Source organism: Winogradskyella endarachnes (assembly GCF_009741275.1).
GTDB lineage: Bacteria > Bacteroidota > Bacteroidia > Flavobacteriales > Flavobacteriaceae > Winogradskyella > Winogradskyella endarachnes.
On the sequence record NZ_WOWS01000003.1, the window covers coordinates 346,028 to 403,698 of the forward strand.

The following is a 57,671-nucleotide window of genomic DNA, read 5'->3' on the forward strand; positions in this document are numbered from 1 at the left end:
TAGTCAAAACACCAATAGAGTTTTTAAAAGAGCGGTAAAGCAAGGACTAAATTTAAAAGTAGAAGTTAGTGACGGCTATTATATCATTAAACCGTTTTCTTCAAACGTCATAGAAACCACTTTTGTGCCTGAAGGTGACTATTTAAAATCACAATCTCATGCTGTAGTTGCAAAGCCTTATAACGCTTATTTTGAAATGACAGATAGAGGAAATGATGTGGTTTTAAAAACCAACGGCTTGTATGTTGCTATCACAAAGCAACCGTTTCAAATTTCATATTATTACAAGGATAAATTTATTGTTTCAGAAAAAGCAGGTTACATTAAAAACGACAGTTTAGAAACCATAGAATTCAATCTAACCAAAGACGAAGTGTTATACGGTGGAGGTGCAAGAGCATTAGGGATGAATCGTCGTGGAAACCGACTTCAACTATACAATCGTGCACATTATGGTTATGAAACCCATAGCGAATTAATGAATTACACCATGCCAATCGTAGTATCGTCTAAGCAATATATGCTGCATTTTGATAACGCGCCAATTGGCTTTTTAGATTTAGATAGCAAAGGCGATAATACCTTAACATACGAAACTATTTCTGGCAGAAAAACCTACCAAGTCATTGTTGGTGATTCTTGGTTAGATATGATTAATAATTACACTGATTTAACAGGAAAACAACCCATGTTGCCACGTTGGGCTTTGGGTAATTTTTCAAGTCGATTTGGGTACCATTCTCAAGAAGAAGTAGAAAATACTATTGCTAAGTTTAAAGACGAAAAAATTCCTGTTGATGCCATCATTCTAGATTTATATTGGTTTGGGAAAGAATTAAAAGGCACTATGGGAAATTTGGAAGTGTTCCGAGATTCCTTTCCAGATTTTGAAGGTATGGTAAAACGCCTTTATGATAATGGTGTAAAAACCATAACCATTACAGAGCCTTTTATTTTAACCAATTCTAAGAAATGGGATGAAGCGGTTGATAAAAGAATTTTAGCTAAAGATTCTGTTGGTAATCCTGCGAAATACGATTTCTATTTTGGTAACACAGGACTCATAGATATCTACAATCCTGATGGTAAAAAATGGTTTTGGGATATTTATAAAGGATTGGCAGATAAAGGCGTTGCTGGTATTTGGGGCGATTTAGGTGAGCCAGAAGTCCATCCAGATTGGGTACAACATAAAACAGGTAGCGCAAATGAAGTTCATAATATTTACGGTCACGATTGGGCACGCTTAATTTATGAAGGTTATCAGCATGAATTTCCAAATACAAGACCATTTATTCTTATGCGTGCAGGCTATTCTGGTTCTCAACGTTTCGGCATGATTCCTTGGTCTGGTGACGTCAATAGAACTTGGGGAGGCTTACAATCACAACCCGAAATTGCCCTACAAATGGGTATGCAAGGTTTGGCGTATATGCATAGTGATTTAGGCGGATTTGCTGGTGCTAATCTAAATGATGAACTCTATGTGCGTTGGTTACAATACGGCGTTTTTAATCCTATTTTTAGACCACATGCGCAAGAAGATGTGCCTAGCGAACCTATTTTTAGAAGCGAAAAAGCAAAAGCGTTAGCAAAACAAGCTATTGAATTACGTTATAAATTATTGCCATACAATTACAATTTGGTGTATGAAAATAATCAATATGGAAAACCTTTAATGCGACCATTATTTTTTGAAGAAGTGGATAATCCGCAGTTGTATAATTATTCAAAAACCTATTTGTGGGGAAATGATATTCTGGTCTCGCCTGTTTTAGAAGCTGGTAAAAAAGTGCAAGAGGTCTATTTTCCAAAGGATAATGTGTGGTTTGATTTTTATACCGCTGAGAAAATTGAAGGTGGACAAACCAAAACGGTTCAAGTGAATGAAAATTCTATTCCAACCTATATAAGAGCTGGTGCTTTTATACCGAGTACAACAGTGGTTCAAACTACAGAAAACTATCAAGATGACCTTTATAAAATAGATTATTATTATGATGCCTCTGTACTAACATCAAGTAGAGAAATTTATAACGATGATGGTAAATCGGCAAAGGCTATAAAAGATAAGAATTTTGAAATTTTAAAATTTGAAATGAATACTAAAGGGGCAACCTTAGAATTTAAAATTTCAGATACTACAGGAAACAATTTCTCTGCAAAATCTAGAACATTCTACCTAACCATTCATGGATTAGAAAATAAACCTAAACGAATTACAGTTGGAAAACATTCCGATTTCGATTGGTTTGAAGCTACAAAAACAGTGAGAATTCCAATTGAAAGAACTACAGGAGAAATAGCCTTAATTCGGGTAAAAATTAAAAAATAAACTATATGAATCTGATTAAAAATATCACAATCTTATTCGTTATCTTTAGCTTCTTAGGATGCAAAAATGAAACTAAAGACGTCGATACTGCGCCAAGCCACAGTGCTACTGAAATAAAACAAAATATGAAAAAAAAGAAAGTCGTTTACCAAGTGTTTACACGCTTATTTGGAAACACAAATACAACCAACAAACCTTGGGGAACATTAGAAGAAAATGGCGTTGGTAAATTCAACGATTTTACGGATAAAGCTTTAAAAGAAATTAAAGAATTAGGTGTTACGCATATTTGGTACACAGGTGTTCCGCATCACGATGTCATTACAGATTACACTGAATTTGGCATCTCAAATGACGACCCAGATATTGTAAAAGGTCGTGCAGGTTCACCGTATGCGGTTAAGGATTATTATAATGTAAATCCAGATTTAGCTGTAAATGTTGAAAATAGACTTGAAGAATTTGAAGCTTTAATAGAACGTTCGCACAAAGCCGGATTGAAAGTTATTATTGATATTGTGCCTAATCACGTGGCTCGTAATTATCAGAGTTTATCAAATCCAGAAGGAACAACAGATTTTGGTGCCGAAGACGATAAAACCAAAACTTACGACGTTAATAATAACTTTTATTACAATCCAGGAGAAACGTTTAAAGTGCCAGAATGGAAAAACGGTTACCAACCTTTAGGTGGCGAAAAAACCGATTTAGCAGATAGTAAGTTTGAAGAAATACCTGCAAAATGGACAGGCAACGGCTCAAGAGCATCGCAACCCGATATGAATGATTGGTACGAAACTGTAAAAGTCAATTATGGTATTTCACCAGAGGGAAGAAAGGATTTTAATGAATTACCAGAAGGTTTTGATAATGAAGATTATAAAAAACACTTCGAGTTTTGGAACGGCAAAACGGTTCCAAGTTCATGGAAAAAGTTTAAAGATATCGCTTTGTATTGGACCGCAAAAGGCGTTGATGGTTTCCGTTATGATATGGCAGAAATGGTACCAGTTGAGTTTTGGAGTTATATGAATTCGCATATAAAAATGGAAAATCCAGATGCCTTTTTATTAGCTGAGGTTTACAATCCAAGTCTATATAGAGATTATATTAGAAAAGGAAAAATGGATTATTTGTATGATAAAGTTCAGTTGTATGATACCTTAAAACACGTCATGCAAGGTCACGGAAGCACAGATAATATTCCGCCAATTTTAAAGGATTTAAGTGATATAGAACATCACATGCTTCACTTCTTAGAAAACCACGATGAGCAACGAATTGCAAGTCCAGAATTTGCAGGTAGCTCAGCTAAAGGAAAACCAGCAATGGTGGTTTCTGCAACATCATCTACAGCACCAACTATGATTTATTTTGGGCAAGAATTCGGTGAGCCAGGCGCAGAAGATTTAGGTTTTGGCGACCCAAGCCGAACTTCTATTTTCGATTATGGGTCAGTGCCAAGTCTAGTACGTTGGGTAAATGATAAAAAGTTTGATGGTGGACAATCCACCGAAGCTGAAAAGGAACTTCGTGATTTTTACAAACGCTTGTTGAATTTTACAATTAACAGTTCTGCTTTAATGGGAGACTATCAAGATATTCAGCACCATAACCATTATAATACAGAATGGTATAATGATAAAGTATTGTCTTTTGTGCGTTGGAGTGCTGATGAGAAGTTAATTGTCATTTCAAATTTCAATGCAGATAACACGTACGGATTTGAGTTACAATTACCAGAAGATTTAGTGCACAAATTACAACTTAAAGATGGCGAATATGAGGCAAAAGACCAATTGTATAATACTTACGCTTCAACATTAAAAGTTGAAAATGGTAAAGCCGAAGTTAGAATAGATATTAAACCTTTAGAGTCGTTTATTTTAAAAATAAAATCCTAGTAATTTATAGTCCTAGTAGGTTTTAAAAACCTTGCAGGTCTTAAAATAACAAGCAATCGTCACTTCGAGTGAATTTGCGAAGTATGAGCAAATTTGTATCGAGAAGCAATTAAAAAACATATGAAAAAACTAATTTTATTAACCCTAATCCTAATCACTTTGAGTTGCAAAAATAAGGACACGGAAAACAAAATTGCAGCTGTAGACACAGCACAAAAAATGGAAACACCTTTTGTTTGGGAAGGCGCAAATCTCTACTTTTTACTAACAGACAGATTTAACAGCGGAAAATCTGAAAACGACATCAATTTCAACAGAACAAAAGAACCAGGAAAATTAAGAGGTTTTCAAGGAGGTGATATTAAAGGTATCACGCAAAAAGTAAAAGAAGGGTATTTTACAGATTTAGGTATTAATGCCATTTGGATGACGCCTATTGTAGAACAAATCCATGGTGCTACAGATGAAGGTACAGGTTTAAGCTATGGTTTTCATGGCTATTGGGCTAAAGACTGGACAAAAATTGACCCAAATTTTGGAACCAAAGAAGATTTACATGAATTGGTTAAAGAAGCCCACGCTAAAGGCATCAGAATTGTATTAGATGCGGTTATAAATCACACAGGTCCTGTGACGGATTTAGACCCAGTTTGGCCAGAAGAATGGGTGCGAACAGACCAACAATGTACGTATGATAGTTATGCCAATACTATTAGCTGTACGTTGGTTGCTAATCTTCCAGATATAAGAACAGAAAGTAATGATGATGTTGAGTTGCCACCACAATTGGTAGAAAAATGGAAAGCAGAAGGTCGTTACGAGCAAGAAGTTAAAGAACTCGATGCATTTTTTGAAAGAACAGGTCACCCAAGAGCACCACGTTTTTATATTATGAAATGGCTTACAGATTACATCACAGAATTTGGTGTAGATGGCTACAGAGCAGACACCGTAAAACATACCGAAGAAAATGTTTGGGTAGAATTTAAAGTGGAGTGTGATTATGCTTTTGAGCAATTTAAAAAGAATAATCCCGAAAAAGTTTTAGATAATAACAATTTCTATTTAGTAGGAGAAGTTTATAATTATGGCATCAGTGGAGGTCAATATTTTGATTTTGGTGATAAAAAAGTGAATTATTTTAATCCACCAAGTTTTCAAAGTTTAATAAATTTTGAATTTAAATGGAATTCAAAAGACATGGATTATGAGTCGTTATTTAAAAGATATTCTGATATTTTAAATGGAGATTTAAAGGGTTATGGAACTCTAAATTATTTAAGTTCTCATGATGATGGCAGTCCTTTTGATGCGCAAAGAGCTAAACCATTTAGAACAGCCAACAAATTATTATTATCACCAGGAACATCTCAAGTTTATTATGGTGATGAATCTGCAAGACCTTTAATTATTGAAGGTACAGAAGGTGATGCAACCTTACGTTCGTTTATGAATTGGGACGCCATAGAAAATACCTCTGTTACGAGAACAATTTTAACACATTGGCAAAAATTAGGGAAATTTAGAGCCAATCATCCAGCTGTTGGAGCAGGTGTGCATCAAATGATTTCTGAGCAACCTTACTATTTCTATAGAAGTTATGAAAAGGGCGGTTTTAAAGATGTCGTAGTTGTTGGTTTAGAACTAGAAAAAGGCGAAAAAATAATAGATGTCTCTAAAGTTTTTGAAGATGGTGCTGTTTTACATGATGCCTATTCAGGAGTCACTTCAACAGTTGAAAATGGTTCTGTGGCTATAATTTCAGAATTTGAAATTGTTCTTTTAGAAAGACAATAATCAATTTATTTTCTTCAAGATTTAAAAATACTTTTTATAAATGGGTTTTTAATCTTCAAATAAAAACATCTTAATTAGACTTGGAAACGCTGAAATTAAAATGGTACAACCTTTAATATGGAGTTAGCGGAAGATAGAGATTTTGCTATTAGTTGTAAATAAATCTAATTATTTTAACATATAACCAGTAACAAATAGGTGTGTAAGGTCGTCTACTAGTAAACGACTAACAAGTATTATTTGTAACTTTGTAAAATACTTAAGTTTAAAAGTGGATATAAACGCTAACATAGAATCTCCTATTGAAGTTAAAATTAGCTTTAATAAACTATTAAATCAGTATGAGAGTTTAGTAGAAAATGAAAACGATTATATTGTTGCCAACGCTCGTCGTGTTTTAAAAATAGCAGAAGAGAATCCAATATTAAGAGAAGGCTTTAGCGATCCAGGAATATTTAAATCACACGAAAAAGAAATAAATGGAATTTTACAAGATACATTTAGCCCTATTCTTACAAACAACGAGATAAAAACGGCTTCAATTCCGTACCTTAATTTTACATTTAATTCTTCAGAACGATTTAAGAAAATATTAAATTCAGCTGGGGAAGATTTTAATTTAGAGATGAAAAATATGCCTGAAAATGACAGGTATATAATTACATGTGCAATAATTCTTAATGTTTGTTATGGCTATAATTTAAATTTCAAACGTCCTTTTTTTTATGAAATACCAGATGAGAAAGGTGTTATGCGTTATTATAAAATATTATATAATGCAGATTTTACAGAAATTATACCAAAAGAAAATGCACCTAAAATAACAGAAGAAGATTATAATGAGTTACTAGATAACTTTGAAAATATTGATATTTGGAAAGAAAAATTTCCGCCAAATAGTTATCTATTTAAAGGTTTTGTAATCTCAAATTTATTTGATGTCACAGATGACCAATCTATTTCTAATATCAAAACCAGTTTAATTGGTGAGGAAAAAAGAGTGAATGAAAACTTCATGAAAGGGTTTCACGATATTTTTCAATCCTTATTTGGCTTAAAAGATATAAAAGTTGGCTTTTCCATTTATAATGCTGAAGAAGATATTTTTGAGCGTGTTTATGGTGTAGGTATGAATAGTTATTTAATTAATAACCTAGAAGTTATGCGTTGTTGTGATGCCTTATGTGATTGGTCTTACAATAAACTATTAAAAGCAAATGAATACTTTTCTATCTCTAATGTAGATAAATCCTTTAAATGTTCTAAAGTAGAAGAAGTACCACATATAAAGGTTCTTAAAGAGCAAGGTATAAAAAGCGCCATTTTTGCACCTATTGCAAACGAAGAAGGCCTAATGGGAATTTTAGAAATAGTTTCTGAAAAGCCTAAAATTTTAAATAGTATTAACGCTAACAAATTAGTTGATGTTATGCCATTTATTGTAACAGCAGTGGAGCGTTCTAAAAATGATGAGTCTAATTTAATAGAGGCTATTATACAGAAAGAATGTACTTCTATTCATTCTAGTGTGCATTGGCGTTTTAAAAAAGAAGCTAGACAATTCATTAGAGATGAAATGAATGGCAAAGAACCAAATTTTAGAAAAATAGCGTTTGATAATATTTATCCGCTTTACGGACAAATAGATATAAAAGGGTCTTCTGAGGCGAGAAACTGGGCAACACAACAAGATTTATCGTTACAATTAAATACAGTTAAGGAAATTTTAGTAAAGGCTTCAAAAGTTGAAGAATTACCTATATATGAGCAGTATATTTATCGGTTAGATGAGTTTTTAAAAGATATAGAAGTTCATTTTCAGGTAGATAGTGAGCATCAAATTTCAAACTTTATTAAAAACGAAATTGAGCCTATTTTAAAGCATCTATATTCGGTTGATAATCTTAATGAAGACATAAGTAATTATTTTGAACGTGTTGATGATCGTACAGACGCCTTATATCATCATAGAAAACATTATGACGAAACCATAGCTTTAATTAATAAAGAAATGGCTGCTTTGTTAGATGAAAAACAAGTAGAAGCACAATTAATGTATCCGCATTATTTTGAGCGTTTTAAAACCGATGGTGTTGAGCATAACATGTATATAGGAGAATCTATAACAAAGGAAGATAGCTTTAATCCTATATATCTATACAATCTTAGATTGTGGCAATTGCAAGTAATGGTAGAGATGGAAAATTCATATTATCAGATGAAGCCAAATTTTCCAGTAGCATTAGATGTAGCGTCAATGATATTAGTATTTAATCAGCCATTATCTATTAGTTTTAGAATGGATGAAAAACAATTTGATGTTGATGGTACTTACAATGCACGCTACGAAATTGTTAAAAAACGTGTAGATAAAGCGTTTATAAAGGGAACCCAAGAGCGCGTTACGCAAAAAGGTAAAATTAGTATTGTTTATTCTCAAAGAGAAGACGAGATTGAATATTTAAACTATATTAAATTCTTACAGAATAAAAAATATTTAGATAATGATATTGAAATTGTAGAACTCGAAGATTTACAAGCAGTAACGGGTTTAAAAGCTATAAGAGTTAGTGTACTTTATCACAAAGAAAAAGACGACAAAGCAATTTACACTTACGATGATTTAATGAAAGAAATTAATCCTTAAATAGACGGTAAAACTGCAATTGGTGGCTTTATACCAGAAACTTCAAAAGCTACTGCAAAAGCGATAACACTTACTATAATACCTATTGCAAAAACGGTATACGTTAATCTTAATATTTTATATTTTCTGTTTAACACTAAACCTAAAAAATACAAATCTTTGGTAAGAGAACCGTAGAGGTATTCTTTGTCTTGCATCATTTCTTGCATAGCCCATTCAAACTCATTGAGTTTCATTTTATGAAAATTTCCAAAGAATAAAAGATTTACCTTTTTATTGGCAACATCTTCTTTAGTAAATTTTCCACTAGTAACATTTGGTCTGGTTGCTAATACTGATAAAACTATTGAAACCACTGTAAATAAAGCAAAAATAAACGTTGGCCAAATTAAATAATCATTAGTTGGGTTGTCTAATTTAGATACTAAATTTGATAACACTAACGAAATAATAATAGCATTTACGGATAGTAAAATGTTGGCTTTTGTATCTGCAATATCACTAAGTGTTATATGATTTCTAAGTGCTACTCTAAACATGGTTTCAATACCACGATCGGGTAAGTCTAATTTTTCTTTCTTAAATTTTAATTCTGCTTTTTTCTGTTTTAATTTTTCTGTTGTGGTTTTTATTTTATTCTGATCTTGTAAAAGGTTGGCTAAGTTTTTTCCTTTTCGTTTTTCCCACTTTTTAGAGGCTAAATCAGTATAAAATGTATGCTTAGTTAAAAATGTAATGTTTTCTTGTACCCATTCTGATTTAGTAACTTTTTTTCCTAATGTTAACTCCCATTCCTTTCTAAGTAAGGCAGCATAATCCGAGTATTTTTTACTAGATAAATGTGCACAATCTGCATCTCTTATATATCCTTCTAATTTGTTTTTTGGCTCATAACCCATTTGGGTTGCTAAAATTATTGAAGATATGGTATCAATATTAGCGTCGCTAACATGTTTAGATTTTAAAAATGCAGTTGCTATTTTTACGCTTTCTTGTTCATGACCTTCAATGGTTTTGGTAAATCCAACGTCATGAAACCAAGCTGCAATTAATAATTGTTCTTTTTCTGTTTCATTTAACGGGCTTTCTTCTAAAAGCTCTTTTACTTTTCCAACAACACGTTGTGTGTGTGCAAGATTATGATATACAAAAGATGCGTCTAAATTATCGTTTAAATAAGATATTACGTATTTCTCAGCTGCAATTATTAAATTCTCCATAGGTGTAAATGTGAGCCTAAATTAAGGAATTTTTATAAGCCTAAATAGAATTTAGATTAGCAATCTTAGAATTTGAAAGTTAATTGATACTTTATGGGCTTAAATTTAGACTTAATTATTTTTTGGTTTACTTTTTTTTGTTGTTAATCAGTTAAAGTAATTGTTCGGGTAATTATTTCGTATTTTTGATAATCAACCATTGTTATATGAAATTATTGTACAAATTTGGATTATTATTAATCCTTGTTCTTCTTTTTAATGCATGTGCAACATTTAAAAAACAAATAAATGAAGGTGCCGAGAAGTCTCAACCAACTGATAAGGAAATAGAGCATAGTTATTATCTTATTGGTGATGCTGGCTATTCTCATCTGGGAGAAAGCCCAAAAGCTTTAAAAGCATTTAAAAAAAAACTAGAAGGTGCTGATAAAAATAGTACTGCAATTTTTCTTGGAGATAATGTATATCCAAAAGGGATACCAAATAAATCTTCTAGTAGTTATGAGCTTTCTAAACATCGTATTCTAATACAAACGGAAGCTGTTAAAAATTTTAAGGGAAAAACTATTTTTATTCCTGGTAACCATGATTGGTATTCTGATGTAAAAGGTTTAAAAAATCAAGAGAAGCTCGTAGAAGAAGCGCTCGGAAAAAATACTTTTTTACCAGAAAATGGATGCGCTATAGAAAAAATTCATGTTTCAGAAGATGTTGAACTTATAATAATCGACACCCATTGGTATATTAATAATTGGAACAATCAACCCACTATTAATGATGATTGCGAGATTAAAACGAGACAAGATTTTTTAGATGAATATAGCAATTTAATAAAAAAAGCCAGAGGAAAAACTACTATTGTAGCATTGCATCATCCTATGTATACAAATGGTGCGCATGGTGGACAATTTAGTTTTAAAAACCATATGTCTCCAGTTCCAATTTTTGGAACGGTTAAAAATTTAATTAGAAAAACAAGTGGTCTGTCTAATGCAGATTTACAAAATACATATTATAACGAATTAAAAAACCGATTAGTTACACTAGCTCAAGTCAACAAAAAAGTAGTTTTTGTTTCTGGTCATGAGCATAATTTACAATATTTAGTAGAAGATAATTTACATCAAATCGTTTCTGGTTCTGGTTCTAAAACTTCTGCTGTGCGTAACATAGGAAGTGGTATTTTTGGTTATGCAACATTAGGATTTGCAACTTTACACGTGTATAAAGATGGATCGGCACATGTTTCTTTTTACTCTGCAGATGATGAATCGGTTGTTTTTGAAACAGAAATTTTTCCTGAAGATAAACCCATTATACCTAAAGCATATGAAGAAAGTACAGCATCTCATACTGTTGCTTCGGTTTATTCAGAAGAAGAAACCGATGCAAATGGTTTCCGTAAATTTGTTTGGGGAGAACGTTACAGAAAAGAGTTTAGTACTAAAGTAAAAGCGCCAAATGTTAAGTTAGACACTTTGTTTGGAGGCTTAATACCTGTTAGGCAAGGCGGCGGTAATCAATCTAAATCCTTAAGACTAGAAGATAAAAATGGTGCGCAATACGTAATGCGAGCAGTACGTAAACAAGCACTTCAATATTTGCAAGCTGTATTTTTTAAAGATCAATACATAGAAGGGCAGTATAATAATACAGCAACCGAAGATTTAATATTAGACGTCTTTACAGGTTCGCATCCTTATGCGCCTTTAGTAATAGGAGATTTAGCAGATGCCATTGATATTTATCACACAAATCCAGTATTATATTATGTGCCGAAACAAGAACGATTGGGACAATATAATGATGCGTATGGAGACGAACTTTATATGATAGAAGAACATACATCTGAAGGTCATAGCGATTTAGCAAGTTTTGGCTATCAAAATGAGTTAGAATCAACCATTGATATGATGAAAAAAGTTCATAAAGATGAAGATATTATAATAGATGAAGAGGCTTATATAAGAGCGAGATTGTTTGATATGCTTATTGGTGATTGGGATAGACATCAAGATCAATGGAGATGGATAGAATTTAAAGAAGATGGAAAAAAAATATATAGACCTATGCCAAGAGATCGCGATCAAGCATTTTCTAAAATGTCTGATGGATTTCTCCTAGGTACTGCCGTTAAATTGTTACCAGCAGCAAGATTATTAAGGAAATATTCAGATAATTTAGTGGATGTAAAAGGAGTTAATGTAGAACCATATCCTATTGATATGGAAATTATTGTAAAATCTGGTAAAACAGTTTGGGATGCGCAAGTTAGGCGCATACAAGAAGGCATTACAGATCAGGTGATAGAAAAAGCATTTTTAAATCTGCCAGAAGAAATGCCAAAAAATTCTATAGAGGATATTAAGAAAAAATTGAAAGCTAGGCGTGCAAATCTTCAAGAAATTTCAGACCGTTATTTTAAATTAATTAATAAATATGCGGTAATAAAAGGTACTAATAAAGACGATTGGTTTGATGTAGAACGCCTACCAAATGGCCAAACTAAAGTTACTGCATACCGCATAAAAAAAGGTGAAAAGAAAGATAAGTTTCACGAAAGAACGTATAATAGAGATGAAACTAAAGAGATTTGGATTTATGCTTTAGATGATGATGATGTTTTTGAAGTGAAAGGTAAAGGCGATAATTTAATTAAAGTAATATTAATTGGCGGACAAAATAATGACAAGTACAATATTGAAAACGGCAAGCGTGTTAAACTTTACGACTACAAATCAAAGAAAAATAGTATAGTTACTAATAAAGGACGTAAAAAACTTACAGACGATTATGACACTAATGTTTACGACTATAAAAAATTAAAAAATAGCACAAATCAAATTATACCTTCTTTAGGTGCAAATCCAGATGATGGTTTTAAATTAGGGTTTGTAGATGTGTACACTACTTATGGTTTTGAACGTAACCCATTTACCACTCAACATCAATTTTCTGCGGCTTATTATTTTGCCACCGAAGGTTATGAGTTAAATTATAAAGGCGAATTTGCAAATGTTATAGGCCGATTTAATTTAGGAGTAGACGCAAGTTTTACAAGTCCTAATTACGCCTTTAACTTCTTCGGTTATGGTAATGAATCTGTAAACCTAGAAGCAGATGGTGACGAAAATTTAGATTTTAATAGAGTAAAATTAAGAACCTTAAAATTTGAACCATCATTAAAATGGATTGGTAGATATGGTGCTAGTTTCAAATTTGGAATTACTTATGAATCTATAGAAGTAGAAGCTACTGAAGGTCGTTTTATAAATCAATTTATTGGAAATAATACCGAAGTTTCAAACGATTTTTATGGTGCAGATGCCAAATATGAATATGCTCACGCTGATAACGAAGCATTTCCAACTTTAGGAATGTTATTTAGTGTTCATGCCGGATTTAGAAATAATATAGACACTTCAAAAGGGTATGGATATATTATTCCAGAGTTAGGCTTCGATTACAAATTAGTACCAAATGGTCAACTGGTTTTAGCAACCAAAATGAGTGGTCATTTTAATTTAGGTGACAATTACCAATTTTATCAAGGTGCAACAATAGGTGCCGATAATGGTTTAAGAGCATACAGAAACCAGAGATTTAATGGAGAAAGTTCTTTTGTGCATAGTTCAGATTTAAGATATAATTTAAAACAAGTAAGAACAAGTATATTGCCTTTAAAAATTGGTTTTTATGGTGGTTTTGATTACGGCAGAGTTTGGGAAGATAATGAAGACTCTAATACTTGGCATACGTCTGTAGGAGGAGGTGTTTTTGCAATTGCAGCAGATAAATTAACCCTTAATCTATCTACATTTAATAGTAATGAAGGTATACGTGTTGCTTTTAAATTAGGCTTTGGGTTTTAATATTTAAAATTATGATTTCTAACATTTAATTTTCATAGTAATTAAGAACCTTTTTTTTAATCAGAACATTGAATACACATAAAGATATTATTATAGTTGGAGGAGGTGCTGCAGGTTTTTTTGCAGCAATCAATATAGCAGAACAACAGCCTAATTTATCCGTAGCTATTTTAGAACGTGGTAAAGAAGGTTTGCAGAAAGTGAAAATTTCTGGTGGTGGACGCTGTAATGTAACACATGCCGAATTTATACCTTCAGAATTAGTGAAAAACTATCCAAGAGGAGAAAAAGAATTACTTGGACCATTCCATAGTTTTATGACAGGTGATACAATTGCTTGGTTTGAAGAACGTGGCGTAGAATTGAAGATTGAAGACGACGGCAGAATGTTTCCGGTATCAAACTCATCTCAAACTATAATAGATTGTTTTTTACACGAAGCACAAAAGCATAATGTTGAGGTTTTATACAATCATTCAGTTAAGGCGATAAAAGCTAATGAGTTAGACTTTACAATAGAAACATCTTCAGAGATAATTCAATGTAATAAATTAGTGGTAGCCACAGGAAGCAACCCTAAAATATGGCAGCTTTTAGAAGATTTAGGGCATACAATTATTCAGCCAGTTCCTTCACTGTTCACATTTGATATTAAAGATAAACGCATTAAAGATATTCCTGGTGTTGTTGCTAAAAACGTAGAAATAAAGGTGGTTGGGACCGATTTAGAATCTAATGGCCCTTTATTAATTACGCATGTTGGTATGAGTGCACCAGCCATTTTAAAATTGTCGGCATTTGGAGCGGTGGAATTGGCTAAACGAAATTATAATTTTAAAATTGAAGTAAATTTTATCTGTCTAGATTTTAATAGTTGTTTAGATGAAATTAAAAATTTTAAACAAGTATTTGCTAAGAAAACGCTAGTTAACTCAACTCAATTCGATTTGCCAAAGCGCCTTTGGAAACAATTAGTTTTAGCTGCTAATATTAATGAAAACGAACGTTGGGCAGATATTAATAAGCAACAATTAGAAAATTTAGCAGCGCAGTTAACTAGAGCTGTTTTTCAGGTTACAGGTAAAAGTACATTTAAAGAAGAGTTTGTAACAGCAGGAGGTGTAGATTTAAAAGACGTTAATTTTAAAACTTTTGAAAGTAAACGAGTTCCTAGTCTGTATTTTGCTGGTGAAGTAATAAATGTAGATGCTGTAACAGGTGGTTTTAATTTTCAGAATGCATGGACAGGTGCTTATATAGTTTCTAAAGCAATTTGATGCTTGTATTCTGTTTCTTCTTCAGTGGTGTATAATAAAACTATAGCCTTAAAATCATCAAAAATATAAGGTTTTGTAATAATTTGATTGATGCCAACAGCCTGCGCTTTTGTAGCAACTTCATTAGAGTTAAGTGCTGTTAAGGCAAGTATTGGTATGGTAGAATTAAACAGTCTTATATGCTTTGTAACGTCATAACCATCCATATCTGGCATATTAATATCCATTAATACTAAGTCAAAGGCACGTGATTTTACCATAGAAATTGCTAATTTTCCGCTAGTTGTAGTTTCGCAGGTATAACCATTAATTTTTTCAATATTCTTTTTGGTAATTAATAAATTAATTTTGTTGTCATCAACAATTAAGACATGAGTATTATTTATTGAAGAATTAATAGTAACTGGTTTCTTTAGCTTTAATGAGGCAGCAATCTCAAATGTAATTTCAAAGAAAAAAGAACTGCCTTTTCCAGGTTCTGAAACAAAATCTATGTCAGATTTATGACTTTTTAGCAACGTTTTTACAATATGTAAACCAAGACCAGACCCACTACTGTTTTTATGTAAAAAGGCTTTGTTTTCAAAAGCATTAAATACAATATCCTTGTGTTCTTCTTTTATTCCTATTCCGGTATCATTAACTTCAAAACGTAAGGTTACGTTGTTCTCATTTCGTGCTTTCTCAATGATATTTAAGTTGATTTCACCTTCTTTAGTATATCTAACCGCATTGTAAACAAGGTTTATTAATATTTGGCTAAAAGCTACTTTATCTATTAATAGAAGTTCGTTAGTTTGGTAGTAATGTATTTTTGTTATAAACTTAAGCCCTTTGTCTTTTGCAGAAATTTTAATGATACTAGTTACGTAATTAATTATGTTTTCTAGTTTCTCTGGTTTTAATCTTAGGTTTCTCTGTTCAAATCTTAATCTATTAGCTTGTAGAATATTATCTATGAGTATAGTTAAATAATTGCTAGAAGAGATTAATGATTCTAAATATGTTTGTTGTTTTTCTTTATCTGTTTCTTGATTTACAAGCGTAGCTAAACCGGTAATTCCATAAACTGGTGTTCTTAACTCATGGCTAAGTATTGAAAAAAATTCTTGTCTATCCTTGTCATTAGCCACTAATTTTCTATTAGAGGCTTTTAGTGCCAAATTAATAGCTTGGCTGTTTCGTTTTGCTTTAATGTAAAAGTAAAACACTACTAAGGTTAAAAGAAGTAAAACAGAAGCGAGAATTGCAATTGCAAGGAATACCTTAGAGGATTTGGCATCATTTTTTCGTAACTCATTAGTAAGATTTAATTTTTGTTGGGTGTTTATAATCTTATAAATAAGTTCTCCGTTTCTTGCGTTTCTGTTTTCAAAATCTGCAAGTGCTGTATATTTATAAGAATCTGCTTTTAGTAGGTACTTGTTAGCAGAGTCTAAGTCTTTAACTGCTTCAGTATAATATAAGTATTTGTAATAATTGAAGGTTCCTAGTTTTCTAAATTCATCAAAATCATCTTCAAATGCAAGTTGAAGCTTTTCTTCGTCAATTGTAAACAATAATCTAAAACTTTCAGGAAGGAGATTAGAAGCCTTAATACTCGCTATTGCATTATTAAACCTATACGAGTATAATAATTTATTTTTTAGCTCACTTTTGTCATAATTATCAGAAAACTCTAAGTTGTTAAAATCTGTATTTTCAATAGTATTAATAGCAAACTCCGATAGTTGTAGAAGTTCTTTATTGTGTTTATTATAATAATGTTTTTTAATTTTAAATTGTAGATTAACAAAATACAATTCGCTATTTAAACTTTTAGAAAGCTGTTGCGCTATTGGGTATATACTATCAAATTTTTTATCGTTTTTTGAAGATAAATAAGTGTTTACCAATCCAGATAGTACTAAATTTTTGCCCATGCTATCATTAGAACTATTGTAAATGTTATAAGCTTTTAAGTGATAGTCTTCTGCATTTTTATAATTAGACATTTTGGTTAATACCTTACCTAAATTATAATAAGCTTTAGCCAGTGTGGACTTTAAATTGTATTTTTCAGAATAGCTGATAGCTTCATTTATAAGAATAGTTGCTTTGTATAAGCTGTCGTTTTTAACAAGTCTATTTAATTTTTGGGTGTCAAAAGAGCAAGACTGAGAGCTCTCGGTTACAATTAACAATTCATCTTGTGCTGTAACCAATAGATGACTAAAAATAATTAAAAAGAAGCTTAGTTTTATGGTAGATTTAGGGAATCTCATAAAATATAAAAGTATATTTTAGTGCAATATATAACATTTAATCGTTAAAAAATTGCATTTCATCGATTTGCTAAAAAATTTACAATGTTAAATAATATGGAGATAGAAAAAAAGAGATACATAGCGCTATTACGTGGTATCAATGTTGGAGGACACAAAAAGGTGCCAATGATAGAATTAAGAACATTATTATCTAAGATAGGTCTAGTAGGTGTAAATACCTATATACAAAGTGGGAATGTTATTTTTCAATCTGAAAAAACCGATACCAAAGCGTTAGAAGATTTAATTGCAAATTCTATTGCTAACAATTTTGGGTTTGAAGTGCCTGTATTAGTGAAAACAAGATTAGAGTTTTCAACTATTTTTTTTAATTGTCCTTTTGATGAGGAAAAGAAAAAAGATAGCTATTTTATTATGCTCAGTGAGGAGCCTGGTGAGCAATTGGTAAAAAAAGCTTCTCAAAAAACATATACCAATGACGAGTATGTTATAAAGAAAGACTGTATTTATTTGTTTTGTGAAAATGGTTATGGTCGTTCAAAATTCAATCTCAGTTATTTTGAGAAAACATTAAATGTCGATGCAACTGCCAGAAATTATAAAACAATGCTAAAACTCTTATCTTTGTCAGATATATAGTATGTAATGACAGAACAAGACTTTATTCTTAAAACCTATAATTCTAATATAGAAAACGGTTCCGTAAAATGGGCTTCGCCAAGTAATATTGCTTTGGTAAAATATTGGGGAAAAAAGAAACATCAAATTCCAGAAAATCCATCTATAAGTTTTACGCTTTCAGACTGTAAAACCATTACTGAAATCACATATACTAAGAAGCAAGAGAAAGGTTTTAGTTTCGATATTTATTTTGAAGGTGAAAAGCATGAAGCCTTTAAGCCTAAAATTCAAACCTTTTTTGAGCGTATTGAAATCTATATGCCTTTTTTGAAAGATTATCATTTTAAAATTGAAACTTCTAACACCTTTCCTCACAGTTCTGGTATTGCGTCTTCTGCATCTGGTATGAGTGCAATTGCACTGTGTTTAATGAGTATTGAAAATAAGCTGTCTGTCAATAAGAGTGATAGCGAAGCATCTCAAGATTACTTTAACCAAAAAGCATCGTTCTTGGCAAGGTTAGGCTCAGGAAGTGCTTGTAGGAGTATTGAAGGTGAATTGGTAGTTTGGGGAAAAAATGAAAGTATGGTAGATAGTTCTGACTTATATGGTGTAAAATTTGAAGGTGATGTGCATGCCAATTTCAACAATTATCAAGATACTATTTTGTTAGTAGATAAAGGCGAAAAGCAGGTGAGTAGTACAGTGGGTCATCAATTAATGTATGGTCATCCATTTGCACAAGAACGTTTTGGACAAGCACATGTAAATTTAGCAAAGCTGAAAGCAATTTTAGCTTCTGGTGATTTAAATGAATTTATAAAAATTGTTGAGAGTGAGGCCTTAACGCTTCATGCCATGATGATGACAAGTATGCCATATTTCATATTGATGAAACCAAATACTTTAGAGATTATTAATAAAATTTGGGCGTTCAGAGAAAAAACAGATTCAAAAGTGTGTTTTACCTTAGATGCAGGTGCAAATGTACATGTGCTTTATCCTGAAAATGAAAAAGAAACTGTGCTTGAGTTTATTAAGAAAGATTTAACTAAATACTGTCAGAACGAGCACTTTATCTGCGACCAAATAGGACAAGGTGCAAACCAAATACAATTATAATACGTATATTTGCTAAAGTAACTGTACACTATTTATGAAGGGACCATTATTTTATTCAAAGATTCTATTATTCGGTGAATACGGAATCATCAAAGATTCTAAAGGCTTATCTATTCCTTATAATTTTTATAATGGTGCTTTAAAAGTTGATAAAAATCCTTCTCAAGAAGCGATTGAATCTAACGAAAGTTTAGTGCGTTACGTCAACTATTTAAGAAACCTTGATAAGGAATTAGTATCTTTTGATATTGATACTTTACAAAATGATGTTAACAAAGGGATGTACTTTGATTCTTCAATTCCTCAAGGCTATGGTGTTGGTAGTAGTGGTGCTTTAGTAGCAGCGATTTATGATAAATATGCATTTGATAAGATTACAGTTTTAGAAAATTTAACACGAGAAAAATTACTAAAATTAAAAACGATATTCTCTGAAATGGAATCTTTTTTCCATGGAAAATCGTCTGGGTTAGACCCTCTAAACAGTTATTTAAGCCTTCCTATTTTAATAAACTCTAAAGATAATATTGAAGCTACAGGTATTCCGTCTCAACAAACAGATGGTAAAGGCGCTGTGTTTTTGTTAGATAGCGGTATTGTTGGTGAAACGGCACCTATGGTAAGTATTTTTATGGAAAACATGAAAAATGAAGGCTTCCGTAGTATGCTTAAAGACCAGTTTATAAAACATACAGACGCTTGTGTAGATGATTTTTTAAAAGGAGATATAAAATCATTATTTCATAACACAAAGCAACTTTCTAAAGTTGTACTTAATAATTTTAAACCAATGATACCTTCTCAATTTCATGAGCTTTGGAAAAAAGGTTTAGAAACTAACGATTACTATTTAAAACTTTGCGGCTCTGGTGGTGGAGGTTATATTTTAGGCTTTACCGAAAATATAGAAAAAGCTAAAGAAGCTCTAAAAGGACAAAAATTAGAAGTTGTATATAATTTCTAAAATAGAGCACACTTCAAATGTAATATAGTGCTTTTTAAGATTTACCTAATTAAATCATGCTATCAAGACGGCAGAAACATATTCTTCTTAAATTTTTCAGCCTGTTTTCTGTAGTAAGAGGTTACAATATTCTCGTCATTGTAATTGCACAATATTTAGCTTCGGTATATATTTTTGCACATCATAAACCTTTAAAATCTGTTTTATTAGATGTTAATCTATTGATGCTTGTGTTAGCTTCATCAGCTACAGTTGCCTCTGGTTATATTATTAATAATTTTTACGATTCTGAAAAAGACTTAATTAATAAACCGAGAAAAACAATGCTAGATCGGCTGGTCAGTCAAAACACTAAATTATCATTTTATTTTGTTCTTAATTTTGTGGCTGTTATTTTTGCGAGCTATGTATCCTTTAAGGCTGTTATTTTTTTTGCCTTTTATATTTTTGGAATTTGGTTTTACTCCCATCGATTAAAAAAGCAACCCATTATAGGAAACCTTGCTTCAGCTATTTTAACAGTAACACCATTTTTCGTAATTTTTATTTACTATCATAATTTTGAAAAAGTTGTTTTTGCTCATGGCGTATTTTTGTTTTTACTAATCTCTATGCGAGAACTAACTAAAGATTTAGAAAACATTAAAGGCGATTTAGCGCTCAATTATAGAACTGTTCCTGTGGTTTATGGAGAAAAAGTATCTAAGCGTATGTTAACGGTAGTTGGTGTTTTTACGATAATTTCGGCCATTTTATTGATTGCATTTTTTAAAATTGGCCATATGTATTATTACTTTTATCTCAGTATTTTATTATTATTGGCTTATCTGGTGATTTTGCTAAAGTCTAATAAGAAAACCCATTATCTTGTACTTCACAATATTTTAAAAGTTATAATTGTAGCAGGTGTTTTTTCTATCTTATTAATAGATGTTTCAGTTGTTTTAAACCGTATTTAAATGAGTTCTACTTTAAAAATAGCAATGGCTCAAATTGCACCAGTTTGGTTAGATAAAAAATCAACATTAAAAAAAATAGAAAACTCTATAATTGATGCAGCAAAAGAAAACTGTGAGCTTATCGTTTTTGGTGAAGCTTTATTGCCAGGCTATCCATTTTGGTTAGCATTAACTGGTGGTGCGGAATGGGATAAAAAAGTAAATAAAGAATTACACGCTCATTATGTTAGAAATTCTGTTTGTATTGAGAAAGGTGAATTAGAAGAAGTTTGTAATCTTGCAAAAGCTAATAAAATAGCTATTTATTTGGGTATTATGGAACGACCTATAGATAGAGGTGGTCATAGTATTTACGCATCTTTAGTGTATATAAATGAAGAGGGTAATGTGCAATCTGTGCATAGAAAATTACAACCAACTTATGATGAACGCTTAACCTGGGCTCCTGGTGATGGTAATGGATTACAAGTACATCCGTTAAAGGCATTTACCGTTGGTGGTCTAAATTGTTGGGAAAATTGGATGCCTTTGCCAAGAACAGCGTTATACGGACAAGGCGAAAATTTACATATTGCCGTTTGGCCAGGTAGTGACCATAACACAAAAGATATTACACGTTTTATAGCCAGAGAATCACGTTCTTTTGTGGTATCTGTATCTAGCTTAATGACCAAAGCTGATTTTCCTAAAGATACACCGCATTTAGATGCTATTTTAAAAAATGCACCAGAGAGTTTAGCAAATGGAGGGAGTTGTATTGCTGGCCCAGATGGTGAATGGATTATAGAACCTGTTTTACACAACGAAGGATTAATTATTCAAACTATAGACTTTAATCGTGTTTTAGAGGAACGTCAAAACTTTGATGTAGTTGGTCATTATTCTAGGCCAGATGTTACTAAGCTGATAGTAAACCGAGAACGTCAAACTACTGTAGAAATTAAATAGTTAATATCAACTATTGTTATACCTTTGCAAAAAATTACAACATGAGCAGAAATCAAGATAGCAAAGGAAAAGGAAAAACTTCGGGAAGAGGAAATGCTAATAGCAAAAACAAAAGTTATGCTAGAGGAAACGCTCCTTTTAAAAAGAAAACTACTAAAGCGAAATCATCATCAAATTCAGAGGAGATTCGTTTAAATAAATATATTGCAAATTCTGGGATTTGTTCGCGTCGCGAAGCCGATGAGAATATCGCTATTGGTTTGGTAACCGTTAATGGTAAAATTGTTACCGAAATGGGTTACAAAGTAAAACGTACTGACGAGGTTAAATTTGATGGTCAACGTATTACTCCAGAAGCTAAAGTTTATGTATTGTTAAACAAACCAAAAGGATTTGCCACTACAACTGCAGAAGGGAAAGGTAGAACGGTTATGGATTTGGTTGCTAATGCCACAAATGCTAACATTAAGCCCATTGGCCGTTTAGGAAGAAATTCTTTAGGTCTACTATTGTTTACTAACGATGATAAAGTTGTGCAAAAATTTACCAACTCTAAAAATGGTGTTGCGCGCTTATTTCAAATTGAATTAGATAAAAACTTGAAATTTGAAGATTTAAAAAGGATTCAAGATGGTTTTAAAGTTGATGGTAAATTAATAACAGTAGAAGAGATTAGTTACATACAAGATGAATCTAAAAATCAAGTAGGTATTAAGATTAAAAATACAGGAAACACTATTCTTCGTACTATTTTTGAACACTTTAACTATGATATTGTAAAAATAGATTGTGTGGCTATTGGCCATTTAACTAAAAAGGATATTCCTCGTGGTCACTGGAAACATCTAACTGTACAGGAAGTAAATACCTTAAAAATGATGTAACTAATTAGCGCTTTACTTTAAAAGTATATGTTGAAATTAAGTCATTTTTAAAGTATACATGTAGGTCATAAAAGCCTTTTTTTAGAAATTGATGTTCTATTTTTACATGGTAATCTTCAATTGTAACAGAATTAGGCTCTATATGTTTACTATCTGACCCATTGTCTATTAAGAATGTGATGTCTTTTGTGTTTAGAGGCTCTTTTGTTACAAAGTCAAAAGTTATGTTTTCAAAAAGTTTAGTGTCTTTATGCATTTGCTTTGGGAAATGATGAAATTTTAAATTTTCATAGGCCTTACCATATATAATAGGAGCTTCTAAAAAATCTTTAAACGATGGTATGTTTTCTTCAAAAAGCCACCATTTTTTTTCAATAGGATAATGATTAATAGCAAAGAGTTTTGGTTCTGCTAAAAAGAAGCCATCATTATATTCAAATTTAAACGAATTTGTTTTTGGATTTGGAATTCCGCTTGCCCAAGTAGGATCACACAAATACCATTTGTTGTCTATTTTTATGGCATTCCAAGAATGGTTGGGTAAATCTAGTTTATTTATATCTGTTGTGCTCACTCTGCCGTAACCTTGCACAATTTCGCAATCTAATTTGGCAAGTTGTGCTAGTTCTTTTACCAAATAGGCATAACCAGTACAAATGGTAGTTTTCTTTTTTAATAGTTTTTTGAAGAGTTTTTTCTTAAAATCGTTATTCCATTCACTAAGTTTTAAACTATCATTTTTATAGCGATTTCGCTGATGTTTATTTCTTAGAAATAGATTGTAATTGTTGGTGATATTGTGGCAAACCCAGTAGTAAATAGCTCTAAATTGTTCGGCTTCTGTATCTAGATTAGAGGTTAATTTGTACGCTAATAAAGGTAAATTATATAGATTTTCATCTGAGTAAGAAAGTGCAATGCTATCTGCTTTTTTAAAATCTATATAACTAAAATCAGTAATTTGAGCATGTGATTTCAGTACTATGGATAAGAGTAATATGTAAAAAAATGTTTTCAGTATTTAAGATTCTAGGTAATAAAATTTGTTTTTGAGTTGACTTAAAAAGCTTCTCGATTCAAAATTATTTAAAATAGTATTCTACGTTATATGACGTTGCTATTTGTAATTATACATTTACGTCAATGCAAGTGTTTTTCTGTTTTATAAAAATGTATCGAGAAGTTTATATAATACATACTTTTTGTCTGTGCAACTTAATTCTTACGTTTAGATTTGTACGGCTTTCTGGCATCTAAAGTTCCTATCATAGTCACATCATCTAATGTCAGCTTTAATTTAATAAAAGAAGTGTCATCTTTTATCACCACCTTTTGTGTTTCGTAACCCAAATAACTAAACAATAAAATGTCTCCTGTCTTTAATTTTTTTGGGAATGTAAATTCACCTTTTTCATTTGTGGTAGTTCCTGTAGTTGTTCCTTCTAAGAGAATATTTACGCCTAATAGTCTTTCTGTTTCATCACTAACAATACCTTTTACAGTGCGTTCTTTTTCAGTTGTTTTTATTGTGATTGGTGTTGAGTTAGTCTGGGCAATAATGGGATTAAAAGAAAAAAATAGTAATAGAATAAAACTAGTTATACTAAAAAGATTTAAGTGCTGTGATTTTGGTAATGTTAATTGTGTTTTCATAATATCTGTATTTTGTTTTTATCAAAGCTAGATCTTATGCATACAAGTTAATAATTGTTTTGAGTATTGTCAATGTTTGGGTGAGTAAAGTGTTAGTTACAGTGAGTAATTATATTTGTCTTAAAATAGGTTAATGCTTACTAGGGTGTTGATTATTAATGTTTTAAAAATGAATTCAAAAAAAATAAAAAAATGTTTTTCATATTAAAAAATAATATACATTTGTCGAGAAAATTGGTAGAATCTATTTAAGATTTTAAAGCCCGTTTTTAGCTGAACAATTGAAACATGTTTTTATGTTCGGGTTCTTGAAAATTAGGAAGTCATATTCAAGAGCAGCTTACAGGTTAAGTAACCGAATTTTAGAGCTAACTTCCGCTTCTGCAATAGCTGCTAGTCAGCATATTTATGGTTTTGTACCAACTACACAAAGCCAAATACAGGTATGAGATAACGTAACCTTAATACAGTTTACGCATATATTTTTTATTTTACATACTTAAGTCCCATTACGGTGGGAATTTTATCTAATTAACATCATGAACAATAAATACATTGATCTCATTGATCAATCCTTTCACTTTCCTCAAGAAGAATTTAAGCTTGAGGGTAAAACTTTACGTTTCCATAATATCGACCTAATGAAATTGGTTGAAGAACATGGAGCGCCTTTAAAATTTACCTATTTACCTCAAATTTCAAATAACATTCAGCGTGCTAAAACATGGTTTGCTGATGCGTTTAATAAACACAGTTACAAGGGTAAATACAACTATTGTTACTGTACTAAAAGCTCGCATTTTAAACACGTTTTAGATGAAGCTTTAACTAATGATATTCATATTGAAACTTCCTCGGCTTTTGATATCGATATTGTAAGAGCTCTTAAAAAAGAAGGTAAAATAACAGATAAAACCTATGTATTAAGTAACGGTTTTAAACGCGAAAAATACATTACCAATATTGCTGAACTTATTAATGATGGCCATAAAAACTGTATTCCAATAATTGATAATTATGAAGAAATAGATTTATTATCAGAAGAGATAAACGGTAAGTTTCAAGTTGGTATTAGAATTGCCTCTGAAGAAGAGCCAAAGTTTGAATTTTATACATCGCGTTTAGGGATTGGTTATAAAAACATTGTACCTTTTTACAAATCTCAAATTCAAACTAATAAAAAGGTTGAGTTAAAAATGTTGCATTTCTTTATTAATACAGGCATAAGAGATAATGCGTATTACTGGAACGAGTTGCACAAATGTCTAAAAGTGTACACAGCTTTAAAGAAAATTTGTCCATCATTAGATAGCCTAAATATAGGAGGAGGTTTTCCTATTAAAAACTCGTTGGCTTTCGATTTTGATTACGCTTACATGGTAGACGAAATTGTAAACCAAATAAAATTAGTTTGTGAAGAAGAAGAGGTAGATGTACCTAATATTTTTACTGAATTTGGAAGTTTTACAGTAGGCGAAAGCGGTGGTGCTATTTATAAAATACTTTACCAAAAGCAACAGAACGACCGTGAAAAATGGAACATGATTAACTCATCTTTCATTACAACATTACCAGATACTTGGGCAATTAATAAGCGTTTTGTGATGTTGCCAATTAACCGCTGGAATGATAGTTACGAGCGTGTTCTTTTAGGCGGTTTAACTTGCGATAGCGATGATTATTACAACAGTGAACAACACGTTAATGCTATTTATTTACCAAAATACAACAAGGATAAAGATTTATATATTGGCTTTTTTAACACTGGTGCTTACCAAGAAACTATTGGAGGTTTTGGTGGTTTACAACATTGTTTAATACCAACACCAAAACATGTTTTAATTCAGAAAGATGAAGAAGGTAATCTAACCACTAAAGTGTTTGCAGAACAACAAAAGAGTGAAAATTTACTAGGCATTTTGGGTTATGAAACTGAAGAGAAAGAGACGAAAGAGATAAAAATAGAGACTGCTTCACTATTAGAAAATAGATAAGTTGAAAAAACATTTAGAAGATAAATTTTAAAGTAAAAAATTATTCATCTCGTTTAAATAGTCCCTTTTATGGGACTATGGAGGTGTTTTTTATCCTGGAAGGTTTCAAAAACCTTGTAGGTATATAATCAAAGTTTAATAATAAAAGGTTCCCGTTTTCACGGGAAGTAAAGATGAAAACAAAAACTTACGCTGGCATACCAGAAGATTTAGCAAAATTAGAGACTGCTAAAATTGTATTGATTCCTGTACCTTACGATGGTACAAGCACATGGCAAAAAGGAGCTGATAAAGGTCCTGATGCTTTTTTAGATGCTTCTGAAAATATGGAGCTTTATGATATTGAAACGGACTCAGAAGTTTACCAACAAGGTGTATTTTTAGCAGATGCTGTTATAGAAAACGCGTCGCCAGAAGCTATGGTAGAAGCCGTGCACCAAGCTACCAAGAAGTATATTAAAAAGAATAAATTCGTAACTATTTTTGGTGGTGAACATTCTATTTCAATTGGCACTATTAGAGCCTTTAACGAAATGTTCTCGGATTTAACGGTTTTACATATTGATGCTCACGCAGATTTACGAGAAAGCTATGAAGGTTCTACCTGTAACCATGCTTGTGCTGTTTATGAAGCGAGCCAAACCACTAACTTAATTCAGGTTGGTATTCGCTCAATGGATAGCATTGAGAAAACCGTTATGGACGAAGAGAAAACATACTTTGCGCACGAGATGGCTGAAGATGATAGTTGGATGGATTCTGCCATAGACCAAATGACAGAGAACGTATTTATTACATTCGATTTAGATGCACTAGACCCTTCAATTATGCCAAGTACTGGCACACCAGAACCAGGTGGATTATTGTATTATGAAACTTTAGAGTTTTTAAAACAAGTGTTTGAAGAAAAGAATGTAGTTGGTTTTGATATCGTTGAATTATGCCCCAATGAAAATGAAAAATCATCTGACTTTTTAGCCGCAAAACTCTATTACAAAATGTTAAGTTACAAGTTTCAGAATGAAGATAGTGAAGATACTTTTGAAAGTAACTTCAACGATTCAAAAAACCAAGGACAAAAAAAATCTAAATTCCAATCAGAAGATGACTACTAATAAAGGCGAAATTTCAAAATTCATTGAAAAGTATTATTTACATTTTAATGCGGCTGCATTAGTTGATGCAGCAAAAGGCTACGAAGCGCAATTAAATAATGGTGCAAAGATGTTAGTGTCATTAGCTGGCGCTATGAGTACTGCAGAATTAGGAAAGATTTTTGCAGAAATGATTCGTAAAGATAAGGTGCAAATTGTGTCTTGTACAGGTGCCAATTTAGAGGAGGATATCATGAATTTGGTAGCACATTCACATTACAAACGTGTACCAAATTACAGAGATTTAACACCTCAAGACGAGTGGGATTTATTAGAAAAAGGCTTAAACCGAGTAACTGACACTTGTATTCCAGAAGAGGAAGCCTTTAGAAGAATACAAGAACATATTGTTGAAATTTGGAAAGAAGCTGAAGCTAAAGGTGAACGCTATTTGCCACACGAGTATATGTACAAATTATTGTTATCTGGTGTTTTAGAAGAGCATTATGAAATAGATTTAAAAGATTCTTGGATGTATGCTGCTGCTGAAAAAAACTTGCCTATAGTATGTCCTGGTTGGGAAGATAGTACCATGGGAAACATTTTTGCAAGCTACGTACTTAAAGGCGAGTTAAAAGCAAGCACTATGAAATCTGGTATAGAATACATGACGTTTTTAGCAGATTGGTACACAGAAAATTCTAAAGATGGTATTGGTTTCTTTCAGATTGGAGGCGGAATTGCAGGTGATTTCCCTATTTGTGTAGTGCCAATGTTATACCAAGATATGGAGCGAGTAGACACGCCATTTTGGAGTTATTTTTGTCAAATTAGTGATAGTACAACCAGTTATGGGTCGTATTCAGGTGCTGTGCCAAACGAAAAAATAACTTGGGGAAAACTAGATATTAATACACCAAAGTTCATCATAGAAAGTGATGCTACCATTGTTGCACCATTAATTTTTGCTTATCTCTTGGATATGTAATCATGGACAATCACAAGATTGATAACATTGAATTAAAGTTTCTAACGGTTGATGATTTTGAAGAATTAAAGTCAGCAACCTTAGAATCTTATGGAGGTGTTTTAGATTCCTACTGGAAAAAACATCATATAGAACGTTTAACTTCTATTTTTCCGCAAGGACAAGTGGTTATAAAAATTGATGGTAATATTGCAGGTTGTGCATTATCGCTTATTGTTGATTATGACAGTATAGATGATGAGCATACGTATGCAGATATTATAAAAGGAGATACGTTTAAAAAGCACGATGCCAATGGCGACGTACTTTACGGAATAGATGTATTTATTAAACCAGAATACAGAGGATTACGATTAGGAAGACGTTTATATGATTACAGAAAAGAAATCTGTGAAACCCTTAATTTAAAAGGAATTGTTTTTGGTGGGCGAATGCCAAATTACCATAAGCACAAGCAGTTTACACCAAAAGAATATATTGAAAAGGTAAAACGAAAGGAAATACACGATCCAGTTTTAAACTTTCAAATTTCTAACGATTTTCACCCTGTAAGGGTTTTAAAAGGCTATTTAGAAGGCGATACAGCATCAAATGAATATGCTGTTTTAATGGAATGGGATAATATTTATTATACCAAAAAAAGCAAAAGAGCTTCTGCAATAAAAACCATAGTAAGATTAGGTCTTATTCAATGGCAAATGCGTCCTTACAAAGATTTAGAGGCGTTGATGCAACAGGTAGAATATTTTGTAGATAGTGTGTCTGCTTATCGTTCAGATTTTGCTGTATTTCCTGAGTTTTTTAATGCACCCTTAATGGCAAAGTACAATCATTTGCACGAGCCACAAGCCATTAGAGAATTAGCGGGTTACACTAAGGTTATTGTTGAGAAAATGCAACAATTGTCTATTTCATATAACATAAATATTATTACAGGTAGTATGCCAGAATTGGTAGATGATGTATTGTTTAATGTTGGATATTTATGCAGAAGGGACGGGAGTTTAGAGCGCTATGAAAAAATCCATGTCACACCAGATGAAGCTAAAGTTTGGGGAATGCAACGCGGAAATGAGTTAAAAACGTTTGAAACTGATGCAGGTAAAATAGGTATTTTAATTTGTTATGATTCTGAATTTCCTGAGTTGTCACGGCTATTGGCAGATGAAGGCATGGACATTTTATTTGTACCATTCTTAACAGATACACAAAATGGATATTCTAGAGTTCGTCTGTGTGCGCAAGCAAGAGCGGTAGAAAATGAGTGTTATGTTGCCATAGCAGGTAGCGTTGGTAATTTGCCAAATGTAAATAATATGGATATTCAGTATGCACAATCAGCTGTGTTTACACCTTGCGATTTTTCGTTTCCTAGTAATGGTATAAAAGCAGAAGCTACTACCAACACAGAAATGATTTTAGTGGCGGATGTGGACCTCAGTCTTTTAAGAGAATTACATGCTTTTGGAGCTGTAAAAAATTTAAAAGATAGAAGAAAAGATGTTTATGATGTTGTACGAGTAAACAAATAAGTATTATATTTAAAAAAAATTAGCACTAGAAATTTTATTAGAAAATGAAACCGAAAGACGCACATTTAAAACGAGTTATCGTAGATTTTAAAAAATTAACACCAGAAATTTTAGCCCTCCTTGTGGAGAAATACCCAGATGGCTACGATGATATTAATGTGATTTCGTTTAAAAATGCAAAGAATGAAATTGTAGAAGCTGTTGAAGTTACAACTGAAGATACTAAGTATTTAGTAAAAGTAAGTACAAAGCTAGAGCAGACTATGGAGAATTATGATGTAGATGATTATGAAGATTTTGATAATGATGATCCAAACGCAGTTGTTGACCCAGAATTAGAACCTGGAGCAGAGGACGAAGATTTTGGATAAATCTTTGTTCTTCATTTTCAAATCATTTTTTAATTTGTTGCTCATTATAATGTTATAGAAAATGTAACGGTTGAAATAAGCAATATTCATTTTATAGCCTATTATTATGTATTACGTGTGCAATGCTAAATAAAACTTAATCTAAAAGTTAGTTAGACTAAAAAAAGAACTTCAACAACTATCGCTACAGTAATTATAGCCTTAAGGTTATATTCTAAAAGCATTTGGGCTTGAGGTAGCAAATTCCCAAAACCACAATTTATTAAGTTAAAGATGCAACAAGGATTGTAAAACCTTGGTCGTAATGATGCGTCTATATCTGAAATTTAAAACATAGGAATTTAAACAAGAATTTTAATTTTTAGTAACATGAAAAAAAAACAATTTATACTTGTATTTATATGCTCAATCATTGTCTTTAGTGCAAACGCATTTTTAGAAAAAAGAACTAAAATACAAGACAAACAAAAAGTGACGACGATAGCTACTTTTGACGGTTATGATGCCGAAGATGGTTATGCTTTTATTATTCAAGAAGACGAAGATGATGAGGAAAGTGAAGTAACGATGTTCTTTACAGAAATTTCGGAAGCAGCTTTAAAAGCTGTAAATCTTAAGTCTGATGAAATGATAGGGAAACGTTTTCAAATTACATATGAAATAACTGAATACGAAGAAGAAGACGATAACGGTTATATTGAAACTTTTGAGAGCTATAAAATATTAGAAGTAAAAAAGATGAAATAATGCAATTTTAGTAATTAAGTTATAAAATGGACTGCTAGTTAACTGGCAGTCTTTTTTTTAGTATAACTTCCCATGTAAATACGGCAAATACAATACTATACTCTAAGCCAATTACCCATAAATTTTCTGAAAATGTTGTGTTTGTGTAAGCCAAATAACTAAGTACAACTACCAAAGACCAAATCAATGGAAATTTATAATTGGTAAACACACATAAAATGACCAAAGTAGCAATATACCAAGGATGAACCGTTGTACTTAAAAATAAGTATAGCGTAAGAGTCAATAGCATTGAAGTTATCAGTTTTGGTAAATTGCTATTGTCTTTAAAGAATGAAAAGCCCAAAATGATAAGTATTGAAATAACTGGTAAAATCTTACCGATTATTGCAATTTCGTTATAACCTGTTATGGCATAGCCTATGGCTCTGGCGAGATAATAAATACTCGCATTAAACTCAAAATTTCCAAACCATAATCCAACAGTTTTTGAATAATTATTTACAAATTCCATGGAAAAAAATGGAATAAAAAGCAAAATTATAGAGGCAATAACTATGGAGTAAAAAGCAACTAATCGTAGTAAATTTAGGTTCTTGATTTTGTCTAAAAATGCTCTTGATTTACTGCGTTCTTGTGACCTTTTAAAATGGTTAAAAAACAAAGGTAACAACATCAGCGGAATTAATTTTACCGAAATAGAACAAGCCAAAACCACAGCTGCCCATTTCCAATTGCCAGAATGTAATAAATATAAAGACCAAACAAGGAAGAAAATCATAACACCTTCAAAATGAAGATTTCCTGTTAATTCTATAATTATGAATGGATTTAAAATGTACCAAAAGATTCTACGCGAAGGTAATTTTAAACGTTCTAAAAGCTTTTTTCCAAAGTATAAGGTACCAATGTCAGCAGCAATGATTATAAGTCTTAAACCGATAACTGAGCTCAAAATACTTTGCCCTGGAAATAAATTTGCCACTACAAAACAGAGTTGATTTATTGGAGGATAATTTGTAAAATGCGAAGCACTTAAACTTCCCATACCGTTATACAACTCTTGTGCAGATTTAATTTTTGTTCCAGCTTGATTTATAATGTAATCTGGTGTATATAAATACGGATTAAAGCCTTCTAAAGCCATACGTCCATCCCATATAAATCGATAAAAATCTTGAGATAAATTAGGAGTTGCAAATAGAAACAACAACCGAAATACAATAGAGAAAACAACTAATAATTTAAAACCTGTGCTGAGCGAAGTCGAAGTATTAAACCCTGTAGTCTTTATAATTTTAAAAGCAAATGCAAAAAGTGCAGTGTAAAGTAATATTAACTTAGTGGAATCTGAACGCACTAAATCATAGGCAAAGGCCACATAGAATAAACTACTTAAAACAGAAAATAGAAGAGGAATTTTGTGATATTTCCAGAGCGTAATCACACTTTGGAGGTCAGTGATTTAAAAAACACATAAGCAAAACCAATAAATAACATTAAGTGAAAAGGAAACAATCCAAAATCACCACCTTGGTCACCAACAATAAAAGCACTATACATTCCAAATGCGAAATAAACCATTAAGAATCCCTCAATAACAACATTAGGCGATACTTTTTTACGGAGGTATTTATTGTTTTTCCAGTTGTCTTTAAACTTCTTAATATTGAATTTAGGTGTACGTACAAATTCACTTTTCTTACCAATATGACCTTCAATAACGGCTATAGAATTATGAAGTGAAAAGCCCATAGCTATTGAAAAGAACGTAAAGAACATCCCAATATAACTAAAGAATTTTTTAAAGCCACTTCCATAAATGTTTTTGTACATAAACCAGTAGCACACAAAGAAAATCATGGTACTCATTACAAAGAAACTCATTATATAAAAATAGTTTCTTAAATGCGCATATTCATTTTTAATATACAACATTGGTATACTTAAAATAGCCACCGTAAAAATGCTTAAAAACATAGAGCTATTTAATAAATGAAGTAAACCATGAATCTTAGTTTTAGCAGAAATATTATTAGATTTTACAACACGCCAGAGCATTTTTCTAAAGTTTTCTGCACCACCTTTGTTCCAACGAAATTGTTGAGAACGCGCAGCACTAATTACAATAGGTAATTCTGCAGGGGTTTCAACATCTTCTAAATATTTAAATTCCCAATTTTTTAGTTGTGCTCTGTAACTTAAATCTAAGTCTTCTGTAAGTGTATCGCCTTCCCAATTACCAGCATCTAGAATACATGCTTTACGCCAAACACCAGCAGTGCCGTTAAAATTAATAAAATGGCCTTTACTATTTCTACCTACTTGTTCTAAAGTAAAATGCGCATCTAAAGCAAAAGCTTGAATTTTTGTTAGTAAAGAATAGTTTCTGTTAATGTGTCCCCAACGTGTTTGTACAACACCAATTTTTTTGTTTTTAAAATAAGGCACAGTACGTTTTAGCCAATTGGGTTGTGGTAAAAAATCAGCATCAAAAATGGCAATAAATTCGCCTTTTGCAATTTCTAAACCTTCTTTTAGTGCACCAGCTTTAAAACCACTTCGGTCTGTTCGGGTAATATGTTTTATATCTAAACCTGTTTTGGCTAATTGCTCAATATGTGCTTTAGTGGTAGAAACCGTTTCATCTGTAGAATCATCTAAAACCTGAATTTCTAACTTGTCTTTTGGGTATTCTAGAAGCGCAATGTTGTCTAACAACCGTTCCATTACATACATCTCGTTATAAACAGGAAGTTGTATGGTAACCATTGGTATTTCTTCATCATTAGAAAAATCAAAGGTGTCGCTATCGTCTCTTTTCTTTTTTGAAGAGAGGTAATTATAGAGTAAATTTAATTGCGCCAAAGCGTACATAAAAATGAGTACAATGGCAATTGTGTAAATTACAATTATGGTATATTGAATGTATATCACTTAAAACTATATTTAAAAATCCACGTTAAGATTTTTACGCCTGCAAAGATAGCACCTTTTATCGTTCCTGAAACTTTTGAGACACCAATTCTATTTCTATAATTAACAGGTATTTCTCTGTAAGTTAATTTTTGCTTTAAAACTTTTAGTTGCATTTCTACCGTCCATCCATAAGTTTTGTCTTCCATGTTTAACCCTAAAAGCTTGTTATATTTTATGGCTCTAAAAGGGCCTAAATCTGTAAATGTAGAATTGAATATTAACTTCATTAAACTGGTAGCTAGCCAATTGCCAAAAATTTGAGGTTTGGTCATAGAACCTTCTTCTCTTAATTTTTTAACTCTTGCTCCTATTACAAAATCAACGTTTTCTTCAATAATAGGTTGAGTTATTTTGGTTAATTCTTCAGGATAATCACTGTAATCTCCATCTAAAAAAACTACAATATCAGGTTTGTTTTTTTGTTGAGAAATATAGTTCATGCCTTTTAAGCAGGCAAAACCGTATCCTTTTTGGTTTTCAACTAAAACAGTTGCTCCAGCATTTTTTGCATTTATCTCTGTATTATCGGTAGAGTTGTTACTAACAACAATAATTTCATCTACTAGGTTGGGAATAGCTTTTATAACCAGAGGAATAGACGCTTCTTCGTTATACGCAGGAATTATAACTTTTATATTGGACATTATTTTAAATCTGATAGTTTATTGTCTCTTTTAAATGATTTTAAGTCTGTCCATTCTTTAAGTTTTTTTCCTTTAGAATATTTTGAAGCCGCTATTAATTCTTCATTTTTATACATGAGACAATATCCATTTTTTTTATTGTTAGTTAATTGACATTTGTGATTAATTTTTTCATTTTCATCGTAAAATAACCACCAACTATCTTTCTTGCCATTCACAAAATGACCTTCTGAGGTTTTAAAGCCATTTTCGCTGTAAAATTGCCAATAGCTAGTGAGTTTTCCTAACTTATAGTCACCAACTTTTTCAATTTGTCCATTTTTATAAAAAAATCGCCAATACCCTGTTTGTTTTCCATTTAAATATCGACCTTCATTGGCTAGTTTTCCATTGTTGAAATAGGTTTTCCAGTAGGAGGTTTTTTCATCGTCTTTATAATGTCCCTTTTCTTTTAATCTTCCGTTTGGGAAATAAAATTTCCAATATTTAGATCGTTTGCCATTATTATAATGGCCTTCTTCTAAAAGTCTATTGTTATAAAATGTTTTCCAATGGTTTATTTTAAGTCCGTCTTTAAAATAACCATAAGCCTCAATGTTTCCGTTTTTATCATAAAAACTCCAAAACCCATTCTCTTTTTCATTGAGAAAAGCACCATGTTTTTTTAATTGGCCATTGGTGTGATAAAAATACCAATAGTCAATTTTTAGATTGTTTTGAAGCCAACCTTTGGAACTAATTTTACCGTTATCATAGGTATTTTTAATGTAGTTTTTTTGACCAAATGCCAAGGATGAAAAAAATAATAAAAATAGAAAAACGCGCATTATTTCTGATTTACTAAATCCATTAAATCAACATCGTTACCTAATAAAATTTCTGTTGGGTTAATTCTTCCTTTCATGCTATCATTCTCTAGTTTAAGAACACCTCTTGGGCAAACCGCTGAACAAATACCGCAGCCTACACAGCTAGACCGTACAATGTTTTCACCTTTTTGGGCATATGCACGTACGTCTATCCCCATCTCGCAACTGTTAGAACAGTTACCACAAGAAATACATTGTCCGCCATTTGTTGTAATTCTAAATTTAGAAAACAAACGTTGTTGAAATCCAAGTATTGCTGCCATTGGGCATCCAAAACGACACCATGATCTATTACCTAAAATAGGGTAGAACCCAGTACCAATAACACCAGAAAAAATTGAACCAATATATAAGCCATAAGCAGACCTTAAAGCGCCAGCTTTTATATAAAAAATATGTTCTGTTGTACCTGTAAAGTGCATAATAAGCAGTAACGCAATCACAGCGGAAAAGCCAATAGCACCATATTTAGCATCTTTACCAAGTTCTTGTCTTTTAAAAAACATAACGGCAACAAAAACCAAAGTTAAAAAGCCAATAACTAAACTAATAAAAACACCTCGTGTTAGCCAAAAATCATTTTTGTCGTAACCTAGATAAGTATATATCATTGCGGTTGTCATCACTACAGAAAATACTAAAACGGTATGTATTAACCATCGTTCTAATTTCCAAGCAGACATTTTTTTAGATGATAACTGTCTAAATGAATCACCTGCTGTTTCTGCTAATCCACCACAACCACAAACCCAAGAACAATACCAACGCTTTCCGTATTTGTACGTAAGGATTGGTGTAATTACAAATATGGATATAATACCAAACAGTAGTAATGCCAATCCAATATTTCCGTTAGAAAGAAAACCATTAACAGACCATTCATCAAAAATATAATAGTTAAGTGGCCAAATACTTTTAAGGTCGTAATACGGTAAATCGTTATTCATAACGTACATGAATTCTGGAATCAAAAATGCAAAGCCTAGCTGAAAAAACATTACAGAAACAGTACGCAATTGCTGGTAGCGATTATGTCTGTATTTTAGAATAAATTTATAACCAAATGCTAGTATAGCAACTGTATATAAAGTGCCATAAACAAACCATTGACTTGCATTTCTACCACTTAATAATTGACTTAGAGGGTCAAATAAACCTATTAAGCCTGTATTAGCTTCACCATCTGAACCTAAACCTAAATACTTTGGAAAGAAATAAAGGACAATATAAAAGGTAGTTAGTATTACACCAACAATCCAACCCCAAACACCACGTGAAGAAATGGATTTAAACCAAACGCCATCGTTTTTTATACCTTCTAATTTAGTGAGGTAGGCTTCTCTAGCATATATAATTGTACCAACTGTAATTAAACCTAATGAAAGGGATAAGAAAACGGCTTTGTTAGGGAAATTAGTATTAAACAAGGCTAAAACTAAAATGAATAAACCTATAACTCCAACAGCTAAGGCTACTTTTTGTTTGTTTGATATGTTTAAAGCATCAGGTTTAGCCAATGACATACTGTGGTTTAATTTATTGCTCATGTTTATGCAGTTTGTAATTGGTTGTTGTATGCTTTTAATATTTCGTTTTCAAATTTTGAATAGAATTCTGGATCAAAATTGGCTTCAGGTAAATGATTTATAACGTAATCAACATCTTTTTTTTCTGTTAACCAGGTATCAAAAGTTTCATGGCGCATTCGTATTCCAAAGGTGTTAATGCCTAAAAACTCTTTAGTGTCTTTGTGGTAAGCTACGGTTATGCATTTAGTGTCATCATTATGTTTCCAATGAAAGTGTTTTTCGTATTCTGGTCGACCACGTTCTCCAAATACCCAACCGTATGTTTGATATTCAATGTCTAAAAATTTTGCTGAGTTAAACCAATGCCCTGGTTTGTATTCTATTTTATTGCCACAAATGGTTTGTGCTAAAGTTTCGCCCATCATTCTACCTGTATACCAAACGGCTTCTATAGGTCTGCGGTTGCCAATGGCTTCATGTTGCTCGGCACAATCTCCTATAGCATAAACATCTTTTACGTTAGTTTCTAAAAAACGATTCACTTTTACACCTCGTCCTAATTCAATTTCAGAATCTTTTAAGAAATCAATATTTGGTGTTACTCCAGCCGTTAATCCAACCACATTACATGGAATTTCTTCTCCTGTTTCTTCAATAATAACGGACTTAACGTTTCCATTTTCGTCCGATTTAATTTCTTTTAAATTTGTAGAAAGCCTTAAATCTATATGATGATTTTTTATGTGCCTGTTAATCATTCCGCTTTCGCCTTCAGGTAAAACACCATTCCAAAAACTATCTTCTCTTACTAAAAAAGTTACAGGTATACTTCTAGAGTTCAACATTTCTGCTAATTCAATTCCTATTAAACCACCACCAACAATTACAGCGCGTTTACAGACCTCTTTATTGGGTGCATGTTTTTCAAGATTTTCTAAATCTTGCTTATGATACATGCCCATTACGCCTTCTAAATCTTGTCCTGGCCAACCAAATTTGTTAGGTTTACTTCCGGTTGCAATAATCAATTTATCATATTGCATGGTGTCTCCTTCCGCAAAATATAGTGTTTTAGACTTCGTTTCTACCGTTTTTACGTAGCCTTTTTTAAGTTCAATTCTGTTCTTTTTCCAAAACCAGTTTTCGTAAGGTTGCGTGTGTTCAAACTTCATGTGTCCCATGTACACATACATTAATGCTGTACGTGAAAAGAAATAATCTGTTTCAGCAGAGATAATTGTAATCTTCTTGTCAGATAGTTTTCGGATATGTCTGGCTAATGTAACGCCAGAAATTCCGTTGCCTATAATAACGATGTGCTCCATGGTTTTTTATGTTAGTTAAGAGGTCTGTCGGAGTTAAAGGTAAGAACTTAAGAAATGCTTATTATTTAGAAAGAATTTAAATAGGGAAACTTTTGTAAGGTTTTAGGTTTTAAGAATCTGTTATTATTTTTTTAACATGGTGTAAGTGTTAATATTTCTATGCGACCTAGAGACTATTAAATTTAAAATTAACACTAAAACATTATGAAAGTATACCATTTTTTAATCGCACTATTATTCACTTTTAGTGTTAGTGCACAAGACTTAAATTCATTTTTTACAGAGACTAATTCTTTTTTAAATAAGCATGTTTCTAAAGGAAAAGTTGATTATGCAAATATACATAAGGACCAATCTGAAATAGATGAACTTTTAAAAATTGCAAGTGGTATTACAGTTAAAGTTTCAGATGCCAATAATTATAAAGCCTTTTGGATTAATGCCTATAATATTTCTGTAATCAAAGGCATCATAGATAACTACCCAACTAAATCGCCTTTAGATAATGCTGGTTTTTTTGATAAAACAACCTATAGTTTAGGAGGTAAGACCATTACATTAAATGATATAGAACATAAGTTACTAAGAGGTAATTTTAAGGATGCGCGTTTTCATTTTGTATTGGTTTGTGGAGCCTTGGGTTGTCCGCCTTTAATTAGTGAAGCTTACATGCCAAATACTTTAGAGGCACAATTAGATAAACAAACAAAAGTGGCTTTAAATGGTAGTTTTCTAAAGGTTAATACCAAGAAGAAAAAGGTAGAAGCTTCTGAAATTATGAAATGGTACAAAGAAGATTTTACCATGGATGGCATAACTGAAATAGAGTTTATAAATAAGTATAGAACAGAAAAAATTCCAGAGAATTTTAAGCTCACTTATTTTACCTACAACTGGAATTTAAACAAACAATAATTAAATAATAATCAACTTTAAAAAAAAAGCAATGAAAAAAATTAGTTTAGCAATCCTAGCAATGGTGGTTACATTTCTAGGATTTTCTCAAGAAGATGAAAAGGTACAGAAAAGTGTAATACAAGAATATACACCTTCAAAATTATTAGATAAAGGCCAATGGGATATAAAGTGGTTTAATAATTTATATACCCAAACCGAAAGTACATTTAATGATGGCAAAGAGCCGAGAGAAACCTTTTTTACATCTACTTTAGATGTGTTTACTGGTGTTTCTGAGAGTAGTAATTTTAATGTTGGATTGCTTTTAGAATTTAGATCTAATGTCATTGCTGATAGAGATGCGTTAGACGTATTTTCTTTTGATGGCGAAACAGGTACAGCGCGTTCTGGTTTTACATCATTTGCACCTGCTATAAAATTTAATCCATTTAAAAATGTGTCAAACTTTACAGTACAGACTGCTTTTCATATTCCTTTAGTTGATAATGAATCTGAGGATGGTGTGTTTTTGGATCAGAAAGGTTTTATTTTTCAGAATAGATTTTTCTACGATTATACGTTTCCAAGTGGTGATTGGCAAATTTTTACTGAGCTAAACACAGAATATAATTTTGGTAAAAAAGAAGATAGTTTCGCAAACAACAGTCTTAACTTAACACCAGGTGTTTTTCTAAGTTATTTTCCAAGTGATAAGTTTACGGTTTTGGTTTTGGCACAACATTCTCAGCGTATAGATACAGGTAATGATTTTGAGCAAGATTTTACAGCCTTAGGTGGTGGATTTAAATATCAACTCACTAAAGTGTTAAATATAGAAACGCTTTATACCAATTTTGTAAGAGGCAATAATACTGGTTTAGGTGAAACATTTAATATAGGATTAAGGGCATTGTTTTAAGATTTCTATAAATTAGGCTTTCTAAAATAGTTTATATGCATAATTTTAAATGTCTCTTTTCTTTAGTTTTAGTAGTAGTTTTATCGGCTTGTAGTGGGCAAGAAGATAAAATTAATGGCGTTAGCTTTGTGGCTTCTAGAGATGTAATTGATGCGTCTCATGTTAACCCAATAGTAGAAGTTAATGCCAATTTTGCCGCAGTAATGCCATTTGGGTTTATAAAAAACTTAGACCATCCAGACATTAAACATAATACAGATAGACAATGGTTTGGTGAGACAAAACCTGGCGCAAAACAGTATATAGAGGAGCTTCGAAAAAAGGATATTAAAGTAATGATTAAGCCTCAAATATGGGTTTGGCGAGGTGAATTTACAGGCCTTATTAAAATGTCTTCAGAAGAAAATTGGAAAGTCTTAGAAGCCTCATATTCTAATTTTATCTTAGAATACGTTAAACTGGCAAAAGAGGTCAATGCAGAAATTTTTTGTATTGGTACGGAGTTAGAACTGTTTGTGAAGCACAGGCCACAATACTGGACAGACCTTATTACTGAAATAAAAACTATATATTCTGGTAAACTTACCTATGCAGCTAATTGGGACGAGTTTAAACATACGCCATTTTGGGGGCAGTTAGATTATATAGGTATTGATGCCTATTTCCCAGTAAGTGATTCAAAAACGCCAACTTTAGAAGAATGTTTAGAAGGTTGGAAAGCACATAAGCCAATTGTTTCAAAATTGTCAGAGACATATAGCAAGCCTATTTTATTTACAGAATATGGTTATAGAAGTGTAGATTTTGCAGGAAGAAAGCCATGGCTTTCAGATAGAGATATGACAGCGGTAAATCTAGAGGCACAAGTCAATACTACTAAAGCTTTATTTGAAACCTTTTGGAAAGAACCTTGGTTTGCAGGAGGCTTTATTTGGAAATGGTTTCATAAACACAATGAGGTTGGTGGTAAAAATAATTCAAGATTTACACCACAAAATAAACCTGCAGAGGAGGTGTTAAGAACCTATTATAAAAAAGAAGATGAATAAATTTAAGTATTTTTTATTAGCAATAGTATTGTCTGCTTGTACTAGTGATGATACAGCTGATTTAATTGAAAATTCTAATACGTTAACAGGTTACTTACAAAATAGAAGCGTTGAAAATGGAGCTGTTATTGCATGTGCAGGGAACACTGAGGATGATACGTTTAATGTTGAAATTTTCTTTTATCCAGAAGAAAATGCTACTAACTTTAGATTATATGAAACGAGTTCTCCTGATGTTGATTCTAATGAATTTTTAAACTACAATCGAGTGTTGTTAGATGATATACCTGTTTTTAATGGATATTTACGAAAATTTACAGGTAACTTTATCTCAGAGCGATGGTTTATTGTTTCTTTTGAAATAGATGAAGAAATAAAAATATCTAACCCAATTAGAATAAAAAATATTTCGCAATCTACTTTGTACACAGATGACATTAGTATTAACCAACAAGAATCACAGATGCCGCTTTTTAATTGGAATGTAACATCAGAAATGAATAATGCTATATTTTTTCAGGTATTATCCACAACTAATAATGATTTAATTTCTGGAACCTATACTTTTGAAAATCAATTTCAATATTACGATACTTCTAATGTTGTTTTAAACATTACCAACGGAACACCTCCAGATTTAACTTTAGGAGAGGATTACAAAATGACCATTATGGATGTGAGTGTTGATAATTGGATAAATGAAATATTTGTATCTCAATTTACAGTAGAATGAATCGTATAATTACGCTGTTATTACTAAGTTTTTGCTGTTCTAGTTTTTCTCAGAATATAGTTGCTGACCTTAAAATTCAAGGAAATAAAAAGCTAAAATCTTCATTAGTAAAGAAAATTTCTAACATTAAGTCTGGTGTTGCATTAGATTCGTCAGTGATAGAAGAAGATATTAGGCTATTAAAACTGTTACCTTCTGTTGCACATGCGTATTATCAAGTTTTTCCTACTGAGGTTTCTTCGAAATTTAATGTGTATTATAATGTTGAAGAGAATTTTACCATAATCCCTTCAGCAAATATTTATACAACCAATGATGATGAATTTGCATATAGATTAGGTCTGTATGAGTTTAATCTCTTTGGGCAGAACATGATTTTTGGAGGCTTTTACCAGAAAGATATTTATAGTTCTTATGCCGTGAATTTTAGAGCACAAAATTTGTTTAGTAGGTCTTTAGGTTTGGCTATGAATTATCAAAATTTAACAACACGAGAACCTGTTTTTTTTAATAGAAGAACTGCAGATTATAAATATAACAATGAGTCTTTTGAAGTTTTAGGACTCTACCAGATAAACTTCTCTAACCGAATAGAATTTGGTGTCAATTACTTCACAGAAGATTATCAATACAAATCAGGAGCTACAGACCCAAATGTACCACAAGCTTTGGTGGTAAGAAAAATGCTCTATAAATTAATCTATGATTATAATGCGCTTAATTATGACTATCAGTCTGTGGATGGTTTTAGAAGTTTACTTAATTTTCAATATGTACATGCTAGAGATGATTCGCAACTACCTGGTTTTTTAATTGGTTGGAATGATTTTTTATACTACAAACGCTTTGGTAAGAATGGCAATTGGGCAAACCGAGTAAGATTAGGGTTAGCTACCAATAATAAAACGCCTTTTGCGCCTTTTTCGGTAGATAATAATGTAAACCTTAGAGGTGTTGGTAATACTATAGATAGAGGTACAGCAGCTATTGTTGTCAATTCAGAATACCGTTATACCCTATACGAAAAAAATTGGTTTGTGCTTCAGGGGAATGCCTTTGTAGATGCAGGTACATGGCGAAATCCAGGAGGGAATTTTAGTGATTTTTCAGATTCTAAAAACCTACGTGTTTATCCTGGTTTGGGCTTACGTTTTATTCATAAAAAAATATACAATGCCATATTTAGAATAGATTATGGTATTGGTGTAACACCAAATGCAACACAAGGGTTAGTTTTTGGTATTGGACAGTATTTTTAGTCTTGTGCGTCTATTGCTTTAAATGCTTTTATAGCTTGGTTGGGCTCAATGATGTTGTAGCCTTTCCAAAAATCAGGATTATATTGACTGAGTTTGGTTGGTGAAACAAGAGTCTTTTCTTTAAAATTTTTATAATCGAGTTCAGTTAAGGCATCAGTTTCAAAAACTACGAGTTCAGTTTTTTCAATGTTTCTAATTATAAAGTGAATATCTGCTTTTAGTTCATTTTGTTTACGTCTGCCTTTTACATTTTTGTTTTTTTCTACAATTTTTATAGGTCGTTTAATGCCTGTTTTTTCTCCAAAAGTTTCATCTCTATATTTTAGTGTATATTTTTCGTTATCGTTTTTCTGAAAAATAATAGTACCTTCTTTTAAGTACTTATTCATGGAAATGCCTAGTATAGAAAACTTACTTAAAGGCTTAATGTTTTTATAATCTACGCGGACTACAGCAAAATCCTCGGTGTTAACATACATAGTGCCAAAATAATCTTCGCTTCGTTTGGGTTTAAAATTTATTTCATAAACAAACATGTCATCCATATAGGCATAATCTGATACTTCAAACTCATAACGATTAGATTTATGAATAAAGTTGAGGTCATTGTCTTCATCTATAAAATTATTGTTTTCAAAATTGTGTATCATCATTTTTTTCCAATTCAAAAATCCTAATTTTTGTAAAGAATCCTTTTTCTTCTGGGCTTCAACCATAGCATCTGTAACCACTTTTTCTTTCTCCTTCTTATCTCCAAACAAAGACGAGTCAATTTCTTCTTTAGCACCAAACCATCCCGATTTTATCTTAAAGTAAGAATCGCGTTTTATGTATTTTCTAAAAATGGCATTAAAACGCTCCTCATAATTATTAAAATTAATATCAGCCGATTCATCATAGAGCTGGCAAGCTTTAAAAATTTCCATTTTCTGATATTTTTGAGGCTCTATTTTACCGTAAAGTTCCCCTAAAATTTCAGTGTGGTCTGCAATGTTTTTTGGCATAATATCAATTAAGCTGTCTACCAGTTGTTGATTAAATTCTGGTATTGTTGATTTTTCTAATTGTACATTATGCTTGTCTATTTTGGTATAATATGATGTTCTATAAAAGAGTTTACGCTTGGCGTAGTCATAATCGTAGTTAGTAGAAAGACCGTCTTTAATTTTGTCTAGAATCTCATCAATAGTGTAGGTTTTGTTAGTAACTAAAACTTCAGATAAATCTATAGATTTTGATTGTAGGAAGATGATAGAATTGTCATAGTTAATAAGAGGAATGCGTTTTTCTTCATAACCCAAACAGTTAATGATTAAAGAATCACTTGCTTTTATATTTCGTTTAATAGTGATGTTAAATTCGCCATTATCATTACTGATAACTCCAGATTTGGAGTTAAACTGAATTGTTGCAAAAAGAATGGGTTGCTCAGTTTTAGAATCTAATAATTTTGAAGAAAAGGTTTGCTGTCCGTAAGATTGCGATATAGTAAATAATACAAGCGCAATGATGATTTGATTGATTTTCATTGTATTGATAACTGATTGGTGTTCAGCCAAAGTAGAAGAATCAAATAATTCTGAAACTCAATTTATAATTTTGTTAAGTAACATTTTACTTAAGTTTAACATCTTTAAGAAAAATTAACGGTTAATTGTAACATAATTTTTTAAACTAAATCCAAATGCGAACATTAGCCTTAGGAGATATTCATGGAGGCTTAAAAGCTTTAATTCAACTTTTAGAAAGAGCGAAAGTAACACCAGATGACACATTAATATTTCTTGGCGATTATGTAGATGGCTGGAGTGAGTCTTCTCATGTTATTCAATATTTAATAGAACTTTCTAAAGTTAATAATTGTGTATTTATAAAAGGAAACCATGATGTTTGGTGCGAGCAATGGTTGGCTTCAGAATTTATAGATGATATTTGGTATAACCACGGTGGAAAAGGAACTTTGGGGAGTTATGCACATTTTACTAAAGAAGAAAAATTAGAGCATCTCAATTTTTTTGAGTCCATGCCTTTGTATCATATTGATGCGGAAAAACGTCTTTTTGTACATGCAGGTTTTACTTCTGTTCATGGTGTTGAGAAGCAATTTGATGTTAGAGGATTTTATTTTGATAGAACACTTTGGGAAATGGCAATTACTATGGATACCAGAATTAAGAAAGATTCAACCTTATATCCAAATAGACTTAAACACTATAAAGAAATTTACATTGGTCATACACCAACAATTAGATTTCATAAATACCAACCTATGCAAGCTGTAAACGTTTGGAATATAGATACAGGTGCTGCATTTACAGGTAAGCTTTCGGCAATAGATATAGATACAAAACAAGTGTTTCAGAGCGATACTTTAATGCATTTGTACCCAAATGAAATGGGAAGAAACAAATAAGTCTAGGCAATGTTTTTTTTGTAGTAAGCCAACATCTCATCAGCAGAAGCGCCAAACCAGTTTTTAATATGAATAGTCCAAAAATGAATTTGTAATTTCCATACACCAACTTTTTTGTATAACCTAGCTGATGTGGTAATCTTTTTATTTATAACAGTGAACTCATTACGTTTATATAATTCGTTTATTAAGATGTTGTCTTCGTAAATAACATAACTTTCATTGTAACCACCAATATCTTTAAATAGTGAAGAGGTAACAAATAGGCTTTGGTCTCCGCCTCTACATACTTTAAAATTAAACTGAGTTAACCAGCTAGCTAGCTGTAACCACCAATGGTTACTATCAAACTGCATTCTAAAACAACCGGCTTTATTTCCATTGTTCACTTCATTAATAATCAGTTGGTCAAAATCTTTTGGTGGAAAAGAATCCGCATGAAGAAAGTATAAAATACAGCCTTTAGCATGTGTTGCACCCAAATTCATTTGTTTGGCTCTGCCTTTTTCAGAATCAATTAATAGAGTTTGAATTTCTTTAGAAGTTTTAGAATTTGAAACAATTTCCTGAGTTCCATCTGTACTTCCACCATCAACAATAATTATTTCTGAAATATTTGAAGCTAATGTATTTTGATTAATATGGTGTAATAATTTACCAATAGTATCAGCTTCATTTAAAACAGGTATAATTATACTTATCATCTTGTACTTATGAAAAATGTTTTAAGTGAATTTTTAATCATTCAAATTCCAATTGTAATCTTTAAAGCTTTTTTTAGCTAAACTTGAAATGTTAACAACAGAATATTGATTTAAAAAATCGATTAAACTTCCGTTTTGTTCAAAATCCTTTTTAAACCATTTAAAGATTTTCGATAACTTAAGGTTGTTTTGTGAGATGTCGTTTTTAGTTGAATCTGTTAAAAATTCTTTAGTAGCATATGTGAGTTGTTCTTCTAAATTTGAAGCAGTAAAAGCTTCGTTCTGTAATTTAGGACAAGAGATTGATGCACAAACTATTGCAAAATGAATGCGAGGTTCGTTCATTTTACGTAAAATCTTATGTTCAATATCATTAAGGTTTTGCCATTTTTCGCCAAATTGCCATAGCCTTTGGTCCCATGGGTCATTAATGTCTTTGATGCTTTTTACAGGATAATTTCTAAGAATTAAATCTACAGTTAAGGCATTGTAAGCGTTAATCCAATAGGCTAATTTTTCTTCTTTTGTCCAACTGTCTTCAGGTAGTGTTTCGCTGAGGTAATCGATATAGACATCAAACTCAGATTCGTTTTTTATGCCTTTATAATCAACATTGCCAGATTCAGATACATGCTTTTGTAATATTGTATTCCATCGGTTATGCATTATATCTTTATAATTAGATAAGGGTTTCGGTGGTTTTGGTGGTAGTGGAATTAATTCTTCTTGAGAGACTTTAACCGTTTCATTTTGAGATTCAGGTTCTTCAATAATTGTAATAGATTCTGCTTTTTTAGTTTCGGTAATTACCGTTTCAGACGAATTATTTTCTGTTTTAATTGTCTGCTTTTTTGTAGCACAAGACATTATAAATAGTGATGCAATTAAAACAAAAAGGTATTTCATTGGTAGAAGTTTTAAATATCAGATTCTCTTTTTTTTGAGAATGCAGGATACAATTCCTGACTAATAAAATCTTTAGGAAATTCTTCATCACCTTCAAAACCTAATTCAATATCTCTACCATCGTGTGGTATGTAATCGGTTTTAAAAATGTAATCCCAAAGACTTAATGTTAGTCCAAAATTAACACCATACCTTACGTCTTTTGGCAATTCTTTTACATGATGCCAAATATGCATTTTAGGATTGTTAAAAATGTATTTTAAAAACCCATAGTCCCAACCCAAATTAGCATGGTTTAAATGCCCAACAGCAATGCTAAAAAAATAAACAATAGCCACATCTTGCGCATCAAAACCACCAATAATAGCAAGAGGAATATATAAAATAGATTTGTACATTACTGGTTCCATCCAATGGTAACGTAAGTGCGCAGCAAAGCCCATTTCCTTTACAGAGTGATGTACTTTGTGGAAATTCCAAAGCCATTCAAAACGATGTAAAAGGCGATGGGTATTCCATTGTACAAAATCAGACACTATAAAAAAGATAAATAAGCCTAACCACTTTGGTAAATCATCTACATCAAACAACTGAAAGCTAGAAACCGATAAGCCAATTAAGCCTAAAATATCATTAAACAATTCTGAAACCGTGTTTGATAAGGCAATAAAGACAATTAAATTCAAAATAAAAAAATTGAAAAACATGTAGAAGGTATCTAACCAAAAATCCTTTCTAAAAATAGCTTGACCTTTGCGCCAAGGAAAAGCAATTTCTAATAGCCAAACAGCTATTGAAATTAAAATAAGACCATAGAAAAAGTTATCCCAATGATTAATGTCTATGAGTTCATATTTTAAATAATTCCAGTAATCGGAATAGGATTTTGTGAATATGTCTAGGTATTTTTCCATGTAACTTCCTGCGAAAGCAGGAATCTTTTTTCTATTTCTGTTTATTCATTTTAGACCTGCAAGGTTTTTAAAACCTGCTAGGTTGGGTCATATTATTTCTTTTGTTCATTTTGTCTTGATACAAAACGAACCAAAAAATCAGATTGAAATGAGGAATTTTTTATTCCTTTATTGGAATAAAAACCAAAAAATAAATCTAAATATTTTCCAAGGCTTCAAAAATTCTTAACGATTAAATTTTTATATTCCGCATTTCAATGCTCAATGCTTAGGCATTGATTTAAGACATGATTTTCTACTTTTTTATTTAATATTAGCTGCTGATTAGTTATTTACCAACAACCAACAACCAACAACCAACAACCAACAACCAACAACCACTATAGTGTCTTTATCAATTCTTTAAACAACGTAATCATATTTGGCTCTGCTTTTCCTGCCATGGCAATAATTTCTGCAATATCAACAGGTTTAAGATTGTCTGGGTCGCATTCATCTGTTAAAACGGAAACCGCAGCAGCTTTTAAATTTAAATGATTAGCAACAATAATTTCTGGTACAGTACTCATACCAACAGCATCTGCGCCAATGGTTTTTAGCATTCTGTATTCTGCTCTAGTTTCTAATTGCGGACCAACAACACTCGCATAAACACCTTTGTGTAAGGTGATGTTTTGGGCTTTTGCAATACTTTCAAATTTTGAATTGATATCTGTATCATAAGGTGCACTCATATCTGTAAAACGCTCGCCTAATTCTGAAACACCTTTAAACGCTAAAGGCGAACCACCTTGTAAGTTTAAATGGTCGTCAATTAGCATTAATTCGCCTTTTTTGAAATCTAAATTTACAGCACCTGCAGCATTAGAAACTAACAAGGTTTTAATGCCTAATTTTTCCATAATTCTTACCGGAAACGTTACATCTTGCAAGGTATAACCTTCATAAACATGAAAACGGCCTTGCATTACCACAACTTTTTTGCCTTCTAGAATACCATAAATAAGTTTGCCTTTATGAAATTCTACAGTTGCTGTCGGAAAATTAGGAATGTGGTTGTAACTGGCTTCTGCAATAATTTCAATTTCATTAATTAATTGCCCTAAACCTGTACCAAGAATAATACCTATTTCAGGGTTTTCAAAGCCTTTGTTTTGTAAATATTCTGTGCTTTCTGTTATAAATTTAATCATTGAGTTGTTGTATTTTTTCTTGAAGTTTTAAGTTAGATTTATAAAAATCTGAAGCAATTAAATCTTCATATGTATCAATATCGTTTAAAGTGTCTAAGGTACTAACTGAAACGTTATTATTGTGTAACTCTTGTAACGTTTTTGTTAATAAATTGGGCTGACTCCAAGGCTTATTTGTAAAAATAGTTGCTTCAAGTTGAGACATACCTACCAAATAATAACCACCATCTTCTGCTGGTCCAAAAACAACATCGCTAGTATCTAAAGCGTCTATGCCTTTAGAAATATGAGAGGCATTAATGTCTGGTAAATCAGAACCAATTAATACAATTTTTTTATAACCAGCCTCAAAGCCTTCTTTAAAAGCGTTCATCATTCGTTCGCCTAAATCCGTTCCGTGTTGTACGGTTTTAAAATCGGTTGGCCATTGCTCATCAACCACAGCAGTAGAAAAATAAATACGTTTATCAAAGTCTAAGACTTGTGTTGCATTTTCTGTGATTTTAACCAATTCGGTATAGACTTTAAAAGCGCCAAAATCGCCAATAGTTTTTGCAAGTCTTGTTTTTACAGTTCCTAGTTTTATGTTTTTTACAAACACAATTACAAGTGCATCAGTCATATATTTTATTTCCTTTTGTAAGCCATTTACTCCATTCTTTAGAAAATGCGTGAACATCATCTGTTTCGCCTTCTGCATTGTAAATTGTGAAGTCGTTATTTTTCCATTCAAAAATACCACCAAATAAATTAAAAACATTGGTATAGCCAGCCTTTTTGAGCTGTTCTGCAATGTCTTCTGAACGAATACCAAGCGAACAATATACTACAATGGTTGCCGATTTATCTGGAAGTAATTCCGTAGTTGTTTCTAAATTAAACTCATCATAACCAACACAAACCGCATCCTCTAAATGACTTACATTAAATTCTGAAAGTTCTCTAGCATCTAACAAAATTGCCTCTGTTTTGGGCATTGCCAATTCGTCAACTGAGATATAAGGAACACTTTCTTCGTTATACTTTTTAAGTAGTTTTTTTATGCTACTTTGACTATGTCCTGCAATGCCTAAAAGTAGAAATGATAGTAAAATAAAATTTTTCATAAGGGTTTAGTATAATTTGTTTGCCCAACCTTACAGTAGAATTGGTTTTCCTTGTAATTGTTTTTCTGTTTCTGGTAATATTTCCATGTTATCCCAAATACCAGAGACTATAGTTTTTGCATAAGATTCGGGTAATAGTCCGTTTAACATCAGTTGATTTGTAAGCGTGTAATTATAATCTAATTTACGGACATTTATTGTAGTTGGTTGTTCAGTAGCGTCTAGAATAGCATACCAAACGTTAGGATTTCCGTCGTTTGCTGGCATGCCAATAACACCAGGATTTATCCAATGTTTATCATTGTGTTTATGTTGAAACGGTAATCCACAATGACCAGCAATTATGATATCACTTTGTGTAGCTTCAAAATTTTTAGCTTTTATGGACCAATCTGTTGATTTAAATATAAATTCTGAAACATTAAAATACGATCCATGAACAACGGTCACGTTTTGATTCCCAATTGTGAAATTAATATGGTCTGGTAGCGTTTCAAGATAATTTAAAGAATCCTTTGATAGTTTACTTTTAGCATAAGGATACCATTGTTGCGAAAAATTATCGCAACGTGAGCCTGCTCTAAAATCGCAACCACAATCGTCTTCATCATCGCGCAGTTGTATTTCAACATTGCCAACAATGCTTTTGGCTTCCCAGTTTTTAAACGTTTGAAGGGTTTCTTCTGGCTGCGCACAATACCCAATAATATCGCCTGTACAAATACAGTGTTCTGGTGGAATACCTTCCGCTTCTGCCACAGCAATAAGTGCTTTAAGCGCTTGAAGATTGCTGTAAACACCACCAAAGAGTAATACTTTACCAGTTAAATGTCCTATGTCTGTTATTTTTTTATCCATAACATTTTCCACGAAAGTGGAAATCTCATTTTTTTGATTTCAACCATTTCGGAATGAAATATAAAATATTACAACTTAAAATGCCCCAAATATTTACCCAAAGCAAATCCGCATATTTTCCTTCAGTAAAAATTAAAGCTTCAGGAAATACATTAAAGACCAATAAGAATCCAAACACTAATCCTGTAATAACACTCAAATAAAAACTGATTTTTGGGACTTTCATTTTCCAGAACAGAAAAATAGGTGTTAAGCCAATAACCATGGTGCCAGAAATGGTTGTTGCGGATAAAATTTCGGCATTTAAAAATATGGGTAAGGTGCCTAAAATGGCAATTGTTGCCATGGAAGCACGTCCTAATGTAAGGTCTTTTACCATGCCTAAATCGATAACCAGTAATTTAGAAAATGACGAAAATGTTGAGTCTAAAGTTGAAGCTGCAGAGGTTATCATTATAAAATTAATAACTAAAAGAATAATAACACCAAAGGCTTTACCAACTTGCACAGCTGCTTGACCTGTAAAGCCTTGCGTTTGCGCATAAACACCAATAATACTAAATAAAATAATACAAATAGCACCTAATAAACTTGCCCACAAAAAGCTTTTGCGCGTTACTTTTGGCGAACTTATAAACGCTCTATCCGTTAAAACTGGGTCGTGAAACGGATAACTAAACGACTGAATTAGGGCTGCGAAAAATAGATTTAAACCCAGCTCAAAACTCCATGTACTTGAGGATGTAACATCGCTAACGCTAAAGGATTCTACTGAGAAGATTTTCCAAAGTATGACTAGTAATAAAATACCAAACAAAACCATTTGAATAACATCTGTAAAAATAGAACTACTTAAGCCGCCTTTAATTGCGTAGGCTAAAGTTAGAGCGGTAAAAACAACAATAGCCCAATAATAATTGGTGCTTCCAATGTCTCCGAAATAGCTACCAATAACCATGGTGTTACTCCAGACTTCATTAAATAACCGAATAGCAATTAAAATTGAAAATAAAGCCATGGCGCCTTTGCCGAATTTGCTGGTTAAGAATTCATGGATACTTTTAAAACCACCAACCGTTCTAATTTTATAAATTAATATACCTGCAACAGCAAAAGATAAATAGTAACCAGCATAAGCTACACCACCAACAATACCAAAACTTAAGCCTAAATTGGCAGCATTGGTAATACTTTTGGCAAAAATCCAAGAAATAATGAGGCTACCAGTAAGCACCAAAGCATTTGGCGCTTTCTTTTTATGAACTGCCTTAAAAAATTGGTCTGTAGTTTTAGCTAATGGCGAAAGCGCAAAGAGCAAAACACTCGATGTAACTATTAAAAGCCATTGCCAGTCAATTATTTCCATACATTTTTATTCATTCCACCATACTGGCACATTGATACTATTGTTATCGGTTGCTGCTGCTGCAACACTGTAATTTTCAAAATTTAAAGCTTCTTCTTCCGCAGGATAAGGCATTCTCACTGGAATGATATCATTATTTAAACTCGCGGAAATGGTTCTTAATTCAGGGAAACCTGTTCTTCTGTATTCTATCCAACCTTCATAGCCATTAATAACATTCGCAATCCATTTTTGAGTTAAAATTTGCTCAATAGGATTAGACCCAAAAGCATTGTAAGCCGCAGGTCCATTTAAATAATTGGAAGGTAATTCTGTGTTCCAATATTCAAAAGCCAAAGTCACTCCGTTGTTATATAACGTTTGGGCATCTGCAGAAATTATGTTTTTGGCAGCCGCTTCTGCTAAAGCAAATTGCACTTCCCAAGCGGTAATAAAATTAGCATCTAAAGTGGATGTGTCTTCTCTAAAAGCTGTGCTTGCTAATGAATAATCGGCTAAGGCAATAGACGTGGAAGACGCATCAATTCCATTTAATAATCCGTTGTATTCATTTGCGGTTGAATTTGAAAACGGACGAAATAAACTAGAAATTCTAGTGTCGTTTAGATTTATTAAGATATCTTCCATAGTTTCAGATAGCACAAAGTTGTTGAAATCGCCAATTCGTAATTGTGCTAATCTAAAGCTATTTGGGTCTGTATTGGTAAAGTTGAATATGGCATTCTCACTATTTGAAGTGATATAATTGCCTTCATCATACAGGGTTTGAAGTTCATTTGAAACATTAATTTTATCTGAAATACGCAGCAAATGTTTAATCTTTAAAGCATTTGCAAATTTTACCCAAGCATCTAAGTCGCCATTAAATAAAATATCGCCTTCTAGCGGAATAGCATCCGAATAGGCTTCAATGGCTGCAATACCTTTATCTAAATTATCTAAAATGCCGTTATCGTTGAGGTAAATATCTTCCTGTAAATCATAGGCTGGTGTTACGGTACCTTCAACACCATTAAAGGCTTCAAAATAAGGTACATCACCAAATAAATCGGTTAAACCAGCTGCCATATAGGCTTTTAAAATTAGCGCAGGACCTTCATAAACCGCAAACGTCTCTATATTTTGCGCTTGTTTTAAAATAATTTCATTATCTCTTAAATTGGTATAAAATATAGGCCAAGGATTACCACCTAATTGTGGCGATTTTAAAGCATGTCTATCAAATAAATTAAAATCTAAAGCGGTTCTGTGTTGTGCTAATAAGTCGCCAGCCACAAAACCTTCGTAACTCATGTTTTCTCCAAAATCGTAAATCACTTGTCTCAGTAACAAACTCGGTTGTACCGAACTTGGCGAGTTAGGATTGGTATTGATATCTTCAAAATCTTTGGTGCAGCTTGTTGTAAAAATTAAGCTTAAAATTGAAATGGTATATATAATTTTTTTCATTAAAAATTCTATTTTCATTCCCTTAAAAAAGAGAATCTTCTTGTTTAATTCGCTATTCATAATACTTAGAAATTAAATCCGGCTTTAAAACCAATACTTCGGGTTGTGGCATAACTCATGTCTTCTACACCACTTACAAATCCGTTGCCTTGTACGGCTAATTGTTCTGGGTCAAAATGCGGATTTTCAGTAAGGGCAAATAAATTATTTCCAACTAAAGAAAGCTTTAAATCTGCACCTTTTTTTAAGCCTAAAAAGCCATCCTTTAAATTAAAAGTGTATCCAATGGCGCATTGACGCAATTTTAAAAATGACGCATCGTAAACATTATTTTCTTCATGGTTTCTATCGTAAAATTGTCTGTAATAACTTTCTGCTGTAATGGCAACCGTATTTGCAGCACCAGTATTAATATTAACACCTTGCGCCACAATGCCATCTTCTGGTCTGTAACGAGTTTCGGCTAATTGTCCACCAACATTTCCCAAGGCGCGCGTTCTAGAGACAATTTCGCCACCTTGTCGCCAATCGAATAAAAAGCTTAAGTTCCAATTTTTATAGTTGAAATTATTGCGCCATCCTAATGTGAAATCTGGATTGTAATTTCCTAGTTTTTTCAAATTGTCATCAGCAATGTAGTTCCCGTTATCATCAATTAAAAACTGACCGTTTTCATTTTTCTGATAGCCTGTTCCGTAGAAATCGCCAACACGTCCGCCTTCTTCAACTTGAAACCAAACGGTTTGGTTAGAACTATCATAAATTCTACTGTATGCGAGTGTTAATCGTCCATCAGCTTGTGGTAAATCTTTAATAACGGAACGGTTAGTGGCAAAATTAAAAGTAGTGTTCCAATTAAAATTATCCGTTTGTATTGGTGTAATGCCTAAAATGATTTCTACACCTTGTGTGTTTACGTTTCCACCATTGACCACTTGTTGGCTGTAACCAGAAGAAATAGCTACAGGTAACGAAATAATTTGGTCTTCGGTATTGGCATTGTAATACGTAAAATCTAATCGTAATTTATTATCTAAAAAACGTAAATCTGTGCCAAACTCATACGATGTGGTACGTTCTGGTTTTAAATTAGAATTAGGGATGAAATCTTGGTTACTAAACGTTGGCTCGCTATTGTAAGGCGTTTGTGATACAAAAACGCCAGAAGTTTGGTAAGCACTGGTATCATTTCCTACTTGGGCAACACTCGCTCTTAATTTTACAAATGAAAATATACTTGGTAACTCCGTAACATTAGATAGAATAAAACTCGACGATACAGAAGGGTAAAAGAACGATGTGCCATCTACCGAAAATGGTGTTGCTAAAGCACTAGACCAATCATTTCTTCCTGTAATATCTAAAAACAGAAAATCTTTATATCCGAACTTTGTAATGCCATAAATTGAATTGATGCGTTTTTTACTTTCAAATTGAAATGTCTCAATGGGCGAAGCTGCATTATTGAGATTATAGATTCCAGGTTGTGCCAAACTCACGGTTTGCGATTGATTTGTGGTTGCGGTTTGGTTGAGTCTATTGCCACCTAAAAACACATCCACAGAAAAGTCATTAAATTGATTTTTATAGTTAATTAAAACATCAGTATTCACTTCTCTAAACATCACATCATGCTCTGCATAAGCGCCATTGCTAAAACGATTGCTACTGTAAGCACGTCTTAATTGACGTTTTTCTGTACTGTAATCCATGCCTGTTCTTAAGGAAATACTTAAGTTTTTGGCTAATTCTTGTGTGATAGAAATGTTACCAAATATGCGGTCGCGATTAAATGAATTGGTGTTTTCATTCAAGATAAAATACGGATTATCAAAAAAGGTATAATTAAAAGAATATTGTTGTGTGCCTTCTAAACCGGGTTGCCAATAGTCTTTTAAACTTTCAATATTTAAAGAGCGTGGTCCCCAGGCCACAAGCGAATAATTGGCATTTTCACTACCATAACCATTAGAAGGTCTGTTGTCGCTACTAGAATTTATATAACTAAAAGACGCATTAATTTCAGTCTTTTCACTTGGATTAAAATTTAATTTTGCCGCAATGGTTTGTCTGTCTAAATTAACACCAGGAATTATAGATTCACTTCTTAAATCTGTAAACGATAAGCGGTAATTTCCGGTGTCAAATCCATTAGATACAGAAATATTATTAATAGTTGTGGTTCCTGTTTGATAGAAATCTTTTAAGTTATCTGGATTAGAAACAAAAGGTGTCGCAGTAATTTCTAAACCGTTGTAAAGTGCAGTATCGCCACCTCTTACAATAGAACCGTTTGCTAATTGCACAGGACTATCAAATTGCGGAATGAGCAAACCAGTATCTAAACGTGGTCCCCAAGAATAGGTAATATTATCGTTGATGCCACCGCCAAGACCATCAACATATTCAAACTGACCAGAATTTCCCTGGCCATAAGAATTTTGAAAATCTGGTAATCTAAAGGCCGAATCCACAAATAATGACGAGTTAATACTAATGCCTAAACCTCTTTGGTTGCTGCCATTTTTGGTGTCTATAACAATAACACCATTTGAGGCTCTTGTACCATACAAAGCTGCGGCACTTGGGCCTTTTAAAACGGTAACAGACGCAATATCATCTGGATTGACTTCCATGCCACCATTACCGAAATCAATTTCTTGAAATCCAGCAGCAGCTTCATTAGTGAAATTAAAAACCGTTTCGTTATTAATAGGTACACCATCTACTACAAATAAAGGATTGTTATTAGAAAAAGACGCTTCGCCTCTAATGGTAATTTTAGACGATGACCCAACACCTGTTGCGCCTTGTGTAACGGTAACACCAGCCAATTTACCTTGTAGATTGTCTAAAAAATTGATGGTTTTTACCTCATTTAAACTTTTTGAGGAAATCGCTTGTACAGCATAACCCAATTCTTTGGTGTCGCGTTCTAAGCCTAAAGCTGTAATTACCACTTCATCTAAAGCTGCAGAATCTTCTTCTAAAGCAATATTAATTAAGGTTTGGTCGCCAACCACAATAGTTTGAGATTTAAAACCTAAAAACGAAAATGTAAGTGTATCTGCGTTAGATGAAACCACAATACTGTAGGTGCCATCATCATTGGTTGTTGTGCCGAGACCTGTGTTTGATGTAATGTTTACAAACGGTAAAGGTGTTGCAGAAACCGCATCTGTGACGGTTCCGGTAATTGTAATTTGAGCATTACTGAAAAAGCATAAGCATAGCAGTAAGCCTGTGTAAAAGTGCTTCATATTAGGACCACAAAACGTGGCGATTTTTTGAGATGTTTTGGTTTGAATGAAAAAATCGTGGGAATTAGAGGAATTTAAATTCCCGTTTTAAATATGAAGTAAT

Annotated in this window: 46 protein-coding genes (2 of these 46 running past the window's edge); 24 read left to right on the forward strand and 22 right to left on the reverse strand. The window is 32.1% G+C overall.

Going from position 1 to position 57,671, the window contains the following annotated elements; all coding sequences use genetic code 11:
• From GN138_RS09860 to GN138_RS09875, 4 genes are all read left to right on the forward strand, one after another.
• A protein-coding gene (locus GN138_RS09860; protein WP_157363631.1) for a TIM-barrel domain-containing protein crosses the window boundary here: on the forward strand, positions 1-2,335 show its 3' portion. The gene continues 53 nt to the left of window position 1, outside the view; the window shows 2,335 of its 2,388 coding nt (coding positions 54-2,388); its start codon lies off the left edge, out of view; its stop codon occupies positions 2,333-2,335.
• A gap of 5 nt (positions 2,336-2,340) precedes the next feature.
• Complete coding sequence (locus tag GN138_RS09865; RefSeq protein ID WP_157363632.1) at positions 2,341-4,239, forward strand: alpha-amylase family glycosyl hydrolase; 1,899 nt, start codon at positions 2,341-2,343, stop codon at positions 4,237-4,239.
• Between the two features lie 120 nt (positions 4,240-4,359).
• Positions 4,360-6,036, forward strand: a complete 1,677-nt coding sequence (locus tag GN138_RS09870; RefSeq protein ID WP_157363633.1) for an alpha-amylase family glycosyl hydrolase — start codon at positions 4,360-4,362, stop codon at positions 6,034-6,036.
• 271 nt (positions 6,037-6,307) lie between these two features.
• Positions 6,308-8,683, forward strand: a complete 2,376-nt coding sequence (locus GN138_RS09875) for a GAF domain-containing protein (RefSeq protein WP_317162732.1) — start codon at positions 6,308-6,310, stop codon at positions 8,681-8,683.
• Here the strand turns inward: GN138_RS09875 and GN138_RS09880 are convergent.
• Positions 8,680-9,903 carry a Pycsar system effector family protein gene (locus tag GN138_RS09880; protein ID WP_157363634.1) on the reverse strand — a complete coding sequence of 408 codons (1,224 nt, stop codon included), beginning with the start codon at positions 9,901-9,903 and terminating at the stop codon, positions 8,680-8,682. The two genes, GN138_RS09875 and GN138_RS09880, sit on opposite strands and share 4 nt — an antisense overlap.
• Before the next feature lie 206 nt (positions 9,904-10,109).
• Between GN138_RS09880 and GN138_RS09885 the strand changes: the two genes are divergently transcribed.
• A complete protein-coding gene (locus tag GN138_RS09885; protein ID WP_157363635.1) occupies positions 10,110-13,775 on the forward strand; it encodes a metallophosphoesterase in 3,666 nt (1,221 codons plus the stop codon).
• Positions 13,776-13,843: 68 nt separating this feature from the next.
• Complete coding sequence (locus GN138_RS09890; protein WP_157363636.1) at positions 13,844-15,052, forward strand: BaiN/RdsA family NAD(P)/FAD-dependent oxidoreductase; 1,209 nt, start codon at positions 13,844-13,846, stop codon at positions 15,050-15,052.
• On the opposite strand, the gene GN138_RS09895 is transcribed toward GN138_RS09890, so the two are convergent.
• Positions 15,028-17,316, reverse strand: coding sequence for a response regulator (locus tag GN138_RS09895; protein WP_157363637.1), 2,289 nt, complete (start codon positions 17,314-17,316; stop codon positions 15,028-15,030). The two genes, GN138_RS09890 and GN138_RS09895, sit on opposite strands and share 25 nt — an antisense overlap.
• A gap of 84 nt (positions 17,317-17,400) precedes the next feature.
• Between GN138_RS09895 and GN138_RS09900 the strand changes: the two genes are divergently transcribed.
• Genes GN138_RS09900 through GN138_RS09925 form a run of 6 tightly spaced genes read left to right on the forward strand, consistent with a single transcriptional unit; the run spans position 17,401 to position 22,817 of the window.
• Positions 17,401-17,958 carry a DUF1697 domain-containing protein gene (locus GN138_RS09900; protein ID WP_231743060.1) on the forward strand — a complete coding sequence of 186 codons (558 nt, stop codon included), beginning with the start codon at positions 17,401-17,403 and terminating at the stop codon, positions 17,956-17,958.
• Between the two features lie 6 nt (positions 17,959-17,964).
• Positions 17,965-19,062: a diphosphomevalonate/mevalonate 3,5-bisphosphate decarboxylase family protein gene (locus GN138_RS09905; protein WP_157363638.1), complete on the forward strand. Its 1,098-nt coding sequence runs from the start codon at positions 17,965-17,967 to the stop codon at positions 19,060-19,062.
• Between the two features lie 34 nt (positions 19,063-19,096).
• Positions 19,097-20,026 (forward strand): mevalonate kinase family protein, encoded by a 930-nt coding sequence (locus tag GN138_RS09910; protein WP_157363639.1) that lies wholly within the window; start codon positions 19,097-19,099, stop codon positions 20,024-20,026.
• 56 nt (positions 20,027-20,082) lie between these two features.
• Positions 20,083-20,985 carry a geranylgeranylglycerol-phosphate geranylgeranyltransferase gene (locus GN138_RS09915; protein WP_157363640.1) on the forward strand — a complete coding sequence of 301 codons (903 nt, stop codon included), beginning with the start codon at positions 20,083-20,085 and terminating at the stop codon, positions 20,983-20,985.
• A complete protein-coding gene (locus tag GN138_RS09920; RefSeq protein WP_157363641.1) occupies positions 20,986-21,933 on the forward strand; it encodes a carbon-nitrogen hydrolase family protein in 948 nt (315 codons plus the stop codon).
• A 41-nt stretch (positions 21,934-21,974) separates the two neighbouring features.
• A complete protein-coding gene (locus GN138_RS09925) occupies positions 21,975-22,817 on the forward strand; it encodes a pseudouridine synthase (protein ID WP_157363642.1) in 843 nt (280 codons plus the stop codon).
• 4 nt (positions 22,818-22,821) lie between these two features.
• On the opposite strand, the gene GN138_RS09930 is transcribed toward GN138_RS09925, so the two are convergent.
• Together GN138_RS09930 and GN138_RS09935 are read right to left on the reverse strand one after the other, a co-directional pair.
• Positions 22,822-23,838 (reverse strand): transglutaminase domain-containing protein, encoded by a 1,017-nt coding sequence (locus GN138_RS09930; RefSeq protein ID WP_317162737.1) that lies wholly within the window; start codon positions 23,836-23,838, stop codon positions 22,822-22,824.
• Between the two features lie 194 nt (positions 23,839-24,032).
• Entirely contained in the window at positions 24,033-24,470 is a 438-nt protein-coding gene (locus GN138_RS09935; RefSeq protein WP_157363646.1) for a carboxypeptidase-like regulatory domain-containing protein, read from the reverse strand.
• 539 nt (positions 24,471-25,009) lie between these two features.
• Here GN138_RS09935 and GN138_RS09940 point away from each other — a divergent pair.
• The 6 genes from GN138_RS09940 to GN138_RS09965 all read left to right on the forward strand — a co-directional run bounded on the left by GN138_RS09940 (position 25,010) and on the right by GN138_RS09965 (position 31,196).
• Positions 25,010-26,464 (forward strand): arginine decarboxylase, encoded by a 1,455-nt coding sequence (locus GN138_RS09940; protein ID WP_157363648.1) that lies wholly within the window; start codon positions 25,010-25,012, stop codon positions 26,462-26,464.
• 173 nt (positions 26,465-26,637) lie between these two features.
• The gene (speB, locus tag GN138_RS09945; protein ID WP_157363650.1) at positions 26,638-27,579 is read left to right on the forward strand and encodes an agmatinase; all 942 of its coding nucleotides are present in this window, start codon (positions 26,638-26,640) and stop codon (positions 27,577-27,579) included.
• Positions 27,569-28,546: a deoxyhypusine synthase family protein gene (locus tag GN138_RS09950; RefSeq protein WP_157363652.1), complete on the forward strand. Its 978-nt coding sequence runs from the start codon at positions 27,569-27,571 to the stop codon at positions 28,544-28,546. Before speB ends, GN138_RS09950 begins: the two co-directional genes overlap by 11 nt.
• A 2-nt stretch (positions 28,547-28,548) precedes the next feature.
• Positions 28,549-30,078 carry a bifunctional GNAT family N-acetyltransferase/carbon-nitrogen hydrolase family protein gene (locus GN138_RS09955; RefSeq protein ID WP_157363654.1) on the forward strand — a complete coding sequence of 510 codons (1,530 nt, stop codon included), beginning with the start codon at positions 28,549-28,551 and terminating at the stop codon, positions 30,076-30,078.
• Between the two features lie 44 nt (positions 30,079-30,122).
• Positions 30,123-30,449, forward strand: a complete 327-nt coding sequence (locus GN138_RS09960) for a hypothetical protein (RefSeq protein ID WP_157363656.1) — start codon at positions 30,123-30,125, stop codon at positions 30,447-30,449.
• Between the two features lie 369 nt (positions 30,450-30,818).
• Positions 30,819-31,196, forward strand: coding sequence for a hypothetical protein (locus tag GN138_RS09965; RefSeq protein ID WP_157363658.1), 378 nt, complete (start codon positions 30,819-30,821; stop codon positions 31,194-31,196).
• A 34-nt stretch (positions 31,197-31,230) separates the two neighbouring features.
• On the opposite strand, the gene GN138_RS09970 is transcribed toward GN138_RS09965, so the two are convergent.
• The 6 genes from GN138_RS09970 to GN138_RS09995 are packed head-to-tail and all read right to left on the reverse strand — an operon-like array spanning position 31,231 to position 38,542.
• Positions 31,231-32,643, reverse strand: coding sequence for a mannosyltransferase (locus tag GN138_RS09970; protein WP_317162733.1), 1,413 nt, complete (start codon positions 32,641-32,643; stop codon positions 31,231-31,233).
• The gene (locus GN138_RS09975) at positions 32,640-34,073 is read right to left on the reverse strand and encodes a cellulose synthase family protein (RefSeq protein WP_157363980.1); all 1,434 of its coding nucleotides are present in this window, start codon (positions 34,071-34,073) and stop codon (positions 32,640-32,642) included. The genes GN138_RS09970 and GN138_RS09975 overlap by 4 nt, the downstream gene beginning before the upstream one ends.
• Positions 34,074-34,129: 56 nt before the next feature.
• A complete protein-coding gene (locus GN138_RS09980) occupies positions 34,130-34,819 on the reverse strand; it encodes a glycosyltransferase family 2 protein (RefSeq protein WP_157363660.1) in 690 nt (229 codons plus the stop codon).
• Entirely contained in the window at positions 34,819-35,646 is an 828-nt protein-coding gene (locus GN138_RS09985) for a toxin-antitoxin system YwqK family antitoxin (RefSeq protein ID WP_157363662.1), read from the reverse strand. Before GN138_RS09985 ends, GN138_RS09980 begins: the two co-directional genes overlap by 1 nt.
• Complete coding sequence (locus GN138_RS09990) at positions 35,646-37,235, reverse strand: 4Fe-4S binding protein (protein ID WP_157363664.1); 1,590 nt, start codon at positions 37,233-37,235, stop codon at positions 35,646-35,648. The genes GN138_RS09985 and GN138_RS09990 overlap by 1 nt, the downstream gene beginning before the upstream one ends.
• Positions 37,236-37,237: 2 nt before the next feature.
• Positions 37,238-38,542, reverse strand: a complete 1,305-nt coding sequence (locus tag GN138_RS09995; RefSeq protein WP_157363665.1) for an NAD(P)/FAD-dependent oxidoreductase — start codon at positions 38,540-38,542, stop codon at positions 37,238-37,240.
• Between the two features lie 204 nt (positions 38,543-38,746).
• On the opposite strand from GN138_RS09995, the gene GN138_RS10000 reads away from it, so the two are divergent.
• Genes GN138_RS10000 through GN138_RS10020 form a run of 5 tightly spaced genes read left to right on the forward strand, consistent with a single transcriptional unit; the run spans position 38,747 to position 43,399 of the window.
• Positions 38,747-39,457: a DUF547 domain-containing protein gene (locus GN138_RS10000; RefSeq protein WP_157363667.1), complete on the forward strand. Its 711-nt coding sequence runs from the start codon at positions 38,747-38,749 to the stop codon at positions 39,455-39,457.
• A gap of 31 nt (positions 39,458-39,488) precedes the next feature.
• The gene (locus tag GN138_RS10005) at positions 39,489-40,358 is read left to right on the forward strand and encodes a transporter family protein (RefSeq protein ID WP_157363669.1); all 870 of its coding nucleotides are present in this window, start codon (positions 39,489-39,491) and stop codon (positions 40,356-40,358) included.
• 35 nt (positions 40,359-40,393) lie between these two features.
• Entirely contained in the window at positions 40,394-41,407 is a 1,014-nt protein-coding gene (locus GN138_RS10010) for a glycoside hydrolase family 113 (RefSeq protein WP_157363671.1), read from the forward strand.
• Positions 41,400-42,140, forward strand: a complete 741-nt coding sequence (locus tag GN138_RS10015) for a hypothetical protein (protein WP_157363673.1) — start codon at positions 41,400-41,402, stop codon at positions 42,138-42,140. Before GN138_RS10010 ends, GN138_RS10015 begins: the two co-directional genes overlap by 8 nt.
• Positions 42,137-43,399, forward strand: a complete 1,263-nt coding sequence (locus GN138_RS10020) for a BamA/TamA family outer membrane protein (protein ID WP_157363675.1) — start codon at positions 42,137-42,139, stop codon at positions 43,397-43,399. Before GN138_RS10015 ends, GN138_RS10020 begins: the two co-directional genes overlap by 4 nt.
• Here GN138_RS10020 and GN138_RS10025 read toward each other — a convergent pair.
• Complete coding sequence (locus GN138_RS10025) at positions 43,396-44,928, reverse strand: carboxypeptidase-like regulatory domain-containing protein (protein WP_157363676.1); 1,533 nt, start codon at positions 44,926-44,928, stop codon at positions 43,396-43,398. The genes GN138_RS10020 and GN138_RS10025 overlap by 4 nt on opposite strands.
• Positions 44,929-45,083: 155 nt before the next feature.
• Here GN138_RS10025 and GN138_RS10030 point away from each other — a divergent pair, with 155 nt between their 5' ends.
• Positions 45,084-45,812 (forward strand): metallophosphoesterase family protein, encoded by a 729-nt coding sequence (locus GN138_RS10030; RefSeq protein WP_157363679.1) that lies wholly within the window; start codon positions 45,084-45,086, stop codon positions 45,810-45,812.
• Between the two features lie 2 nt (positions 45,813-45,814).
• Here the strand turns inward: GN138_RS10030 and GN138_RS10035 are convergent, their stop codons facing one another.
• From GN138_RS10035 to GN138_RS10085, 11 genes are all read right to left on the reverse strand, one after another.
• The gene (locus GN138_RS10035) at positions 45,815-46,516 is read right to left on the reverse strand and encodes a TIGR04283 family arsenosugar biosynthesis glycosyltransferase (RefSeq protein WP_157363681.1); all 702 of its coding nucleotides are present in this window, start codon (positions 46,514-46,516) and stop codon (positions 45,815-45,817) included.
• Between the two features lie 33 nt (positions 46,517-46,549).
• Positions 46,550-47,422, reverse strand: a complete 873-nt coding sequence (locus GN138_RS10040) for a DUF547 domain-containing protein (RefSeq protein ID WP_197429339.1) — start codon at positions 47,420-47,422, stop codon at positions 46,550-46,552.
• A gap of 11 nt (positions 47,423-47,433) precedes the next feature.
• Positions 47,434-48,336 (reverse strand): sterol desaturase family protein, encoded by a 903-nt coding sequence (locus tag GN138_RS10045; protein WP_157363683.1) that lies wholly within the window; start codon positions 48,334-48,336, stop codon positions 47,434-47,436.
• A 380-nt stretch (positions 48,337-48,716) separates the two neighbouring features.
• Entirely contained in the window at positions 48,717-49,529 is an 813-nt protein-coding gene (locus tag GN138_RS10050) for a purine-nucleoside phosphorylase (RefSeq protein ID WP_157363684.1), read from the reverse strand.
• Positions 49,522-50,151 carry a TIGR04282 family arsenosugar biosynthesis glycosyltransferase gene (locus tag GN138_RS10055; RefSeq protein WP_157363686.1) on the reverse strand — a complete coding sequence of 210 codons (630 nt, stop codon included), beginning with the start codon at positions 50,149-50,151 and terminating at the stop codon, positions 49,522-49,524. The genes GN138_RS10050 and GN138_RS10055 overlap by 8 nt, the downstream gene beginning before the upstream one ends.
• Positions 50,144-50,635 (reverse strand): rhodanese-like domain-containing protein, encoded by a 492-nt coding sequence (locus GN138_RS10060; RefSeq protein ID WP_157363688.1) that lies wholly within the window; start codon positions 50,633-50,635, stop codon positions 50,144-50,146. Before GN138_RS10060 ends, GN138_RS10055 begins: the two co-directional genes overlap by 8 nt.
• A 30-nt stretch (positions 50,636-50,665) precedes the next feature.
• Positions 50,666-51,493, reverse strand: coding sequence for a metallophosphoesterase family protein (locus tag GN138_RS10065; RefSeq protein WP_157363690.1), 828 nt, complete (start codon positions 51,491-51,493; stop codon positions 50,666-50,668).
• Between the two features lie 25 nt (positions 51,494-51,518).
• The gene (locus GN138_RS10070; RefSeq protein WP_157363692.1) at positions 51,519-52,859 is read right to left on the reverse strand and encodes a sodium:solute symporter family transporter; all 1,341 of its coding nucleotides are present in this window, start codon (positions 52,857-52,859) and stop codon (positions 51,519-51,521) included.
• A 6-nt stretch (positions 52,860-52,865) separates the two neighbouring features.
• Complete coding sequence (locus GN138_RS10075; RefSeq protein WP_157363694.1) at positions 52,866-54,308, reverse strand: SusD/RagB family nutrient-binding outer membrane lipoprotein; 1,443 nt, start codon at positions 54,306-54,308, stop codon at positions 52,866-52,868.
• Between the two features lie 65 nt (positions 54,309-54,373).
• A complete protein-coding gene (locus GN138_RS10080) occupies positions 54,374-57,568 on the reverse strand; it encodes a SusC/RagA family TonB-linked outer membrane protein (RefSeq protein WP_157363696.1) in 3,195 nt (1,064 codons plus the stop codon).
• Positions 57,569-57,655: 87 nt separating this feature from the next.
• Positions 57,656-57,671 carry the 3' end of a TIGR04282 family arsenosugar biosynthesis glycosyltransferase gene (locus GN138_RS10085; protein WP_157363698.1) on the reverse strand. 665 nt of this gene lie beyond the right edge of the window, so 16 of the gene's 681 nt are visible here — the last part of the coding sequence; its start codon lies off the right edge, out of view; it ends in the stop codon at positions 57,656-57,658.

Excerpts from the sequence above, each read along its gene's own strand:
- GN138_RS09865 (WP_157363632.1), top strand. The coding sequence starts at position 2,341 with ATGAATCTGATTAAAAATATCACAATCTTATTCGTTATCTTTAGCTTC.
- GN138_RS09870 (WP_157363633.1), top strand. The coding sequence starts at position 4,360 with ATGAAAAAACTAATTTTATTAACCCTAATCCTAATCACTTTGAGTTGC.
- GN138_RS09880 (WP_157363634.1), bottom strand. The coding sequence starts at position 9,903 with ATGGAGAATTTAATAATTGCAGCTGAGAAATACGTAATATCTTATTTA.
- GN138_RS09885 (WP_157363635.1), top strand. The coding sequence starts at position 10,110 with ATGAAATTATTGTACAAATTTGGATTATTATTAATCCTTGTTCTTCTT.
- GN138_RS09895 (WP_157363637.1), bottom strand. The coding sequence starts at position 17,316 with ATGAGATTCCCTAAATCTACCATAAAACTAAGCTTCTTTTTAATTATT.
- GN138_RS09900 (WP_231743060.1), top strand. The coding sequence starts at position 17,401 with ATGTTAAATAATATGGAGATAGAAAAAAAGAGATACATAGCGCTATTA.
- GN138_RS09905 (WP_157363638.1), top strand. The coding sequence starts at position 17,965 with ATGACAGAACAAGACTTTATTCTTAAAACCTATAATTCTAATATAGAA.
- GN138_RS09910 (WP_157363639.1), top strand. The coding sequence starts at position 19,097 with ATGAAGGGACCATTATTTTATTCAAAGATTCTATTATTCGGTGAATAC.
- GN138_RS09915 (WP_157363640.1), top strand. The coding sequence starts at position 20,083 with ATGCTATCAAGACGGCAGAAACATATTCTTCTTAAATTTTTCAGCCTG.
- GN138_RS09920 (WP_157363641.1), top strand. The coding sequence starts at position 20,986 with ATGAGTTCTACTTTAAAAATAGCAATGGCTCAAATTGCACCAGTTTGG.
- GN138_RS09925 (WP_157363642.1), top strand. The coding sequence starts at position 21,975 with ATGAGCAGAAATCAAGATAGCAAAGGAAAAGGAAAAACTTCGGGAAGA.
- GN138_RS09935 (WP_157363646.1), bottom strand. The coding sequence starts at position 24,470 with ATGAAAACACAATTAACATTACCAAAATCACAGCACTTAAATCTTTTT.
- GN138_RS09940 (WP_157363648.1), top strand. The coding sequence starts at position 25,010 with ATGAACAATAAATACATTGATCTCATTGATCAATCCTTTCACTTTCCT.
- speB (WP_157363650.1), top strand. The coding sequence starts at position 26,638 with ATGAAAACAAAAACTTACGCTGGCATACCAGAAGATTTAGCAAAATTA.
- GN138_RS09950 (WP_157363652.1), top strand. The coding sequence starts at position 27,569 with ATGACTACTAATAAAGGCGAAATTTCAAAATTCATTGAAAAGTATTAT.
- GN138_RS09955 (WP_157363654.1), top strand. The coding sequence starts at position 28,549 with ATGGACAATCACAAGATTGATAACATTGAATTAAAGTTTCTAACGGTT.
- GN138_RS09960 (WP_157363656.1), top strand. The coding sequence starts at position 30,123 with ATGAAACCGAAAGACGCACATTTAAAACGAGTTATCGTAGATTTTAAA.
- GN138_RS09965 (WP_157363658.1), top strand. The coding sequence starts at position 30,819 with ATGAAAAAAAAACAATTTATACTTGTATTTATATGCTCAATCATTGTC.
- GN138_RS09975 (WP_157363980.1), bottom strand. The coding sequence starts at position 34,073 with ATGTACGCTTTGGCGCAATTAAATTTACTCTATAATTACCTCTCTTCA.
- GN138_RS09980 (WP_157363660.1), bottom strand. The coding sequence starts at position 34,819 with ATGTCCAATATAAAAGTTATAATTCCTGCGTATAACGAAGAAGCGTCT.
- GN138_RS09985 (WP_157363662.1), bottom strand. The coding sequence starts at position 35,646 with ATGCGCGTTTTTCTATTTTTATTATTTTTTTCATCCTTGGCATTTGGT.
- GN138_RS09990 (WP_157363664.1), bottom strand. The coding sequence starts at position 37,235 with ATGAGCAATAAATTAAACCACAGTATGTCATTGGCTAAACCTGATGCT.
- GN138_RS09995 (WP_157363665.1), bottom strand. The coding sequence starts at position 38,542 with ATGGAGCACATCGTTATTATAGGCAACGGAATTTCTGGCGTTACATTA.
- GN138_RS10000 (WP_157363667.1), top strand. The coding sequence starts at position 38,747 with ATGAAAGTATACCATTTTTTAATCGCACTATTATTCACTTTTAGTGTT.
- GN138_RS10005 (WP_157363669.1), top strand. The coding sequence starts at position 39,489 with ATGAAAAAAATTAGTTTAGCAATCCTAGCAATGGTGGTTACATTTCTA.
- GN138_RS10010 (WP_157363671.1), top strand. The coding sequence starts at position 40,394 with ATGCATAATTTTAAATGTCTCTTTTCTTTAGTTTTAGTAGTAGTTTTA.
- GN138_RS10015 (WP_157363673.1), top strand. The coding sequence starts at position 41,400 with ATGAATAAATTTAAGTATTTTTTATTAGCAATAGTATTGTCTGCTTGT.
- GN138_RS10020 (WP_157363675.1), top strand. The coding sequence starts at position 42,137 with ATGAATCGTATAATTACGCTGTTATTACTAAGTTTTTGCTGTTCTAGT.
- GN138_RS10025 (WP_157363676.1), bottom strand. The coding sequence starts at position 44,928 with ATGAAAATCAATCAAATCATCATTGCGCTTGTATTATTTACTATATCG.
- GN138_RS10030 (WP_157363679.1), top strand. The coding sequence starts at position 45,084 with ATGCGAACATTAGCCTTAGGAGATATTCATGGAGGCTTAAAAGCTTTA.
- GN138_RS10035 (WP_157363681.1), bottom strand. The coding sequence starts at position 46,516 with ATGATAAGTATAATTATACCTGTTTTAAATGAAGCTGATACTATTGGT.
- GN138_RS10040 (WP_197429339.1), bottom strand. The coding sequence starts at position 47,422 with ATGAAATACCTTTTTGTTTTAATTGCATCACTATTTATAATGTCTTGT.
- GN138_RS10045 (WP_157363683.1), bottom strand. The coding sequence starts at position 48,336 with ATGGAAAAATACCTAGACATATTCACAAAATCCTATTCCGATTACTGG.
- GN138_RS10050 (WP_157363684.1), bottom strand. The coding sequence starts at position 49,529 with ATGATTAAATTTATAACAGAAAGCACAGAATATTTACAAAACAAAGGC.
- GN138_RS10055 (WP_157363686.1), bottom strand. The coding sequence starts at position 50,151 with ATGACTGATGCACTTGTAATTGTGTTTGTAAAAAACATAAAACTAGGA.
- GN138_RS10060 (WP_157363688.1), bottom strand. The coding sequence starts at position 50,635 with ATGAAAAATTTTATTTTACTATCATTTCTACTTTTAGGCATTGCAGGA.
- GN138_RS10065 (WP_157363690.1), bottom strand. The coding sequence starts at position 51,493 with ATGGATAAAAAAATAACAGACATAGGACATTTAACTGGTAAAGTATTA.
- GN138_RS10070 (WP_157363692.1), bottom strand. The coding sequence starts at position 52,859 with ATGGAAATAATTGACTGGCAATGGCTTTTAATAGTTACATCGAGTGTT.
- GN138_RS10075 (WP_157363694.1), bottom strand. The coding sequence starts at position 54,308 with ATGAAAAAAATTATATATACCATTTCAATTTTAAGCTTAATTTTTACA.
- GN138_RS10080 (WP_157363696.1), bottom strand. The coding sequence starts at position 57,568 with ATGAAGCACTTTTACACAGGCTTACTGCTATGCTTATGCTTTTTCAGT.